This is a genomic window from Mesorhizobium sp. P171375, assembly GCF_057786075.1.
The window spans coordinates 3,729,593-3,786,615 of the sequence record NZ_JBYNWF010000001.1 but is presented as its reverse complement, the minus strand read 5'-3'; the positions used below and the strand labels follow the sequence as shown (position 1 = coordinate 3,786,615).

General features: G+C 63.2%; 49 protein-coding genes (1 of these 49 cut by a window edge). 23 read left to right on the top strand and 26 right to left on the bottom strand.

Features of this window, described 5'->3' with window-relative positions; genetic code table 11:
* The 3 genes from ACYHH6_RS18210 to ACYHH6_RS18200 form a co-directional block, all read left to right on the top strand.
* Positions 1–1,261 carry the 3' portion of an ABC transporter substrate-binding protein gene (locus ACYHH6_RS18210; RefSeq protein ID WP_112566560.1) on the top strand. Its footprint begins 65 nt before the window's first position, so 1,261 of the gene's 1,326 nt are visible here — the last part of the coding sequence; the start codon falls outside the window, past its left edge; the stop codon is at positions 1,259–1,261.
* A 287-nt stretch (positions 1,262–1,548) separates the two neighbouring features.
* Positions 1,549–2,400 (top strand): carbohydrate ABC transporter permease, encoded by an 852-nt coding sequence (locus ACYHH6_RS18205; protein WP_435053374.1) that lies wholly within the window; start codon positions 1,549–1,551, stop codon positions 2,398–2,400.
* A 1-nt stretch (position 2,401) separates the two neighbouring features.
* A complete protein-coding gene (locus ACYHH6_RS18200; protein WP_192248980.1) occupies positions 2,402–3,310 on the top strand; it encodes a carbohydrate ABC transporter permease in 909 nt (302 codons plus the stop codon).
* A 28-nt stretch (positions 3,311–3,338) separates the two neighbouring features.
* Here the strand turns inward: ACYHH6_RS18200 and ACYHH6_RS18195 are convergent, their stop codons facing one another.
* Positions 3,339–4,043 (bottom strand): SDR family oxidoreductase, encoded by a 705-nt coding sequence (locus tag ACYHH6_RS18195; RefSeq protein WP_352587689.1) that lies wholly within the window; start codon positions 4,041–4,043, stop codon positions 3,339–3,341.
* Between the two features lie 116 nt (positions 4,044–4,159).
* Between ACYHH6_RS18195 and gcvA the strand changes: the two genes are divergently transcribed.
* Positions 4,160–5,059, top strand: a complete 900-nt coding sequence (gene gcvA, locus ACYHH6_RS18190; protein ID WP_352587686.1) for a transcriptional regulator GcvA — start codon at positions 4,160–4,162, stop codon at positions 5,057–5,059.
* A gap of 198 nt (positions 5,060–5,257) precedes the next feature.
* Here gcvA and ACYHH6_RS18185 read toward each other — a convergent pair whose 3' ends face one another.
* From ACYHH6_RS18185 to ACYHH6_RS18175, 3 genes are all read right to left on the bottom strand, one after another.
* Positions 5,258–6,361, bottom strand: a complete 1,104-nt coding sequence (locus tag ACYHH6_RS18185; protein WP_352587683.1) for a flavin-containing monooxygenase — start codon at positions 6,359–6,361, stop codon at positions 5,258–5,260.
* A 58-nt stretch (positions 6,362–6,419) separates the two neighbouring features.
* Positions 6,420–7,082 carry a GntR family transcriptional regulator gene (locus ACYHH6_RS18180; RefSeq protein ID WP_352587680.1) on the bottom strand — a complete coding sequence of 221 codons (663 nt, stop codon included), beginning with the start codon at positions 7,080–7,082 and terminating at the stop codon, positions 6,420–6,422.
* 390 nt (positions 7,083–7,472) lie between these two features.
* Positions 7,473–7,889 (bottom strand): winged helix-turn-helix transcriptional regulator, encoded by a 417-nt coding sequence (locus ACYHH6_RS18175; protein ID WP_352587677.1) that lies wholly within the window; start codon positions 7,887–7,889, stop codon positions 7,473–7,475.
* 120 nt (positions 7,890–8,009) lie between these two features.
* Between ACYHH6_RS18175 and ACYHH6_RS18170 the strand changes: the two genes are divergently transcribed.
* Positions 8,010–8,594 carry a dihydrofolate reductase family protein gene (locus ACYHH6_RS18170; protein ID WP_352587674.1) on the top strand — a complete coding sequence of 195 codons (585 nt, stop codon included), beginning with the start codon at positions 8,010–8,012 and terminating at the stop codon, positions 8,592–8,594.
* 94 nt (positions 8,595–8,688) lie between these two features.
* On the opposite strand, the gene ACYHH6_RS18165 is transcribed toward ACYHH6_RS18170, so the two are convergent.
* The gene (locus ACYHH6_RS18165; RefSeq protein ID WP_352587877.1) at positions 8,689–9,117 is read right to left on the bottom strand and encodes a VOC family protein; all 429 of its coding nucleotides are present in this window, start codon (positions 9,115–9,117) and stop codon (positions 8,689–8,691) included.
* A 226-nt stretch (positions 9,118–9,343) separates the two neighbouring features.
* On the opposite strand from ACYHH6_RS18165, the gene ACYHH6_RS18160 reads away from it, so the two are divergent.
* Both ACYHH6_RS18160 and ACYHH6_RS18155 read left to right on the top strand, forming a co-directional pair.
* A complete protein-coding gene (locus ACYHH6_RS18160) occupies positions 9,344–10,555 on the top strand; it encodes an MFS transporter (RefSeq protein WP_352587671.1) in 1,212 nt (403 codons plus the stop codon).
* Between the two features lie 135 nt (positions 10,556–10,690).
* Entirely contained in the window at positions 10,691–11,320 is a 630-nt protein-coding gene (locus tag ACYHH6_RS18155; RefSeq protein ID WP_352587668.1) for an ankyrin repeat domain-containing protein, read from the top strand.
* A 49-nt stretch (positions 11,321–11,369) separates the two neighbouring features.
* On the opposite strand, the gene ACYHH6_RS18150 is transcribed toward ACYHH6_RS18155, so the two are convergent.
* The 3 genes from ACYHH6_RS18150 to ACYHH6_RS18140 form a co-directional block, all read right to left on the bottom strand.
* Positions 11,370–11,672 (bottom strand): DUF1330 domain-containing protein, encoded by a 303-nt coding sequence (locus ACYHH6_RS18150; protein ID WP_142868601.1) that lies wholly within the window; start codon positions 11,670–11,672, stop codon positions 11,370–11,372.
* Between the two features lie 353 nt (positions 11,673–12,025).
* Positions 12,026–12,640, bottom strand: a complete 615-nt coding sequence (locus ACYHH6_RS18145) for a LysE family translocator (protein WP_352587666.1) — start codon at positions 12,638–12,640, stop codon at positions 12,026–12,028.
* Positions 12,641–12,708: 68 nt separating this feature from the next.
* Entirely contained in the window at positions 12,709–14,997 is a 2,289-nt protein-coding gene (locus ACYHH6_RS18140; protein WP_352587663.1) for a cation:proton antiporter domain-containing protein, read from the bottom strand.
* Between the two features lie 179 nt (positions 14,998–15,176).
* Here ACYHH6_RS18140 and ACYHH6_RS18135 point away from each other — a divergent pair, with 179 nt between their 5' ends.
* Together ACYHH6_RS18135 and ACYHH6_RS18130 are read left to right on the top strand one after the other, a co-directional pair.
* Positions 15,177–15,365 (top strand): hypothetical protein, encoded by a 189-nt coding sequence (locus ACYHH6_RS18135; RefSeq protein ID WP_352587660.1) that lies wholly within the window; start codon positions 15,177–15,179, stop codon positions 15,363–15,365.
* Between the two features lie 208 nt (positions 15,366–15,573).
* Positions 15,574–17,796 (top strand): sensor domain-containing diguanylate cyclase, encoded by a 2,223-nt coding sequence (locus tag ACYHH6_RS18130; protein ID WP_352587658.1) that lies wholly within the window; start codon positions 15,574–15,576, stop codon positions 17,794–17,796.
* 49 nt (positions 17,797–17,845) lie between these two features.
* Here the strand turns inward: ACYHH6_RS18130 and ACYHH6_RS18125 are convergent, their stop codons facing one another.
* The 8 genes from ACYHH6_RS18125 to ACYHH6_RS18090 form a co-directional block, all read right to left on the bottom strand.
* The gene (locus ACYHH6_RS18125; RefSeq protein WP_352587655.1) at positions 17,846–18,514 is read right to left on the bottom strand and encodes an ATP-dependent DNA ligase; all 669 of its coding nucleotides are present in this window, start codon (positions 18,512–18,514) and stop codon (positions 17,846–17,848) included.
* Between the two features lie 307 nt (positions 18,515–18,821).
* Positions 18,822–19,160, bottom strand: coding sequence for a slr1659 superfamily regulator (locus ACYHH6_RS18120; protein ID WP_352587652.1), 339 nt, complete (start codon positions 19,158–19,160; stop codon positions 18,822–18,824).
* Positions 19,161–19,178: 18 nt separating this feature from the next.
* On the bottom strand, positions 19,179–19,739 hold the full coding sequence (locus ACYHH6_RS18115) for a slr1658 superfamily regulator (protein WP_162712409.1): 561 nt from the start codon (positions 19,737–19,739) through the stop codon (positions 19,179–19,181).
* 2 nt (positions 19,740–19,741) lie between these two features.
* Entirely contained in the window at positions 19,742–22,108 is a 2,367-nt protein-coding gene (locus ACYHH6_RS18110) for a SpoIIE family protein phosphatase (protein WP_352587874.1), read from the bottom strand.
* Complete coding sequence (locus ACYHH6_RS18105) at positions 22,105–23,283, bottom strand: methyltransferase domain-containing protein (protein ID WP_352587650.1); 1,179 nt, start codon at positions 23,281–23,283, stop codon at positions 22,105–22,107. The genes ACYHH6_RS18110 and ACYHH6_RS18105 overlap by 4 nt, the downstream gene beginning before the upstream one ends.
* Positions 23,280–23,753 carry a ubiquinone biosynthesis methyltransferase UbiE gene (locus ACYHH6_RS18100; RefSeq protein WP_488500455.1) on the bottom strand — a complete coding sequence of 158 codons (474 nt, stop codon included), beginning with the start codon at positions 23,751–23,753 and terminating at the stop codon, positions 23,280–23,282. The genes ACYHH6_RS18105 and ACYHH6_RS18100 overlap by 4 nt, the downstream gene beginning before the upstream one ends.
* Before the next feature lie 315 nt (positions 23,754–24,068).
* Complete coding sequence (locus ACYHH6_RS18095; RefSeq protein ID WP_112566697.1) at positions 24,069–25,718, bottom strand: putative bifunctional diguanylate cyclase/phosphodiesterase; 1,650 nt, start codon at positions 25,716–25,718, stop codon at positions 24,069–24,071.
* A gap of 419 nt (positions 25,719–26,137) precedes the next feature.
* Positions 26,138–27,280 (bottom strand): helix-turn-helix domain-containing protein, encoded by a 1,143-nt coding sequence (locus ACYHH6_RS18090; protein ID WP_352587644.1) that lies wholly within the window; start codon positions 27,278–27,280, stop codon positions 26,138–26,140.
* A gap of 303 nt (positions 27,281–27,583) precedes the next feature.
* Between ACYHH6_RS18090 and ACYHH6_RS18085 the strand changes: the two genes are divergently transcribed.
* From ACYHH6_RS18085 to ACYHH6_RS18075, 3 genes are all read left to right on the top strand, one after another.
* Positions 27,584–27,886, top strand: coding sequence for a hypothetical protein (locus ACYHH6_RS18085; RefSeq protein WP_352587641.1), 303 nt, complete (start codon positions 27,584–27,586; stop codon positions 27,884–27,886).
* A gap of 95 nt (positions 27,887–27,981) precedes the next feature.
* On the top strand, positions 27,982–28,212 hold the full coding sequence (locus ACYHH6_RS18080) for a hypothetical protein (RefSeq protein WP_352587638.1): 231 nt from the start codon (positions 27,982–27,984) through the stop codon (positions 28,210–28,212).
* A gap of 160 nt (positions 28,213–28,372) precedes the next feature.
* On the top strand, positions 28,373–29,104 hold the full coding sequence (locus ACYHH6_RS18075) for a DUF2270 domain-containing protein (RefSeq protein ID WP_352587635.1): 732 nt from the start codon (positions 28,373–28,375) through the stop codon (positions 29,102–29,104).
* A gap of 101 nt (positions 29,105–29,205) precedes the next feature.
* Here ACYHH6_RS18075 and ACYHH6_RS18070 read toward each other — a convergent pair whose 3' ends face one another.
* The 4 genes from ACYHH6_RS18070 to ACYHH6_RS18055 all read right to left on the bottom strand — a co-directional run bounded on the left by ACYHH6_RS18070 (position 29,206) and on the right by ACYHH6_RS18055 (position 38,639).
* Positions 29,206–29,817 carry a sulfotransferase family protein gene (locus ACYHH6_RS18070; RefSeq protein WP_112566611.1) on the bottom strand — a complete coding sequence of 204 codons (612 nt, stop codon included), beginning with the start codon at positions 29,815–29,817 and terminating at the stop codon, positions 29,206–29,208.
* Positions 29,818–29,920: 103 nt separating this feature from the next.
* Positions 29,921–31,573 (bottom strand): AMP-binding protein, encoded by a 1,653-nt coding sequence (locus ACYHH6_RS18065; protein WP_352587631.1) that lies wholly within the window; start codon positions 31,571–31,573, stop codon positions 29,921–29,923.
* The gene (locus ACYHH6_RS18060; protein ID WP_352587870.1) at positions 31,566–37,784 is read right to left on the bottom strand and encodes an amino acid adenylation domain-containing protein; all 6,219 of its coding nucleotides are present in this window, start codon (positions 37,782–37,784) and stop codon (positions 31,566–31,568) included. Before ACYHH6_RS18060 ends, ACYHH6_RS18065 begins: the two co-directional genes overlap by 8 nt.
* Before the next feature lie 147 nt (positions 37,785–37,931).
* Positions 37,932–38,639 carry a 4'-phosphopantetheinyl transferase family protein gene (locus ACYHH6_RS18055; protein ID WP_352587628.1) on the bottom strand — a complete coding sequence of 236 codons (708 nt, stop codon included), beginning with the start codon at positions 38,637–38,639 and terminating at the stop codon, positions 37,932–37,934.
* A gap of 245 nt (positions 38,640–38,884) precedes the next feature.
* Between ACYHH6_RS18055 and ACYHH6_RS18050 the strand changes: the two genes are divergently transcribed.
* Positions 38,885–39,190: a hypothetical protein gene (locus tag ACYHH6_RS18050; RefSeq protein WP_112566614.1), complete on the top strand. Its 306-nt coding sequence runs from the start codon at positions 38,885–38,887 to the stop codon at positions 39,188–39,190.
* A gap of 36 nt (positions 39,191–39,226) precedes the next feature.
* Here the strand turns inward: ACYHH6_RS18050 and ACYHH6_RS18045 are convergent, their stop codons facing one another.
* Together ACYHH6_RS18045 and ACYHH6_RS18040 are read right to left on the bottom strand one after the other, a co-directional pair.
* Entirely contained in the window at positions 39,227–39,859 is a 633-nt protein-coding gene (locus ACYHH6_RS18045) for a Vgb family protein (RefSeq protein WP_352587867.1), read from the bottom strand.
* Positions 39,860–39,892: 33 nt separating this feature from the next.
* Positions 39,893–41,113: a helix-turn-helix domain-containing protein gene (locus ACYHH6_RS18040; RefSeq protein ID WP_352587625.1), complete on the bottom strand. Its 1,221-nt coding sequence runs from the start codon at positions 41,111–41,113 to the stop codon at positions 39,893–39,895.
* 387 nt (positions 41,114–41,500) lie between these two features.
* On the opposite strand from ACYHH6_RS18040, the gene ACYHH6_RS18035 reads away from it, so the two are divergent.
* The 5 genes from ACYHH6_RS18035 (at position 41,501) to ACYHH6_RS18015 (ending at position 46,850) form a co-directional block, all read left to right on the top strand.
* Positions 41,501–42,253: a DUF899 domain-containing protein gene (locus tag ACYHH6_RS18035; RefSeq protein ID WP_352587622.1), complete on the top strand. Its 753-nt coding sequence runs from the start codon at positions 41,501–41,503 to the stop codon at positions 42,251–42,253.
* Between the two features lie 178 nt (positions 42,254–42,431).
* Positions 42,432–42,704, top strand: coding sequence for a hypothetical protein (locus ACYHH6_RS18030; protein WP_352587619.1), 273 nt, complete (start codon positions 42,432–42,434; stop codon positions 42,702–42,704).
* Between the two features lie 41 nt (positions 42,705–42,745).
* Positions 42,746–43,744, top strand: coding sequence for a zinc-dependent alcohol dehydrogenase family protein (locus ACYHH6_RS18025; protein ID WP_352587616.1), 999 nt, complete (start codon positions 42,746–42,748; stop codon positions 43,742–43,744).
* 265 nt (positions 43,745–44,009) lie between these two features.
* Positions 44,010–46,559: a caspase family protein gene (locus ACYHH6_RS18020; protein ID WP_352587614.1), complete on the top strand. Its 2,550-nt coding sequence runs from the start codon at positions 44,010–44,012 to the stop codon at positions 46,557–46,559.
* 12 nt (positions 46,560–46,571) lie between these two features.
* Entirely contained in the window at positions 46,572–46,850 is a 279-nt protein-coding gene (locus ACYHH6_RS18015; RefSeq protein ID WP_352587611.1) for a hypothetical protein, read from the top strand.
* A gap of 23 nt (positions 46,851–46,873) precedes the next feature.
* Here the strand turns inward: ACYHH6_RS18015 and ACYHH6_RS18010 are convergent, their stop codons facing one another.
* Entirely contained in the window at positions 46,874–47,200 is a 327-nt protein-coding gene (locus ACYHH6_RS18010; protein WP_352587608.1) for a hypothetical protein, read from the bottom strand.
* 170 nt (positions 47,201–47,370) lie between these two features.
* On the opposite strand from ACYHH6_RS18010, the gene ACYHH6_RS18005 reads away from it, so the two are divergent.
* Together ACYHH6_RS18005 and ACYHH6_RS18000 are read left to right on the top strand one after the other, a co-directional pair.
* A complete protein-coding gene (locus tag ACYHH6_RS18005) occupies positions 47,371–49,461 on the top strand; it encodes a bifunctional AfsR/SARP family transcriptional regulator/alpha/beta hydrolase (protein WP_352587605.1) in 2,091 nt (696 codons plus the stop codon).
* Positions 49,462–49,697: 236 nt separating this feature from the next.
* Positions 49,698–49,970, top strand: a complete 273-nt coding sequence (locus ACYHH6_RS18000; protein ID WP_112566658.1) for a hypothetical protein — start codon at positions 49,698–49,700, stop codon at positions 49,968–49,970.
* Positions 49,971–50,123: 153 nt separating this feature from the next.
* Here the strand turns inward: ACYHH6_RS18000 and ACYHH6_RS17995 are convergent, their stop codons facing one another.
* Together ACYHH6_RS17995 and ACYHH6_RS17990 are read right to left on the bottom strand one after the other, a co-directional pair.
* Positions 50,124–51,122 (bottom strand): bestrophin family protein, encoded by a 999-nt coding sequence (locus ACYHH6_RS17995; RefSeq protein ID WP_352587602.1) that lies wholly within the window; start codon positions 51,120–51,122, stop codon positions 50,124–50,126.
* A 53-nt stretch (positions 51,123–51,175) separates the two neighbouring features.
* Positions 51,176–51,823 carry a TetR/AcrR family transcriptional regulator gene (locus ACYHH6_RS17990; protein ID WP_352587599.1) on the bottom strand — a complete coding sequence of 216 codons (648 nt, stop codon included), beginning with the start codon at positions 51,821–51,823 and terminating at the stop codon, positions 51,176–51,178.
* 275 nt (positions 51,824–52,098) lie between these two features.
* On the opposite strand from ACYHH6_RS17990, the gene ACYHH6_RS17985 reads away from it, so the two are divergent.
* Genes ACYHH6_RS17985 through ACYHH6_RS17975 form a run of 3 tightly spaced genes read left to right on the top strand, consistent with a single transcriptional unit; the run spans position 52,099 to position 55,885 of the window.
* Complete coding sequence (locus ACYHH6_RS17985; protein ID WP_352587596.1) at positions 52,099–52,593, top strand: (2Fe-2S)-binding protein; 495 nt, start codon at positions 52,099–52,101, stop codon at positions 52,591–52,593.
* Positions 52,590–53,573 carry an FAD binding domain-containing protein gene (locus tag ACYHH6_RS17980; protein ID WP_352587593.1) on the top strand — a complete coding sequence of 328 codons (984 nt, stop codon included), beginning with the start codon at positions 52,590–52,592 and terminating at the stop codon, positions 53,571–53,573. The genes ACYHH6_RS17985 and ACYHH6_RS17980 overlap by 4 nt, the downstream gene beginning before the upstream one ends.
* Positions 53,570–55,885, top strand: coding sequence for a xanthine dehydrogenase family protein molybdopterin-binding subunit (locus tag ACYHH6_RS17975; RefSeq protein ID WP_352587590.1), 2,316 nt, complete (start codon positions 53,570–53,572; stop codon positions 55,883–55,885). Before ACYHH6_RS17980 ends, ACYHH6_RS17975 begins: the two co-directional genes overlap by 4 nt.
* Before the next feature lie 103 nt (positions 55,886–55,988).
* On the opposite strand, the gene ACYHH6_RS17970 is transcribed toward ACYHH6_RS17975, so the two are convergent.
* Positions 55,989–56,999, bottom strand: coding sequence for a zinc-dependent alcohol dehydrogenase family protein (locus ACYHH6_RS17970; protein ID WP_352587587.1), 1,011 nt, complete (start codon positions 56,997–56,999; stop codon positions 55,989–55,991).
* Positions 57,000–57,023: the final 24 nt, after the last annotated feature.

Genomic DNA, 57,023 nt, shown 5'->3' with positions numbered 1-57,023 from the left:
CCGCTTCGTCGGTTCGCCCGCTTTTGCCCAGGAGGGATTGAAGTACAAGCCTGAGGATGGCGCGAAGCTGCGGCTGCTTCGCTGGTCGCCTTTCGTCTCGGGCGATGAGACTCAATGGCTGGCCAACACCAAGCGCTTCACCGAGGCGACGGGTGTCGAGGTTCGCGTCGACAAGGAAAGCTGGGAGGACATCCGCCCCAAGGCGGCGGTTGCCGCCAATGTCGGCTCCGGCCCGGACCTCATGCTCGTCTGGTTCGACGACCCGCATCAATATCCCGACAAGCTGCACGACGTGACGGAACTGGGTGAGTATCTGGGTTCGAAATACGGCGGCTGGCACGACGGGCCCAAGCAATATGCGACCCGGGACGGCAAATTTATCGGCCTGCCTCTGGCCACGATCGGCAATGCCATCGTCTACCGCGAAAGCTGGGTGAAGGAGGCTGGCTTCTCGGAGTTTCCGAAGGACACGAAGGGCTTCCTCGAGCTTTGCAAGGCGTTGCAGGCAAAGGGACATCCGGCCGGCTTCACGCATGGCCACGGCGTCGGCGACGGCAACAACTATGCTCACTGGCTGTTGTGGAGTCATGGCGGCCAGATGGTCGACGAGAGCGGCAAGGTGACCATCAACAGTCCCGAGACGCTGAAGGCGATCGAGTACGCGCAGGCGCTCTACAAGACCTTCATTCCCGGCACCGAAAGCTGGCTCGACGTCAACAACAACCGCGCCTTCCTGGCCGGCGAACTCGGCGTCATAGCCAACGGCATTTCCGCCTATTACACGGCCAAGACCAACAAGGACAACGATCCGAAACTGGCCGAAATCGCCAAGGACATCCGCACGACCAACCTGCCGATCGGTCCCGTCGGAAAATCGGTTGAACTGTTCCAGGTGACCACGGCTGTCATCTTCGACTACACGCCCTACCCCAATGCCGCCAAGGCCTATCTGCAGTTCATGTTCGAGGATCCGCAAATGTCGGACTGGATCACTTCCTCGGCCGGCTATTGCTGCCAGACGCTCAAGGCTTTCGACAGCAATCCGGTGTGGACGGCCGATCCGAACAATGCCGCCTATGCCAAGGCCTCGGCGACGCTGCGTCCCAACGGCTATGCCGGGCCGCTCGGCTATGCCTCGGCGGCCACCATGGCCGACTATGTGCTGGTCGACATGTTCGCCAAGGCCGTAACCGGCCAGGCGACGCCGCAGGAGGCGATGGAAGAGGCGGAGAAGCGCGCCAACCGGTACTACCGCGTCTAGGAGCACAGCCGGACCGGGCAGCCGTGCTGCCCGGTCCGGTTCCTGAAATCGCCTGGTGACCGTGCGGGCCGACCAGGAGACCTGCTAGAGCAGTTCGGCTTTCGATAGAACCGCTGCCCTGATCTGAGTGTTCGTTTTTACGCAATTCCGGACGGAAAGCCGCTACACACTTTTCCTGGAATTGCTCTAAGGAGCTGTTCATGGCCGTGTCGTCCGTTGCCGCCCAGCCGCGTCCGTCGCTGCTTTCGCGCCTGTCCGAGAGCCGCAATGCCCTTGGCTTCGGATTCATGCTGCCGGCCGCGGTGCTGCTCCTGGTTTTCCTGACCTATCCGCTCGGGCTCGGCGTCTGGCTCGGCTTCACCGACGCCCGCATCGGCCGCTCCGGCATCTTCATCGGCACCGAGAACTACCAATATCTGTGGAATGACAACGTCTTCTGGCTCTCGGTCTTCAACACGCTGCTGTATACGATCAGCGCTTCGATCCTGAAGTTCGCGCTCGGCCTCTGGCTGGCGCTTATCCTCAATGAAAACCTGCCCTTCAAATCGTTCTTCCGCGCGGTAGTCCTGCTGCCATGGGTGGTGCCAACCGTGCTCTCGGCCATCGCCTTCTGGTGGATCTACGATTCGCAGTTCTCGATCCTGTCCTGGGCGCTGCAGCAGATGGGCCTGATCGACCACCGCATCAATTTCCTCGGCGATCCGACAAACGCGCGCGCCTCGGTCATCGCGGCCAATGTCTGGCGCGGCATTCCTTTCGTCGCCATCACACTGCTTGCCGGCCTGCAGACGATCCCGCAGTCGCTTTACGAGGCCGCCACGCTCGACGGCGCCACGCGCTGGCAATTGTTTCGCTATGTGACGCTGCCGCTGCTGACGCCGATCATCGCCATCACCATGACGTTCTCGGTGCTGTTCACCTTCACCGATTTCCAGCTGATCTATGTGCTGACCCGTGGCGGGCCAGTGAATGCCACGCATCTGATGGCGACATTGTCGTTCCAGCGCGGCATTTCCGGCGGCCAGCTTGGCGAAGGCGCGGCCATCGCGGTGGCCATGATCCCGTTCCTGCTGGCGGCGATCCTGTTCAGCTATTTCGGCCTGCAACGCCGCAAATGGCAACAAGGTGGAAGAGACTGACATGGTCATGATCAAGACGGCCGCGACCAAGAAGACCAAACGTCCGGACATCGACGAAGGCGGCATGGGCTACCTGCAGAGCCTGCCGCGCCGCGTGGTAACGGTCTATCTGCCGTTGCTGGTGTTCGTCATCGTGCTGTTGTTTCCTTTTTACTGGATGACGATCACGGCGGTTAAACCCAATCTCGAGATGACCGACTATGCGCAGTTCAATCCGTTCTGGGTCGTGCATCCGACGTTGGAGCACATCCGTTATCTCTTGTTCGAGACATCCTATCCGGGCTGGCTGCTCAACACGATCATGATCTCGACCGCCGCTACCTTCCTGTCGCTGCTGGCGTCGGTCTTCGCAGCTTATGCGATCGAGCGGCTGCGGTTTTCCGGGGCGCGGCAGGTCGGCCTCGGCATCTTCCTCGCTTATCTCGTGCCGCCCTCGATCCTGTTCATTCCGCTGTCGGTGATGGTGTTCAACCTTGGGCTTTACGACACGCCCTTCGCGCTGATCCTTACCTATCCGACCTTCCTGGTACCGTTCTGCACGTGGCTTTTGATGGGTTACTTCCGCTCGATCCCGTTCGAGTTGGAGGAATGCGCGCTGATAGACGGGGCGAGCCGGTGGCAGATTCTCACCAAGATCGTGCTGCCGCTGTCGGTGCCCGGCCTGATCTCGGCCGGCATATTCGCCTTCACCCTGTCATGGAACGAGTTCATCTATGCCCTGACATTCATCCAATCTTCGGAAAACAAGACCGTGCCGGTTGGCGTGCTGACCGAACTGGTGCGCTCCGACGTCTATGAATGGGGGGCTCTGATGGCGGGAGCATTGATCGGCTCGCTTCCGGTGGTCGTGCTCTATTCCTTCTTTGTCGAGCACTACGTCTCCTCGATGACCGGCGCGGTGAAGGAATAACGCGCCGGCTCATGCAGGCCGCGATGCATCAAATCGCGCGGATGATGCCGCCGTCCACGCGGATGTTCTGGCCGGTGATGTAGCCCGCACCTTCGGAAGCGAGGAAGGCGATGGTGGCGGCGATCTCCTCCGACGTACCGTAACGCTGCATCGGCACGCTGTCGCGGCGCTCCTCGGTGGCCGGCAGGCTGTCAATCCAGCCGGGCAGCACGTTGTTCATGCGCACATTGTCCGCGGCATAGGTGTTGGCGAAGATCTTGGTGTAGGCGGCAAGACCGGCGCGGAACACGGCGGATGTCGGGAACATCGGGCTCGGCTCGACAACCCACGCCGTCGAGATGTTGATGATGGCGCCGGCCTTCTGCTTGACCATCTGCGGCGCCACGATGCGCACCGGCCTAATGACGTTGAGCAGATAGACGTCCATGCCGGTGTGCCATTGCTCGTCCGATATTTCGAGGATCGGCGCGCGCGGCCCGTGGCCGCCGCTGTTGACCAGCACGTCGATGCGACCGAAGCGCTCCAGCGTCAGGTCGGCGAGCCGCTGCAAATCGTCATTCGACTGGTTGGAGCCGGTAACGCCGAGACCGCCTAGCTCCTTTGCCAGCGCCTCGCCCTTGCCGGAGGACGACAGGATCGCGAGTTTGAAGCCGTCCGCCGCCAGGCGTTTCGCCGCCGCCGCGCCCATGCCGCTGCCACCGGCGACGACAACAGCCACTTTTTCTACACTCATCTTCTCTCCTTGAGGTCTTTCGGCGCATGCGTTGCGCATTCAAAAGGTGATATAGCTGGAGTCCGCCGCTGTTTCGAACCAGAAAGCCTGAAATCAAGCTGTAGAAAAACTCCTGCATGCCCGAAGCCTTCCTCAGCCTGCCGCCGTTGAATGCGCTGCGCGCCTTCGAGGCCGCCGCGCGTCATCTCAACTTCCGCATCGCCGCGCAGGAGCTGAACGTGACGCAAGGGGCGGTGGCGCAGCACATACGCGGGCTGGAAGCCGACCTCGGCGCAAAACTGTTCGAGCGGCTGCCCCGCGGCCTGGCGCTGACCGACGAGGGCCGCGCCTATGTGCCCAACATCCGCCGTGCCTTCGAGCTGATCTCGGAGGCGACCTTGCTGCTGCGGCCCGAACCGGCACGACTGACGATCAGCGTTACCCCAAGTTTCGCCACCAAATGGCTGATCCCGAAACTGCCGGAGTTCGTGGCGCACAATCCGCTGGTCGATCTGCGCATTCTGGCCAGCGAAAGCCTGTCGAGTTTTCAGGCCGACGGCGTCGACATTGCGGTCAGGCAAGGGCGTTCGCCCTTCGGCCCCGGATTGATGGTGGATCTTTTGTTTCCACAGCAGATCGTCGCCATCTGCAGCCCCGCCCTTTTGCCGGCCGGCGCGAAGCAGATTGCGCCGACGGATATCCAGCATCATGTCCTGCTGCACGACACGCACAATCTGTGGCCCGAATTCATGGAAAAGGCGCTCAGCCTGAAGATGGCCCCAGAGGCAAAACGAATGCGCTTCAACCAGACCGGACTGGCGATCGACGCCGCCATTGCCGGCCAGGGCATCGCGCTCGCCAGTCGCTTCCTGGTCGCCGCCGACCTCGCCGCCGGCCGGCTGGTGCAGCCGATCAACGCTGGGATGCGTGGGACGCAGGATTTCTATGTGGTGGTGCCGCGCAAGCAACGGCACCCCGAGCCGACGCAAGCCGTGCGACAGTGGCTGCTGGATGAGGCGGGGGTGGAGGATAGCTGATCTCCCCCCTTGCGGGGGAGATGTCCGGCAGGACAGAGGGGGTGTGAAGGAACGCCAACGATCGACGTCGTCCGTTCCTACCCCCGAATCCAGGGGCTGACCGATAGTTTGACAGGCCAGAGGGACAGCACCCCCTCTGCCCTGCCGGGCATCTCCCCTGCAAGGAGGGAGATTGGCAGCTTCGCTGACAGCGTCTCTTTACCCTCGCCGCGCAATGTCAGCCGCCACCGCCTTCGCCTCCTTGCCGATTTCCCGGAGCAGGCCGGTGACCGGATTGTAGAAGCCAACGAGATAGAGGCCGAGCTGCGAAGAGCGGGCGCTGACGCCGCTGCGTTCCGGCTGCAGTTCCGCCGGAACGAATTTCTCGTAGCCGGGGCAGTAGCCGGTGGCGAGGATGACGGCGTCGAATGTTTCCTGCCTGCCGTCGGCGAACGCGGCGCCGTGCTCGGTGAAGCGCGCTATGTCGGGCGCAATCTTGATGGCGCCTTTGGTGATGGCGTCGACCGTGCCGACATCGATCACCGGAATGCGGCCGACCTCGTCGATCTGCTGCAGGATGCCCTGCTTGGGTCGGACGATGCCGTATTTTTCGAGCTTGCCCAGTGCGAAATCGAGAATGATCGGGAACATCCAGTCGTTCAGCGCCTGCGGCATTGGCCGACTGGCGATGCCGACCATCTGAATCGGTACGCCGAACAGCTGGCGCGGCACGATATGGACGCCCTTGCGCACCGAAATGGTGGGCTTGGCGCCACCTTCGGCAAGGTCCAGCGCGATCTCGGCGCCGGTGTTGCCCATGCCGACGATCAGCACCGAGCGGCCGGCAAAGGGCGCGGCCTCGGTATAATCGGCGCTGTGCAGCACCTCGCCCTTGAAGGCCTCGATGGCGGGGAGCCGGGGAACGATCGGCTCGGCATTGTTGCCGCTGGCGATGACGACATGGCGCGCTGTCAGGCTCTCCGATCCCGTCTCGACCAGAAAACCGCTGTCGCCGCGACGAATGGCTTTCACCGTCACGCCGAAGCGCGGGCGGAGGTCGAATTTTTTGGTGTAGTCGTCGAGATAACGAACCACCAGTTCGCGCGGCACGTAGCGCGGATAGTGCTTCGGGAACGGCAAGAACGGCAGCGAGGAGAACGACTTGACCGTATGCAGATGCAGCCGCCGATAGTGACGCCGCCAGGCGGGCGCCACCTCCCCGGCTTTTTCGAGGATAACGAAATCCACCCCTGCCCGCTTCAGGCAGGCGCCGACCGCCATGCCGGCGGGGCCGGCACCGACAATAACGACAGTCGTGTCCAAGCGATTCTCCTCCCGCCAGCCTGGCTGAGGCTATGCGCAGAGGCACAGGCCGGACAAGTCACCTGTTCCGCAATATCCCCGCCTTGGCCAGCGTCTCCAGGCCATCGCAGAGATGTTTCTTCAGCACGCGCACGGCTTCCGCCGCGTCGCGCTTGCGGCAGGCGGCGAGCAGTTCGCGGTGTTCGGCCTTCGAGACGCCGCGATAGTCGAGGCTGGACAGGAGCATGCGGACATAACGGTCGGCGGCATTATGGTGCGCTTCGATCAGGCCGAGCAGCCGGGCGTTGCCGCAGGCGCTGTAGAGCGCCAGGTGGAAGGTCCGGTTCAGCGCACCCCAACGGGCGACATCGGGCTCGGCGTCGATGCGGGCGAGCACCTGCGCTGCCTCGTCGAGCTTTTCACTGCCAAGCTTTGGGACAGACAGGTTGAGCGCCTCGCTTTCAAGCAGGTCGCGCAACGCAAAAATCTCCCTGATCTCGGTGGCGTCCATACGGGCGACATGCGCGCCCTTGGTCGGGTGTATCTGGACGATCCCTTCGGCCTCTAGCTGGCGCAACGCGTCGCGGATCGGCATGCGGCTGAAGCCGAAGCGCAGCGCAAGATCGTCCTGGCGCAGCGCCGTGCCGTCCGCCAGGCTGCCGTCGGCGATCGCCTCGCGCAGCACATTGGCGACCTGTTCGGCCACCGTCTGCGGCCGCTGCACTTCGGCAAATCCAACCATACGAGCCCCTCCTGCCAGCTGCTTCAGCGGCTCCTGCCGCCTACGTCATGGGCGCTGCCATTGGCTCTTCATCCGTACGCGTACACTCCGAGATTGTGACGGAGAGAAGGCCAAAGCTGCTGCCCCGGCGCTCACTCCCCTGTTCTTCAAAGGACGGTAAACGACGCCGACGACGACCACCTTACACAACAAACATGAGCTTGCGCGAATATATGCATGCCGCCCCCGCCACAGCGCGCTGGCTGGCAGACGCAGTGCTTTCGGGCGACGGCAATCCGAAGCAGACATGGCTCAGGCCACAGCGATTTGCGTGATGGGAAGGATGAGGCTGGGCGACGTCGTGTCGATGTAGCCCGGCCATCATCGCGAAGAGGAAGCCAGCGTTGCGCCCTAGCCGAGATGCACGGCGCGCAGCTTCTTCTTCATCTGCTCAAGGGCAACCTCCCCGCCTGCGGCCAGTTCGTCGGCGATCCTGGCCAGTTCGTTATCGGCGTTGCGGTATTTGCTGCCCCAGGCACCAAGCGTCGCCAGCACCGGCAGCAGGTCAATGCCGGCCTCGGTCAGCCGGTAGATCGCCTTGAGTTTGTGTGTGGGGTCGTCGCTCTTGGTGACGATGCCCTCATCCTGCAAGGTCTGCAGCCGTTCGGCCAGCGTGCGCGATGAGATGCCCTCGTCGGATAGCAGGAACTCCCGGAAGTGCGTCTTTCCGGCGAAAACCAGGTCGCGGATGATCAGCAGCGTCCAGCGGTCGCCAAGCAGTTCGAGCGAGAGGCTGATGGGGCAACCGGATCTTTCCCTGGTTGACATTTCTATGGTTCCGTTTTTAAATCACTTTACTATTGACATCATTTTCCCCTTGCGTCAATGATTTTAGAAGTAAACCATTTTCCACCTGGACGACACTCAGGTCGAATGAGGAGAACGACGATGAGAAAGCTGATCCTGCAAATGCAGATGTCGGTCGACGGTTTTGTCGGCGCGGCCGGCGACGAGCATTGGCAGCTCTGGGAATGGGGCGGCTACTGCCCGTGGGACGAGGAATTGAAGCAGGATTTCAACGCCGTATTCGCCGGTATCGACACCATCCTGCTCAGCCGCAAGATGGCCGAAGAGGGTTACCTCACCCACTGGGGCAATGCGGCGAAAAACTATCCGCGCGATCCCTTCTACGCCTTTGCGCAGCGCATCGTCGAGGCACGCAAGGTGGTGCTGAGCGACAAGCTCGCGTCATCGCGGTGGGAGCGCACCGTGCTCGCCAGCGGCGACCTGCCGCGCGAGGTCAAGGCGCTGAAAGCCGAGGGCGGTGGCGACATGGCGGTGTTCGGCGGCGCCGGCTTTGCCTCGGCGCTGATTGCGGCGGGGCTGGTCGATGAGTTCCAGCTGTTCATCAATCCGGCGGCGCTTGGCGATGGCGAGCGGATTTTCGACCGCGGCGGCTTCAGAAAACTGCGCCTGCTCGGCTCGAAAGCCTATGCCTGCGGCATGGTGGTCAACCGCTACGCCCCGGTTTGATCTGGTTCAATCCCTAAATCGGTAAACCGCTGCAACTCCCTGTTTTCAAGAGAATTCCGGGCAGAAGACCGCTGGGAGATTTCCTGGAACTGCTCTAGAAATTGATCTCGACCGAAGCGGCGCTACGCTTCGCCGGCCCGTGAAACACTGCTTCGATGTTGTTGCCGTCGGGGTCGAGCAGGAAGGTGGCGTAGTAGCCGGGATGGTACGGCCGCTCGCCTGGCGCACCATTGTCGGTGCCGCCGGCATCGAGGCCAGCTTTGTAGAAGGCATCGACCATGGCATTGTCCCTGGCCTGGAAGGCCAGATGGTGACGCCCGGTCAGTTGCCCCCTCGCCGCCCGGCTGTCGAGACTGGAGATGAACAATTCGTCGGCCCAGAAATAGTCCTCGGCCTCGCCACCGATCGGAACACCAAGCACCTTGAACACTGCTTCGTAGAAACGCCGGCTGGCCTTGAGATCCCTGACCACGAGCTGGATGTGGTCGATGAGGCGGCCGCGATGCAGCTCCATGAGCGATATCTCCGGTTCACGAGACCACAAACCTAGCGCCGCAGAGCGGGTCGTCAATTCGGCAGCGCATTTTTGCCGCTCGCGCCGCCTGCCTTTGCCATGTCCGGATGGACTTCCGCGCAAACCGGATAAAAAATGCAACCGGATTGTCGGATTCGAAATCCCACCAACGTCCTTCGGACGCAAGCGGCGCAATGGAGCTGGCGCTGCATCGAACCGATTTCGGGAGAAGACCATGAACAATTCCTATCGTTGGGTGATCGTCGCGGCGGGCGCGTTGATGACCTGTGTGGCGCTCGGCGCGATGTTTTCGCTGGCGATCTTTCTCGAGCCGATGGCGCTCGACACCAACTGGTCGCGCACCGGCATTTCCAGCGCCATGACGCTGAACTTTCTGGTGATGGGCGCCGGTGGTTTCGCCTGGGGCGCCATCTATGACCGCGTCGGCGCCCGCCCCGTCGTCTTTGCCGGCGCGGTGCTGCTCGGTCTGTCGCTGGTGGTGGCTAGCCGCGCCAATTCGCTCATCGTCTTCCAGCTGAGCTACGGCGTCATCGTCGGGCTGGCGGCGAGCGCGTTCTTCGCGCCGATGATCGCGCTGACCACCGCCTGGTTCGACACTCATCGCAGCCTTGCCGTGTCGCTGGTCTCGGCCGGCATGGGCGTGGCGCCGATGACCATCTCGCCCTTCGCGCGCTGGCTGATCACCGCCTATGACTGGCGCACGGCCATGTTCGACATCGGCATCATGGCCTGGGTGCTTTTGCTGCCGGCCGTCTTCCTGGTGCGCCAGCCATCGATGGCGGTCGCGGCATCGGATGGCAGTGCGCCCGCGCCTGTCGCGGACGATCCCGGCTTTAGCGTCGGCCAGGCGCTGCGCTCGCCGCAATTCCTGGTTCTGGGCATGACCTTCTTCGCCTGCTGTGCTGCGCATTCGGGACCGATCTTCCACATGGTGAGCTATGCCATGTCGTGCGGCGTAGCACCCATGGCCGCCGTGTCGATCTACAGCGTCGAGGGCCTTGCCGGCCTTGGCGGGCGCGTGCTCTACGGCGTGCTCGGCGACAGGCTGGGCGCCAAGCCTGTACTGATCGTGGGCCTCGCCATCCAGGCGGTGGTGATTGCCGCCTATCTCGCCATTGGCAATCTCGAGCAGTTCTATCTCCTGGCGATCATCTTCGGCGCCACCTATGGCGGCGTCATGCCGCTCTATGCCGTGCTGGCGCGCGACTATTTCGGGCCGCGCATCATCGGCACGGTGCTTGGCGCCGCCACGCTGCTGTCCAGCCTCGGCATGTCGTTCGGGCCGCTCGCCGGCGGCATGATCTTCGACGCCTATGCCAGCTATTCCTGGCTGTTCATCGGCTCGGCGCTAGTTGGCCTGGGTGCGGCCGGCATCGCCATCGCCTTCCCGCCACAGCCCGGCCGGGAGCGGCTGCAAGTGGCTTGAAATCCCTGGTTCCCGTCCGGCGCGGAAATCTGTTTGCCCCATGCATGCGATTATGAAAGGCTTCCGGCCGAAGATACCGCACGCCGGCCAGGCCGGCGTGCATCCTTGCCAAGTCTGTTCAGGGAGGCAGTTGCAGTGGGCCTGGAAGCCGAGGACGCGAGAGGCTGGTCGACCCTGTTGGGGGCGGCGGAGAAAGGCGACATCGCGACCCTCCGCGCCGAGCTGGCGGCGGGGGCTGATATCAACCAGACGGATGAAGGCGGCTGGTCGGCGTTGCATCTGGCGGCCCACAACGGCCGCGGCCCGGTGCTCGAAGCGCTGATTTCGCATCCGCAGATCGACGTGAATTCCAGGAACAAATGGAAGAGCACGCCGCTCAGCCTCGCCGCGGCCAAGGGACACCACGCCACCATAACGGCGCTGATCAAGCATCCCGACATCGATATCGACGCGCGCGCCGACTATTATGGCCGCACGGCGCTGATCGAAGCGGCAAGGACCGGGCATCTGGGGATCGTCAGGCTGCTCGTCGAACACGGCGCCGATGTCAATGCGGCCGACAAGACCGGCCGCAACAGCGCGCTTATCGAGGCGATCAAGGGGCGGCACTATGACGTGGTGCAATATCTGCTGGAAACGAGGAAGGTGAACTTCCTCAACAAGGACATGCGGCTCAACGCCTTGATCTGGGCCGGCAGCACCCGCAATGCCGAGCTTATCGAGACGCTGGAAGCAGCGATCCACGCCTTCTTCGAAGGCAAGTAAGCGCGACAGATCGCTCCGCCACATTTCTCCCAGCGCGACAGATCACGGCCTAGGTCGGCGACAACGCGATCCCTTCGACAGCCAGGATGCGTGTCCTGGCGCTGCGAAAGCGGATCTCCTTCAAACGCTCGTATTCCGGCGAGTCATACCAGGCCGAAAGCGATGCCATGTCGGGAAATTCGATGATGACGAGGCGGTGCGGGTGCCAGTCGCCCTCGAACACCTTGGTCGCACCGCCGCGCGCGAGATAGCGGCCGCCGTAGCGCTCCTCGGTGGCCGGAACCTCACGCCTGTATTGATCGAATACGGCCGCGTCGGTGATATCGACATCGGCAATAAGATAGGCCGCCATCCCGTGTCTCCTCCCTGTTTGCCAATCGTCCCTTCTCAAATTGCCTTGCACATCATCAGCAACGGCATCGGCGCCCGCCGAAGTCGTCGAAATCTGCTGATGCGGCAATCATATTAGTATCAAATCATATTAAGCGCATCCGAGGAGACGGCTTGGTGAACCAAGCTATCAGGCGCCGCCGGCCTCCACCGTCCTTGCGACCACCCAGCGATGCTTGCCGATCTGGCGGCTGCGTTGAAAGCCCTGGCGTTCGAACATGGCCAGCGTGCCATTGTGCAGGAAGGCGCCTGCGACCGAGCGCCTTCCGCGCCGCTAAGGAATAGCCGATCTGGTCCGACTTTGAGGCCGGACGATCAGTTCCTGAGCGCAATCGTCGCCGCTGCGCCGCCCATGCAGACCGCGGCGCCGCGGTTGAACAGGCGCGTGGCACGCGGCGACTGCAGGGTGTGGCGGGTCCTCGCCCCGGCAATAGCGAACGGGAATTGCACCGCCGTCAGGATGATCGCGGTGATGGCTAGCAGGACAGGCACGTCGAGCGGCGACAGCGCGCCGATATCGACCACCGTCGGCAGGATGGAGATGTAGAACAGCACCGATTTGGGATTGCCGAGCGTGACCAGGACACCGGAAACGAACGCGCTTCTGCCGCCGCCGGCCTTGCCCGTCTCAGCCACATTGAAGGTCTCGCCCGAAGTCCAGAACTGCACCGCCAGATAGCAGAGATAGACGACACCTGCCCATTTGATGGCGATCAGGAGAAAGCTGAAGGTCTCGGCGATGAAGGCCAGGCCGGCAAGCACGGCGGCGAGGTAAAGCACGTCGCCCAGCACCATGCCGGCGGTCATCCAGGCCGCCTGCCGGTAGCCGCTTTTCAGCGCCTGCGCGACGATGGCGACGATCTGTGGACCGGGAATGATGGCGGCGATCGCCAGTGCGCCGGAATAGGCGGCAAAACCCGACAAAGTCATTCTTGTCTGCCTTTCGATGACCAGATGCGGAATGGAGGCGCCGACAATCGGATCGCCGCCCTGCCCTGTCAACCGGTGCTGGAGCGCGAGGCCACGCGGGTGTCTTCGCGAGGCAGCCGCTCGTCGGAAACCAGCACCACCGGGCAGCGGCAGCGCTGCAGCACATCGCTCGTCGTCTCGCCGAACATCAGTTCCTCGCCCGGGCGCCGCGCCACGCCCATGACGATCAACGCCACCCCCCTGCCAGCCTGGCGGGCAATGGCATCGGCGGCGGCGGCCCTGCTGCGGATGGCGGTCTCGACTTCGACACCGTAGCGGTCGGCAAGCGCGACAATGTCCTTCAGCACCGCCTCCCTGCGGCGATGCGAGACGGTGTCGCGCGGCTCGTCGCGGCCGACCCGCGCAACATAGAGCATCTTGACCGGCGCGCCGGTGACGCTGGCAATGGCAAGCGCCAGCTCGGCGCCCCGGCGGGCGACCGACGTGCCGTTGACCGGCACCAGGATCCGGCCCGACTCGGGACCGAGCCTCGGCATCTGCCGGCCGGCGGTGGCGGGTTTCAGCACCAGGCAAAGCGGACCGTCGAAGGCACCGGCGATCTCGTCGAGGCGGCGGCTGAAGCCGCCCTTGGCGGTAAGCGCGCGACCGAGCCCGACAATCAGCATGCCGTAACCCTTGCGCGCCTCCTTCGCCACGGTCTCGGCCGATACGTGCCTGCCGTGCCTGCGGGTGACGGGAGCCTTGGCGGCGGGCTGCTCGTCGGCCTCCTTCGCCGCCTCGCGGTTGTGCTCGGCCCCCTTCTCGATCTCCTCCAGCTTCGGTTCCACTCCCGGCTCGGCTTCGTTCTCGCCGCCGGCATGCAGCACTGTCATCGGCTTGCCGGCGCCGATCACGCCGGCCATGTAGGCGGCGAAGCGGCCGACGACGCCTTCGTCGGCCACCACCAGCAGCCGCTCCAGATTGGCGACGAAGCCGCGCTGGTCGACCTCCTCGCGCTCCAGCCGCTTCTTTTCGGCCTCGCCGAGTGTCAGGCGACCAAGTGCCCAGCGCAGCGTCGGCGGCATCGCTAGCGTGGTGATGACGGCCATGGTGACGATCATGGTGAAGAGGTTGTGCGAAAGCACGCCGATCGAAAGGCCGATCGAGGCGACGATGACCTCGGTCGAGCCGCGCGCGTTCATGCCGCAGCCGACCGCGATGCCCTCGCGGCGGCTCATGCCGGCCAACTCCGCGCCGGTGAAGGCGCCGGCGAACTTGCCGAAGCTGGCGATGGCAACCAGCGCCACGGTGAGCAGCGCAAGTTGCGGATCAAGGAGCACGGTGAGGTCCGCCGAGAGACCAGCGACACCGAAGAACACCGGCATGAACAGCGCCGTGATGACGCCGCGCAACTGGCTCTCGATGTGGCGCGACAGGATCGGCGACTCGCCCACAAGGATGCCGGCAACGAAGGCACCGAGCACGGTGTGGACGCCGATCAGCTCGGTGATCAAAGCCATTACGCCCATGATGGCGAGGATGACGGTGACGACGGCATATTCGCTGCTGAAACTGTCGTTGGTCCAGCGGATGGCGTCGAAGACGATGCGGCGGCCGAGGGTGAAGGAAAAGGCCATGAAGGCGGCGACGCCCGCAAGCGTGAAGGCAAGGCTGCCGAGGTCGATGCGGCCCTTGGTCGCGATGCCGATTGTGATGGCGATGATCACCCAGCCGATCGTGTCCTCGATGATCGCCGAGGAGACGATGATCTGGCCGAGGTCGCGGCGCATGAAGTTCATCTCGCGCACCACCATTGCGACGATCTTGACCGAGGAGATCGACAGCGCGGTGCCGAGGACGAGGCCGGCGACGACGCGCTCGCTGCCCTCGGCGAGCAGCGACGCAGGCATGGCCTGCGCCGCCGCGAAGCCGAGCACGAAGGGAATCGCGACGCCGGCGGCGGAGATGGAGAAGCAGGCGCGGCCGACCCTGCGCACCAGTCTGAGGTCGGTCTCCATGCCGGTGAGCAGGAGCAGCATCAGCACGCCGAGCTGGGCGATGGCGTTGATCATGATCTTTTGCGAGGCGTCGCCGGAGAAAACCAGACGCTCCGCCTCAGGCCAAAGCCAGCCGAGCAGCGAGGGTCCGAGCAGGATGCCGCCGATGAGCTGACCCATGACGGCCGGTTGGCCGATGCGTTCGAGCAGCTCGCCGAGGCCGCGCCCGACGACCAGCAGCAGGATGATTTCCAGAACGAAAATGCCTTCGCTGGACATGCCGGTCTTTTCAGCCGGCAAGGCAGCGCCCGGGGTGAGCAACAGGGTCGCCGCCGCGGTCGCGACAAGCCAGCGCCATTTGTGCGGGAACGATAAAGACATGCACCCCTCATTCTGCCCGAAATAACGGTTGCATGCGACATCGGTTGCACGGGTGCCGCTCCCATCCAGCACATCCGGCGAGATCAGGACAATTCGATTCAAAGGCGGCTGTGGATGTTTGCTTTCGGGTAAAGCGAGTCGCACATGTTCGGCGCACGGCGGGCAATAAGGAGAAGCTAATGAAAAGCGACTTTGCCGCCGCCCGGCTGCATCTGGAGCGGGCCGGCCACTATCTGCGCGGCGACGACGAAACGAGCAGCGAGGCCCTTGCGGCGCTCGACCTGCTGATCGAAGCGATCGTTGCGGCCCAGTACACACGGCCTATGGCGGAGGTGGTGAATTTTCCACGGTCGGCAAGGCTGCGGTAGTCCCACGAAGAGGCCGCTTCGGGTAGGAGCGGCCTCGGCATGCCATCGGCTGACGAGCCGGCAATCGCCCGTCTTTGATCGCGTTCGACGAGACAAGGTTCGGGCTCGCCGTTAGCACGTTGATAAGCATTTGGTAATAAAAGACAGGCGATGAAATACAGGCTCGATCCAGCGTATAGGGTGCCGGTATCCTCGGCGGATTCGTGTCATGCGCATTAGAAGCCAGATCATCCTCAGCATGGTGAGCGCCGCGGCCTTGATCGGGCTGGTTGGCGGCGTTGCCATCTTCACGCAGATCGCCGCGACCAAATATCTTGGACTTACCGAAGCGACCAAGGTCGCGCGCGAACTGGCCGACACCATTGTCTTCAAGCCTTCCGACGGGACGCCTTCGCTTTTCGAGCGGCCTGATGCGCTCAAGCAATTCATGGAGCACCAGCACCGCCGCATGCACCGGGATTTCCTGGTCCTCGACCGCAACAAGACTGTCGTCGCCCATGCGGCCGACGAAGAGCACCAAGTCGGCGACAAGTTCGATCACGATCCCGGCAACGAGATCGGACAGACGCTGGAAGACGGCGTCCCGCGCAAATTCGTCGACCCGGAGGAAGTCAACGCCATACTCGCCGTGCCGATCGAATATCCCGAGGATACGATCATCGGCGCCGTGCTGCTAGAATATGATCCCGTTCTGCATGCAGCCGAACAGCGCACCAACAGCCTGCTCTGGCTGGTTGGTCTCAGCGCCGCGGCGGCCGTGCTGGTCGCGGTGGGGTTTGCATGGATGCTGCTCAGCCGTTTCGGCTCCGGCCTCAAGGATATGATGGGCGGCATGGAAGCGCTGGCGAAGGGCAATGCCATGACCCGCATCAGCCATGCCCGCAAGGATGAGTTCGGACAGCTGGCCGACGGGTTCAACATCATGGCGGACCAGCTTGCATCGGCGCGGGCGCATGTCGAGGATATCGTCGAGACGGCGGCCGAAGGCATCGCGGTGCTGGACAGCGACGGCCACATCGCCAGCGCCAATCCGGCGGCCGCAACGATGATCGGGCGCCGCGCCGACAAGATCGTCGGGCAGCAATGGGATGCTGTGCTGACGGTGCGCGACCCGAGAGGCGGTGCGTTCGCAGCCGGCGCTTCACCGATCGAAATGGCCTTGGCCACCGGCCGCCAGCACCAGGGCGAGGTGCGTCTGACCAAATCCGATGGATCTCATCTGCCGGTTATCGCCAGCTGCAGTCCGCTCAGCCGATCCGACGGCGGTCTGGTCCTCACCCTCAACGACATCAGCGAGCTGCGCCGCGCCGAAGGGGTCGTCAACGAGCGTGCCGATCAGCTGGCGGTGCTTAACCGCGAACTGCACGAGAAGTCGGAGACCACCACCCGCCTGGTCAAGCTTGGCGAGCTGCTGCAGGCCTGCGTGACCTTCCCCGAAGCTTTTTCAGTGGTCGGCACGGCCATGACCGAGTTCCTCGGCGGCTTGAGCGGAACCGTGCATTTGACCAGCGCCTCGCGCAATCTGGTCGAGGAGATGGCGCATTGGGGCGACGTGCGGTCGAGCGCCACGCAATTTGCGCCGGAAGACTGCTGGGCGCTGCGGCGCGGCCAGGAGCATGTCGCCGGCCCGGGCATGCTGACGCCGCGCTGCGCCCATATTACCGAGAATGGCAAGAAGGGCTATGTCTGCATGCCGCTGGCGGCGCAAGGCGAGACGCTCGGCATCCTGCATCTGTGCGAACCGAACGCGGTCGAGAGGCCGCAATGGCTGGCTGAAAGGCAGCAGATCCTGCGCGGCGTCGTCGACACGCTGGCATTGGCGCTGGCCAATCTGCGCCTGCGTGAGACCTTGCGGCAGCAATCGATCCGCGATCCGAACACCGGCCTGTTCAACCGGCGCTATCTCGAGGAAACGAGCAGCCGTGAGCTGCGCAGGATGGAGCGCTCGGCCCAGCCGCTGACGATCCTCATGCTCGACGTCGATCATTTCAAGCAGTTCAACGACACGTTCGGTCACGAAGCGGGCGACCTCGTCTTGAAGCAAGTCGCCGCCACATTGATCGAGCACGCGCGCGAAAGCGACGTGGTGTCGCGCTACGGCGGGGAGGAATTCGCTATCGTCATGCCGGGATGCTCGCTCGAGGAAGGCGCCGAGCGGGCGGAAGCACTGCGCCAGGCAATCAGGCAGCTTCACCTGACGCATCGCGGCCGCACGCTGGGCACCGTGACGGTCTCGTTCGGTGTCGCCGCCTACCCCGAGCATGGGTCGGGTTGGGCAGAAATCACCAATGCCGCCGACCACGCGCTCTACGATGCCAAAGGCGAAGGACGCGACCGCGTCGTCGTCGCCAAGAGCGGAGCTCCCGGCGAGCGGCCCGCGATCCAGCTGGTATCGGCCGCCGCGAAAGCGACTGTGGACAATAAGGGCTAACCGGCGGTCCGAGCTGCAATCAGCGCTGCCGATTTACCATCTCTCGCCGTCACGCGTGGCCATCAGGGCCATTGGAGCCGTGCCAGGCTGGTGAATGACGTCCGGCAATTCGGAAATCGCCTTCCTCGAAATATCTAGCCTTCAGCCATGTGGTCGACGGTCCGCTCCGGTAGCGGCCGTCGGCGCGCTTCGAGATGATGCCCTCAAGCCCCATCTTGTCGATGGCGCGAAGGATCGCCAGCGCATCGCCGTCGAAATGCTCGCTGTACCGGATCTTGCCGGCGCCAGGCTCAACCAGTTGCCACAGCGCGTGCTTGCGCTGCAGCAGGGGCAAGGGGGCAAGATTGCGACCATCGAGATGGAGGATGTCGAACGCCACGAACACCAGCCGGCTCGGCTCATTCCAGATCGCGGCTTCCAGCGCAGGGTAATCGGGAGCGCCTTGCCCACCGGCTACAATGACCTCGCCGTCGAGAATGGCAGCCCTGCATGGCAGCTCGACTGCCAGCGCGATGGGCCAGTATTTTGCCGTCCAGTCATGGCCGTTCTTACTGAAAAGACGCACGCCACCTTGATCGATGATGAGCTGCGTCCTGTAGCCGTCGAACTTGACCTCGTGAACCCATCCCTCATCTTCGGGCGGTTGCTTGACCAGAGTCGGGATTTGCGGCGGAATGAACTCCAGCCGGCGGCCGCTGACCTTGCTACGCTTACTCAAGACGGACACCTTTGACCGCGTAGCGGGGGGCGTCGTCGGCACAGGCAGCGACACCCCAGCTATCTGGACGCCTGCCGCCTGTGCCGAGCCCCCGCCGGACTATCGCGAACATCTACGGATGAGGCCGGAATGTCGTTAGCTTCGCATCCAGATACTTATCCTGGCGTACATATCTCGCTCTCGGTGCGGCGCTCTCGCACCGACTGGTCGATGCTACCCGGGATTGCCGCTGGCTCACGCAGTCCCTTGGCCAATTTAGACGACCCAGTTAGGCCTGTTGGTCTTCAGGCCTGAAGACCAACAAGCCTTAGTCCATCAAAAGCACCAGGGTGGGATGCAGCTTCTTCAGGTTCGGCAGTGATTTCGATTGCCAGGGTATGTCGGGCGTTCCACGCACGACGAGTCGAACATCGGGATGCTTGCGTACCTCGATGGTAAATTTCGCCAGCAGGTTGATGCCAGAAGAGTTGAGAAAGTGAAGGTCCTTCAGATTGAGTGTAATGGAAGCGGGATTTGAGGCAAGAACACTGGTCGCCAGAGCCATGATGGGCGCACCGGCCTCGGAACTGGCAAGCCGCATAGCGCCGTCGAAGAAAATATCGCTTCCTTCGTTCCACACTCGGTAGTCGTCTGTCTTGATTTCCATGACCTGGCTTCGTTTCTTCTAGTTGTGCGTTTGCGAGATCGGAATGGAGGCGTAGGTTTCCAGGCAAATCCGATCGCTTTCGTCGGCGGAGCTGAATATCCAGGCCAGGCGTGCGCCATAGTCGCTCATCAACGTCAGCAATCCGAGTCCGGAGCGTGACACGTCGGGGCTCGCGGCATTCGCTTCAATTCGCTGTATCAGCAGGTCTCTGGGGTCGCCAACCGTGATGTCCGCCAAGAGGTTTTTGAACTCGGAGGCGTTTTTACCATCGACGTCATTCGACACCTTGAGCTTGAAGCACTCCGAATCCATCGACGCCTCGATCACAATCTCGCCCGGTGCGCGAAACTTGACGGCGTTCTCGATGAGCTCGTTGACCAGATATCCGATGCTGTGCCGCACTTCGATGTAGTCATTGCGGGACGACCGGAAGCGCAACGCGAAAAGATCGGCGATGAAGTCCGAGGTCGTGGCACAATGACGCCAACTCAAGTCGAGAGGTCCGTCGAACAGCCGAACGCGACTGACGCTCTCCTTCATCCCGATTGCAATGTCAGGGGTACCGAACAGCGTTGTCATTGCTATGTGTGCCTTATGATCACGAGGGTGATGTCGTCATGGATCTTCTGGACTCCGATATGGGCCATCAGATCCTCGATGATCCCGGTCTTGATGTCCTCGGCGCTCCCGCCGTAACGTTTTTTTGCGCTCTGGCAGAGGCGCTCGAACCCGAATAGCCTTTTGTCCTGATCCTCCGCCTCGGTCACACCGTCGGTGTGCAGCACGATCACGTCGCCACTCTCGAACTGGATGTCACGCGTGTCGATAAACTTCGAGATGTCATTCTCCAGACCAACCGGCATACCCAGATCAAGCGTATCGATGCGTTCGACCTCCCCGTCCGCACGCACGACGAGAACGTCCTCATGCTGGCCGGATAGCGTTACCCGCTCATCCTCGAAGTCAAGAAAGGCCAGCGAGAGATGCTTGCCGGTGTTCGTCCGCTCGATGTTCTTGTAGATCGCTCTGTTCAGCCGATCCAGAAACTGGTGCGGATCCGCTTCGTCGGTCTCCTGCAGCGCGCGTGCGACGGATTGGACCATCAGCATCAGCACGCCGCTCTCGAGACCATGACCGGTCACGTCGCCGATGCCGATCTTGATCCGTGATCCGTTCTGCAGGACGTCGTAGTAGTCACCGCCGACCTCGTCGGCCGGCCGCATGTAGGCTGCGATCTCCAGCCCCGGAATCGCTTCGAGTTCGAATGGTTTCGGCAGGACCATCAACTGGATCTGCTTGGCAACCGCGAGCTCGGCGCCGAGGCGGACGTTCTCGTCCTGCAGCTTTTCGTTGAGAGCGGAAATCTCCTGATTGGCGTCGCCGAGCTCTCTGGTTCGTTCGTCGACGAGTTGCTCGAGGTTTTCCGTGTGGAAGCTGATCTGCTCGGCCATGCGGTTGAACGCGATGCCAGCGGCACCAACCTCGTCGCGCGTCGGAATGCTGACGCGGACTGAATAGTCCTTGGTCTGGAGCCGCTGGGCGGCACTGGCAAGCGCCCTGAGGCCCGCGGTGATCCGCTTCGAAATTCCGAGCACGGCTGCGAAAACAATCAGAAGCGAAACGATGATCGCACCGATCTGAAAGAGCAGGATACGATTGGTTGCGCGCGAAATACTCTTCTGCGCGGCAAACAGGGACGCATAGATCTCCCGTTCGGGAACGACGATCCCGACTGACATCGTTTCGGACTTGATCGGTCCCGAACTCCACAGATTGGTCGGCTTCAGTCGCTTGAGGACAACAATGTAGGGTACGCGTTCGCCCTTGTTGTCGAGCATGATATGCTGAATGACACCGTCATTGTTCTGGCCGAGAGGCAGCGACGCGATAGCCGGCTGCGTACTTCCCCGCAGGGACCGCTCCAGGCCGGTGACGCCCTGCGTGCCCGCGTCGCTCGATGAGGTCAGGCCGATGATCGCCTGGCCCGACGGATTGATCGCCACCACATTGCCAGTCGACATGGTGAGGAAGCCGAACCCGGTTTCAGCGATCTTCACCCTTTCGACGACTTCCGCGAGCTGATCGAGAGTGATGTCGGCCCCGGCCGTACCTGCGATACCGGTGCGATCGCGCGTCCACAGCGGGTGGAAAAAGCTGACGATCAGCTTTCCCGTGATTGCATCGGTGTAAGGCGCTGTCTGGGTGATGTCGTCAGGGACCGGACGCGACCCCGGATCCCTGGCCCATTGCTGCCATGAACCATAGATTCCCGGAAAGAAGAACTCCCAGAACTCCGCCTTGTTGTGGCCCGGATAAAGCTTGTCGAAGGTCTGCGCCTGGTCCGTATACGGCACCGTCCTGAAGATCGGCCGTTCTTTTGGACCAATATAGTACATTTGCAGTTTGGACGATCCGCTGGCCATGAGAGTCGGCGCGACGAGATCGATCACGGTACTGTCATCTATTTCCTTCTGAACGCCCGGCAGCGGAGCGTGGTCGGCGCCCAGCAGGTAGCCCCAGACACTGACCACGGAAGGCGCGCCGGGCAGGTTCTGCGCCCAATCGCCCTGCGCGTCGTAGACGACCTTCACGGAGCCGGGCGCTTCATGCGAAAGCGTCGCTCCGACCTCTTGCTGCCTCGTCGGTTCGTTGATCTGGGCCTGCAGTACGCCAGCCAGCGCCTTGACGTCGCCGTGAACCCGATCGAGCAGCAGATCGACGCTCAACGCTGTCGATTCGGCATAGGAACGAATGTATTCCTGGTTTGCGGTCGTCAGGCCCTCACCGACTTCCGATGTTGCGTCCCGCGACAGCTTCTGAACGTTCCAAAGGGCCAGGCCACCGCTCAGCAGGAGGTCGAACAGGACGGCGCCGCCAACGACCAACACGAATTTCGCTCGAAAGGAGCGCAGGCCGAAGCGCGGTGTAGGCTCATTGTCGGCTTTCATTGCGGCCGTCGCCCCGATGCGACCCAGATCGGCCAACCCGCATAACCTTTGGGGTGGAGCGCAGCGAAAATGTGGTCCTCGAAACCCTGCCGGAACTGTGAGACGAACTCAGGTCCATCGCCGCGCCTGGTCGCCATCTCGCCTGCATAGACATCCGCCCATGCCGCAATGACATCGGCGAAGTCCTGCGGATCGCCGTCCAGGTTAGTGACCATGAAGGTCTCCACACGGATGTCTTCGAATCCTGCTTCCATCAGATATCGCCGGCTCTTGGGTCCAAGCTCGACGTCCATCTCGAAATGTCCGAACAGCTTCGCCACCTCGTTATAGGTCCAGCGGATGCTTTCGGCGCGCGGCTCGCCGAGGCAATGCGAATTCTTCTCGTTGGTGATGTAGACCCGCCCGCCCGGCTTGCATATGCGGTAGAGCTCCTTGAGGATGAGTTCAGGCCGATTGAATATCTGAAGGGAATGCCGGCAGGTCACCAGGTCGAACTGCGCTTCGTCGAGCAGCATCTCCGACGCATCGCCATAGGTATATTCGATGCCCCGGATATCGAACTCCCGCATCACCTGTCGAGCATAGTTCAGGCTCGATATGGAGTGGTCGAGGGCGACGATCCGCGATGGCTGGAACTCCTTCTGCACGAGCACGGCGAAATCGCCGATCCCGCAACAGATGTCGGCCATGACGATCCCCTGCCTCATGCCGTGTCGCGGCAAGATTGCGCGCTCGTGGCGCCAGGTCATCTTCGTCTGTGAACGCAGGATCGGAACGAACCCGCCTTCCTCGAGGAAGCCCTGTCCCGGATAGAATTCGCTGTCATACTCCTCGACCGTGATGTTCGGCTCGATTCCGCTCAAGCGACCGAATTTTCGCGAGGTCCATCCGACGACGCTTGACGTGATGACGACGAATTTGAGATCGGGCCGAGCGCGGCAGGCGTCGATGAGGATCCTCGAAAAGGCGTGAAACGCGGCGTTGTTCATCTGCGTCAGGCGTCTGACATTGACGTAGAGAACGCCGCGCACACGGCCGATCGCATCGCGGAGCAATGCTATGCTGGGCCCAAGCTCATCGATTGCCTGAGGCCGGACCACCCCGGATATGGAGAACTCCTGGCTGTTGGCGTCATATTGCGCCTTGAAGCGTGGGAGGAGGTCGTAAGGGCTCAATGTTGCAGGCCCTCAAGCGGGAGATCCACGACAAGCTTGATTGCATCACCATCGGCTTCCTCCACCCTGAGTGCCGCGTTGTAGTCGACAGCCAGTTCCAGGAGCACGACCTCCCGGCTGGGCGCGAGATCCCCAGACACCGAATTGAGGTATCGCTCCCTGGCCTCTGTTCCTGCGACGCGTGACACGGCTTCTTCATAGAATTCGCGCTCCTCTGGCACGCATGGGAACGTCAGTTCGATCCTGTCCGTCGCGCCGTGGCGGGACACCCTGCATGCCAGTTCACCACCGGCATGGCGCGTACGAAAGGCGACTTCCAGCAATTCATTGAGGGCAGAGGAAAAGAGATTTGAATGCCGGACCGAGTCTGATCTGTTTTGACTGATCATCCGGGCCATGTATGTCGAGGCATAATCGCAGTGTCTCCAGGCGGAGACGAAAGCTTTGATTTCCATGTCGATCTGGATCATGGGCGCAAAAGTCGGCTCGCCAGCCAGCTTATGATGAACAGGTCCCATAGGCATCCTCCCTTGTTCCATCAGCATTGAGCCCTGGTAAGGCGATAGTCTCCGCGACGAAAAATTTCACCCCGCGCCGTGATGAGTCACTCTTGCACCGACTCGAAGAATTGAGCGGTATCTGCCTCGATCGTTTCCACAAATCTCCACTTCACCGTTAACAAAGGGTGCAAGGTGCAAAGCAATTCCAGGAAACATGCGTAGCGGTTTTCCGTCCGGATTTGTGTAAAAACAAATACTTAGGATCAGTGGTTCTATCAAACCGCTCTAAACCGCCCGATTTGATTCCTCCATCGCTCGCACCACCCTCAGCTGGGATCGTCTGATGAAATTGCCAATTGCATCGGCTCCGAGTGGGCGTCCCAGGAAATTGCCCTGCAGGCAATCGCAATTCTCCTTGATCAGCCACCGCGCCTGTGCCGACGTCTCGACCCCCTCGGCGGTGACGCTTATTCCCAGGCCGTGCGCCAGATTTATGATCGATCGCACGATGGTCTGGCTTTTGAGATCGGTCCCCAAGTCCGCAATGAAGTACTGATCTATCTTCAACGTGTCGAAGGGAAAGTTCTTAAGATAGCTCAACGATGAGTAGTATGTTCCAAAATCGTCGAGCGATATTCGTATTCCCAAGACGTTCAGAGTGTTTAACGTGTCGATATTGTCGATCGTCTTCTCGAGAAGAACCGTTTCGGTTATCTCGAGTTCAAGTCGGTCGGCCCGGATTCCAACTGCGTCGATGACCTGAGCCACGGTGTCAGTCAGCGATCCGCTAAGGAACTGAGCAGGCGACAGGTTCACTGCGATCGTCAGCGAGGAGGGCCACGTCAATGCCTGGCGACAGGCCTCCTCAAGCACCCATCGTCCAATCTCGTCCATCAGACCGTCCGCCTCGGCGATCGGTATGAACACGCCGGGTGGAATGATTCCGATCTCGGGGTGCCGCCACCGTAGTAGCGCTTCGAAACCGATCACCGATGCGGGAGACCGAATGAGCGGCTGATACTCCAAATAAAGCTCGCCCCGCTCCAGCGCGGTTCGAAGGTTGCGCCTCAGATTCTCGCGTTGCTCGAGCAAGAGCAGCATCGAACGGTTGAACGTTCGAGCGCAACCGCGTCCATCCGTCTTGGCTGCGTAAAGAGCAATGTCCGCGGCTTTCATCAACTGCTCGCCATCGGTACCGTGCTCCGGCCCGAAAGCAATTCCGATACTCGAGCCGACGAAGACGGGAATGCCGTTGATGACGAACGGCTCCTTGAACGCGTCGACCAGCGATCCTGCGAGGCGCTCGGCTTCCGCAGGCTGATCCTTTCCCAATTGGATGACGGCGAACTCATCGCCGGCATACCGGTACGCGGATTCGCCGTCCTGCAGCGCGTCGCGGATTCGACCCGCTGCGAGTTGAAGAAGCGTGTCGCCGGCTCCATGACCGAGCGTGTCGTTGACCGCTTTGAAATCGTCGAGGTCGATTTGCAGCAGGGCGGCTTTCGGCTTTGCTCCGCCGATGGCCGCGAGCGCCTGCTGTAGCCGCTCGCCGAACCGCCGCCGATTCTGCAGTCCGGTCAGCACGTCGTGCGTCGCCTGATGGAGCAGAATTACATGCTCCTGCTCCTCCGCCGCGCTCCGCTCGCCGTGCCCCCTTGTCTCGATGATTCCCACACCATTCGCGGCGGCGAAGACGAAAACGGAACGGGGCGCTTCGTCCGATGATCGCGGCAAGTCGATGCTTGCCGGAGTGCCGCCGTGGAACACACGAAGAAATTCGTCGCGGTACCCCGCATCGAGGAAGCTCGGGTAGATCTCCCAAACGGCGGCACCCGGCGCTACCGCGCCTCCGTACACGCCTTTGAGCTTGGTTGCGTAGTGCGTCAGGCAGAAGTCGCGGTCATAGAACGACAAAAGTTCGGTCGTGTTTGCCAAAAGGTCAGCGAGAAGCGCTTCGCCGGCGCGTGGAACATCGCTTGAGGAGTGCTCCTCACTCTCCGTGCCGACGCCTGATGCCTCTGGGTGCAAGAGCCACCTCCATAGGCGGTGCAAATTCGCCTCCCCCAGTCCAGAAATAGCATAACTGTCAGGCTTGGCAAACTTTCAACTGGCAGTCTTAACAAGTTCCGCGTGCTGCGTAGTTGCAATGTATGCCCGGCAGTGATTGGCGGCAAATTGTCGATAATGATGACCAGTCACAGTTCGTCAATAAATCGGCAAGTGGTGGGAATTAGCCATATGATTGATGGCGCGGTGGACGCGACACGAAAATATTGTGGTCCATGAGGCGGTGTGGCCTTCCCCGCCCGGCAACCTTTTTGAGCCCGGTCCGTCCAAAAATCGCCGATCCTGTTTCAGCTTCCCAGCGCTTTGAGCCAACCTTCAAAGGAAGAGGCCTTCTGGTGTTCGGCAAGCGAAGCAGAGTGGGCCGGGCGCGGCAACACCACCGTCCCGCGGCCTTCGCGGGGGCTGTAACCGAATTCCTTGCTGAATGCCCGGCTGAAATTAGCGGCTGAACTAAACCCGAAGGCTTCGGCAATTTCAACGATGCGCCGGCTGTCCGCCGGATCGCTAAGCGCAATATGGGCTGCCAGAAGCCGGCGGCTTTGTATGTAATGGAGAACACCACCGCTAGGTTCGAACAACTGATAGAGACGAGAGCGCGATACGCCGAGCGCCCGGCACATTGAATCCGGTGTCAGATGAGGCGTATCCAGATTGTTTTGGACGTATCGGCGCGCTCGCTCCATCAGCGCGACACCCGCCAATTGTTCGGCGGCGGCAGCATGCTCCGCCGGCGGCGCGAGGCAGGCAATGATCATGCTGCGTGTTGCGTGCACGATGCGGGGCAGATCTTCGGCCGTGAGACTGCGCAGTCTTGCTTCGATGCTGTTGACGTAGTCAACCAAGAGGCCGGCAACGTTGCCGAACAGAATTGAATTGTTCTTCGCGTCGAGGGTTGCGGCCACATCAGAGAACAAATCACGCGGCATATACAGAAGGAGACTTTCGGAGTCCGTTGTCCTCCCGCGAAACGGATAGCCAAGCGACCTGATCTCCAATTCGCCCGGTTGGCCTTCTGCAACGCGGCGATCGACCTCCGTCCACGACCGGCCAGTACGTGGCAAGGCGATATACCAGTGATCGATCGAACTGGACCGAAGCTTGGCGGCAGAACGGATGTAACTGTGTGCCGGAGCGTGCTGCTGAACGATCAGCATGCCACCGAGGTTCCAGGCCCTGTGGTCGGCGGGAAAGCCATCGTCCGGCGATTTGTCATCCGGCAACTTGACCTCGACAAGCGGAGCCATATGCGCTTGCCAGGCGGCTAATTGATCCTCTGGCGCCAGTTCGAGCGTTGAAAAGGACAAAGGCTCGAGGGCCGGCGCGAGTGGCGAAGCTGACTCGTTGTGAGGTTGAGCTTCGCGCGGCCAACGACGTCGATCACGCTCCGGCGGCCGCCTCGCAGGTGCCTCGTCTGGCTTTTTTGCGTCCATCGCGTGGTGCCATATCCGATTCGGGTATGCCCCATGCCCCTCTCAATCATGTGGTGTACTTCGGGCATCTGGCAAGACTTTGAGGCCGATATCGACAGATCAGCCAGATCAAGCCGTTCGATGACCACAGCCGCAACCCTGCCAACTACAGCGGAATTCGCGTCGACAGAGCCGGCGATAACGCTGAGTAACAGCAAGAAATGCATTCCGAGATAAGTTTCTGGATGCGACGCTAACGACACTCTTCAGCCCGCCGCATATAGAGTTGAGCATTGTGGAAGCGTAGTTGGGGAGACCCTATAAATGAACGCAAAGCTCAACAGCGAAGCTCGTCGCAAGATAATTCTTGACGGATACGTTAACAACGAGCCGTTGAAGGATATTGCGGCTAGGATCGGATGCTCACTGGCAAGTTTGAAAGTCACAGCCAGTAAAATCGGCTGCACTCGAACTCCGAAGGAGGCGGCCGATTTTAGGCGCGGCTTTCATATCCCGGAAAACAAGCGCCATGATTACTACCAGTTGATGAACATTGGTCAGTATAAAGCTCGTGAGTGCGCGGAAATTTTGGGATTGCTGACCGTTCAATCGTCAGGAAACGAGTAAACTCACCGCAATACACTGTCGACGATATTATCGCTGGAGCATTCCATCGCCTCAGCGACTCGTCGGGCAGCGGGCCCTGAAAGGTTCGCACCAAAATGCCGCGTGAGCGCTTCAACCGCACCTGCCTCAGCCCCCACGATCTGGCTGTTTGCGAACACGTGTTCGATCAGGTCTGCGCGGATGAACATCTCAACCCCTTGGACCCGGACGCCGAAATCCTGGCGGTGATGGTTGTGGCCATTTTTCGAAATGCTCACACCAGCGAGCGCGAACTGCTGGGAGCCGTCAGGTCTCGCCGGCAAAAGGTCGCGGGAAGCGGGCATTAGCGCACCGTATTCGATCGCGTAGCCGAGCGGGTATGGCTGAGCGCATAAACCCCTCCATGGAAAGAGGCTGGAACGTTTCAGCCGACCGCGCGTTGTGGATTTTGGGGGTGGCCGGCGTCGTTTCGGCCGGCCATGGCGTTGGGAGGCGCATGGCAAAGGGATGTCCCAGGTCCAGACTGTGAAGCCAGCCGAGGCGGCAGCAGCGCCGCGGGTGTCGGATGCGTTCGCGCTGAAGCTCACCTCATCGGAACTCGCGACCACCATGTCACATTTCCATCGCGCCGAGATAGCCCGCATGGCCGGCTGGCGCGACCGTCTGGACCGCACCAGCAACTGGGCGATCACCGTCGTCGCCGCAATGCTCTCTGTCTCTCTGTCGACACCCAGCGCCCATCACGGCGTGCTGCTGTTCGCCATGCTTTTGATCACACTGCTGTTGTGGATCGAGGCGCGGCGTTACCGCTTCTTCGACGTCTACCGGGCCAGGGTGCGCCAGTTCGAGCGCTATTACTTCGCACAGATCTTCTCGCCGCAGCCGGACTACGCCTCCAACTGGCTGGCCATCGTTGGCGAGGGCCTGCGTTCGCCGCGCTTCTTGATTTCGCAGCGCGCGGCTTTGGTGCGCCGGCTGCGCCGCAACTACATCTTCATGTACACGATCCTGACGCTGGCCTGGGTGCTGAAGATCACGACGCCCAGCCTGCAACGCGAAGGATCGCCGATCGGTTTCGGCGCGTCGTTCCTCGATGCCGCGCGCGTGGCGCAGCTCGGCGCTGTTCCGGGCATCTATGTGGTGTGCATGGTCGGGTTGCTCTATGTCGGCATGCTTGCCGCCGCTTTCCTCATCTCGAGCGACGAGGGCGAACTGTCGCATGGCACCGTGCATGTCTGAACATTGTCCCCGAAAGCGCAATCGGGTTTTGGATGCAATTGTTTCGCAGGCGGTCGGCATCACCGGTCGTGCAGCGGATTTGGCGAAGCCGCCGACCTTGCTCAGCACCGCCGGTTCAGCCCGAACTGCGCCTGAAATTCCCTGGTATCGTTGCGGTTGGGATAGGGCCGGTCGGGCACTGGAACGCGCAGATGCGCGCACAGGGTCTCCCAGCCGTCGCCCAGTTTATGGACCAGCAGCCGCTCCGGCGGAACTGTCGCCATGACCGCGGCGACGTTGGCTTCATAGAGGGCGATCGCGGTCGCGCGATCATGCGCCTTGCCGCCGAAGACCTGCTTGGCGATCAGGGAAATGCCCAGCGCCTCCTGATCCTGGAGCTGGCTGATGCCGGCCAGGATGGTCTTCTCGAAGCTCTGCCACCAGCTTTCCGGCGAGCGCCAGGTGAGGATGACCGAGGCATCGGGATAGACCTCGATCAGCTGGCGCCAATAATGCGCCGATGGCCAGTCCATGCAGGAGGCATAGCCGGCAAACAGCTCGCTCCAATCAGGCGCAGCCCCCTTCGCCAGTGCACGCCAGAGCCGCTTCTGCTCCTCGTTGGCGATGACTTCGGACATGTGATGACAGGGGCCTAGGCCGAGTATCGTCAGCGCTTCGCGCATCGAATCCGTTCCGGTGCGGCCAAAGCCCGTCCCGATCACCTTGATCGACATATTTTCCTTCCGGGTTCGAACCGGCCGAGGTCGGTCATTTGTCCATGGCCATAACCGTAAGCGGTTTCCTCTTGAGATCGGAGGGGCTGCCCGGAGCCCGATGTCACCAGTTGCGCGGGCGGCCGAAAAGCCCTTGCCATATCTTGATCAGTCTTGCAGTCAGCCCGTCCGCATTCCTATCAGGCGCGTCATCGCCGGTTTCGGCAAGTCTGCGGGCTTGCAAATACTGCTGGAGCAGCGGCCGGTCTATCTTGCCGGTCGGCGTCAACGGCAATGTTTCGATCGCGTGGATACGAGCTGGAATCTTCCATTTCGGCAGGATCGGCCGCAACCCGGCCCGCAAGCTTTCGGCTTGAAACAATGCGCCCGGCTTCATCACCACGAAGGCAGCAAGCTGGTGTGCGTCCTGGCGAAGCTCAGTGACGACAGCGGCTTCGCTGACAGTTGGAAGCAGCATCAAGGCCTGCTCGATTTCCCGTGTTTCGACGCGGTAGCCGCGCACCTTCACCTGGTCGTCTCGGCGCCCGATGAATTCGAAACTGCCATCACCCGACAAACGTCCGATGTCGCCGGTGTAAAACAGGCGCTGGTCCGGAAAATCGGGGTCGTCGTGGAAATACTTCGCCGTTTCGGACTCCTGCCGCCAATAGCCGTCGGCCAGAAACGCGCTGCGAACGACGAGTTCGCCGGCGCCTCCCTGCTCGACCGGTTGACCGTCTTCATCGACGATCAGGAGGGACTTGTCGGTGACCGCGCGCGGTGGTGGTACGGTGCCCGGCGCAAGCGTCTCGCCCGGAGCCACCGACGCCACGGCGATGTGGCCGGCTTCGGTGGAAGAGAAGCGATGACGCAAGGCGCAGGATTTGGCGAAGCGACTGCGCCATTGCTCGATATCGGAGCCAATCACCGTTTGGCCCGCCAATGCCACCAGCCGAACCGAGGGATGCAGGCCGCTGCCCTCGATCATCTCAAGACATTTGCGAAACAGCATGACGGGCGGGTGCAGCAGCGTGATGCGACGCGCATCGATCCACGCCCCGAGGTCGCCAAGGCCACGCGATGCGGCATCGTAGAGTTCCAGCGTAGCGCCGTTGAGCAGAGCTCCGAAGACATCGGCCTCCGATGAGGCGAAACTGCTATAGGTCAGAAGCGACTGCCGGTCCGCCGCGTTCACTCCGTCATATCGAGCGCAGAGCCAGGCCCGATGCAACACTGCGCGATGGCTCTTCACCACTCCCTTTGGCCGCCCGGTACTTCCAGAGGTGTAAAAGATCGCGGCCGGATCGCTGGGGTCGACTGCCACATGCAGTGCATCCGCGGAGTAGCCCGCGTCGATGTCATCGAGCAGCAGAACCCGCCTGCTGTCATCGACCAGCCCGCGCGCCGCCGTTGCATGCGCCGCGTCGGCAAGCAGCAGATCAGGTGCTGCATCGCTGACGATGTCATGCTGGGCTTTTGGCGGCATTCCCGGATGGATGCAAAGGAATGCCTTTGCCGCCTTCAGTGCCGCCAGCGCACAGATCACCATGTCAGGCGAATGGTCAACGAGATAGGCGACGCATCCGCGCCCAGGCTGCGTGCGATCGAGGATCGCCCGGGCCAATTGATTGGTGCGCCGTTCAACATCGCCATATGTCCATGGCCGGGCGCCGCCGATCGCGACGTGCCCGGTGTGTTTGCGCACCACTTTGTCGAAGCGCGCCGGGATGCTCTCGTCCAGCTCGGCCCGGTCGAACGACATCGCCGGCTCAACCATGGCTCTCGGCGAGTTGCTTTTCGCTGACGACATCCAGTTCGGCGTCGAGCCCGGCCTTGCGTGCATAGGCGACGAGCGCCCTGTAGGTCGATGGACGCAATCGCACACCTTCGCTCAGGCTCTGCTGCCGGGTGCGCAATTCCATCTCGCCGGGAACCAGGATTTCGCTGGCGTCTTCGGCGCGTTCGCCGTTGCTGGTCTGCTCGATCAGCCGATCGACGCGCCGGGTGAAGTCCAATGCCGGCATGAACCGCTCGGGATCGAGCGCCATGAAGAAATGGCCGTAGTCGGGGGCGCCCTCACGCAGCCTGTCGTGATGGTGGTCGGCGCCAAAACCGGCGCCACTGAGCACGCCGGCAAGAACTTCCATGACCAGGGCCAGGCCATACCCCTTGTGACCGCCGATCGGCACACCGAGCCCGGCGGCGAGATCGCCGAGGTCCGTCGAAGGGCGTCCGAGGCGGTCGAGAATCCAGCCCACGGGCAACGGACTGCCTTCGGCAACCGACAGGCCGATCTTGCCGCGCGGCGCGACGCTCATGGCGACATCGAGAAGGATCGGGAAATGCCGCCCTGCCGGAATGCCGACCCCGAGCGGATTGTTGCCGAATGTCGGCGTGACGCCGCCCGTCGGCGCCAGGATCAGCGGTCCATTGGTTGTGCACAAACCGATCAGGCCTCTCCTGGCCGCTTGCCAGACATAGTGGCCGGCGGCGCCGAAATGGTTTGAGCGGCGCACAGCGACAATGCCGATGCCGTCCCTGCTTGCCTTTTCGATGGCGAGGTCCATCGCCACCGTGCTGACCCACTGGCCCGGACCATTGTCGCCATCGATGCGCGCGATGGTGGTGCTCTCGTGCTCTATACGGATTTGCGGCCGTGGGTTGATCTTGCCCGCAGCAATCCGCGAGGCATAACGCGGGATGCTGACCATGTCGTGCGTCGGCTGTCCGCGCAGGCTTGCCTCGAGCTGCACTTCGGTGACGATCTCCGCACCCTTCGGGGTCAATCCGGCCCGTGTCAGCGCTTCGCGGCCGTAGGCGCGAAGGCTTTCGATGGTCACAAGGATTTTCGCCGGATTTGTGCCCGTTGCCGAGAGCGTCGCGGCTGTCTTTCCCGGGCTCGTCCGAGCAATGGCGCGTGCCAGATCGGCGATTGTCTGGTGCTGGTAGAGCTGACGCAACTCGACAGCCAGTCCGGCTTTGCCGGCTTCGACAACAATGTTGATGCTGAGGATGGAATTACCGCCAAGGTCGAAGAAGTTGTCGTGCAGCCCAACCTCATCCAGCCGCAGGACTTTTTTCCAGACCTGCGCCAGGATTGCCTCGGCGCCGGCCTGCCCCACTCCGCTCGGCTCGGCCCGGCTCGCCGGGACCATGCCTGCACTCGACCGGGCCAGCACCTCCATTTGCCTGGCGATCACCACCCGCCGGTCGATCTTGCCGTTCGGCAGGCGCGGCAAGCGGTCCACAACGACAATGCGCTGAGGCAGCATGTAGTGCGGCAGCTGCTGGCGCAAAAATTCGCGCAGCCGCCGGAACAGGGCAGGCGTTTGCGCATCATCAGGCTCGTTGACCGCAACGAAAGCGACCAGGCGTTTGCCATCGCCCACATCGTCATCTTCTTCGACAACACCGACAAGACACTCGCGCACCTCAGGATGCGCATGGATCGCAGCCTCGATCTCCCCCGGCTCGATGCGGTAGCCGCGAATTTTGACCTGTTCGTCGGCGCGTCCGGTAATTTCGATTGTCCCGTCAGGCCGATAACGCGCCAGATCGCCGGTCCGCTGCAATCGCTCGCCATCGTTCGCGCTGAACGGGTTCGGCACGAAATTGCTGGCCTCGAGATGATTGATGTAGCCGCGGCCGACGCTGGCGCCGCCGACATACAGCTCACCGCTGATGCCAATCGGAACCGGGCTGCGGGACGCGTCCAGCACATAGGCCTGGGTGTTGGCGATCGGCCGGCCGATCGGCACCATCGCCGCCGTCTCGCCCTCGACCGGAATAGGATGGATCGTCACGATCCCCGTCGTTTCGGTCTGCCCGAACATGTTGATGAATTCCGTCCCCGGCTTGCAGAGGCGCCGCCATTTTTCGACCAGGGCGCTGGACAAAGGCTCGCTGGCCCACAGCATCAGCCGCAGCTGACTGTCGAGCAGCCTTACCCGCACGGATTGGTCGAGCGACATCAAGACCCGCAGGCAGCCAGCCGAGAAGGATGGAACAAGATCCAGCACCGTCACGCCCTGGCGGCGCACAGTCTCGAACAGCAAGTGTGGGTCAGCTGTCTCCTGGGGCGAGGCGATGGACACTGCCGCGCCGCATGACAGGGGGACGGCAAACTGCCGTATCGATGAGGAAAATGAAAAAGTGGCGGTGTGCAGATAGATGTCGTCCGGACGAATGGCGACGGCGCGAACCATCGCCTGAGCATAATGGCCGACATTGGCCTGTGTGATCATCGCGCCTTTTGGCTTGCCGGTAGAGCCCGACGTATAGATCACGTAGGCCAGCGCATCCGCGGCCGGGCTGATACCGGGATTGCCGGGGTCCTGCACGGCGACGGACGGCTGGCAGGCGTCGATGCAGATGGTCCGCACCGTGGCCGCGCTGAATGTCGGCAGCAGCGCCGTTTCCGTAATGAGCAGCGTAGCCCCCGCATCGCGCAGCATAAAGGCGATGCGTTCCGGCGGATGGTCAGGGTCGAGCGGCAGAAATGCACCGCCGGCCTTCCACACACCCAGCAGCACTGCCAGCATCTCGGCAGATCTCGGCAGGCAGATAGCAGTCAATGTTTCGCCGACAACGCCACAGCCGCGAAAATAACGGGCGAACCGGTTGGACCGCTCATTGAGCTCGCGGTAGGTAAACTGCCGGGCCTGGTCCAGCACGGCGACGGAGCCGGGTGTCCGTTCGACCTGCACCTCGAACAGCCTGATATAGTCCTGCCCCAGCAGCTCGCCTGCTTCGGTGCGGTTCCAATCAATGACGATCTGGCGACGGTCGATCTCTGGCAACAGCGGCAGTTGCGACACTTTTTGCGCAGGATCGCTCGCTATGCCTTCGAGCAAAGTCTGGAACTGCCGCGACAGCCGATCGATCGTGGCCGGCTCGTACAGATCGGCGTTGAATTGCCACGTCGCGGCCATCCCTTGCGGGGTTTCCGACAGGTAAAGAGTGAGGTCGAATTTCGCCGTCGTCTTGTCGATGTGCAGCGGCCGCGCCAATAGGCCCGGCGCGAGATCGAAGGCAGATCCGATCAAGTCATCAACAGGCTGACCTGACGCGTCCGGAACATTCTGAAACGCGAACATGATCTGGAACACCGGCGTGTGGCCGGGATCGCGCCGGATCTTCAGTTGCTCGACGATGCGCTCGAGCGCGACATCCTGGTGCGCGTAGGCGTCGAGTGCCGTCGATCGGATGCGGCCGAGCAATTCAACGAAGGAGGGGTCGCCGGCAAGCGTCGTGCGCAAAACCAGCGTGTTGGCGAAAAGCCCGATCAGCTGTTCCAGTTCCCTCCTCGGACGATTGGCGATCGGCACGCCGATGATGCAATCATCCTGGTCGTTGTGACGAAAGAGCAATGTCTTGAACGCCGCCAGAAAAACCATGAAGGCGGTCGCATCATGGCTGCGGCCGAGGGCCTTCAACCGGTCTGTCGTTTGGCGGTCGATCTGCATGTTCAGCGTGCCGCCGCGATAGGATTGGGTCGCCGGACGGGGTCGGTCGCCCGGCAGCGTGCAGGCCGGTGGCAGTCCCTCGAGCCGACGGGTCCAGTAACTGGTCTGACGCTCGATCTCGGCCGTCTCGGCGCTGCGTTGCTGCCAGGCGGCGAAGTCGCCGTATTGAAGCGGCAGGTCCTCCAGCGGCGATACCCGCTCGTCACAAAATGCTTCGTAGAGCTGCTTCAGTTCGGCATGCAGGACGCCGGTCGACCAGCCATCGAAGATGATGTGATGCATCGTCAGAAGCAGCGCATGTTCCTCGGGCGCCAGCCGGATCAGGCTGGCGCGAAACAGTGGGCCTTGCGCCAGATCGAATGGTTCGGCGCCATCCTGGGCGGCCAGGCGAATTGCCTCGGTGGTGGCCGCATTCACCCCGAGGCCGGCCAGGTCGATCATCGCCAGGTTGGCTTGCCGAAATTCGGAAACAAGTTGCGCCGGCTCGCCGTCGCGCATGTGAAAGGTGGTGCGCAAGATGTCGTGCCGTCGGCAAATTTCATCGAGCGCCAACGCCAGTGCGCGCTGGTCGAGCGCCCCTGTCAGCCACAGTGAAACCGACATGTTGTAGGCGCCGCCGGCGCCCATCCGGTCGAGAAAATAGACGCGTTGCTGCGCGGACGAGAGCGGTGCGGATGCCCCATCCGGCCGGTGGGGAATGCGCGCGCCTTGCCCGGATGCAGACACCGGTCCTTGCTCCAGCCGCGCCGCGCCGTCGGCAACGAGATTGGCCATCTCTTCGCCGATGCGCTGCGACAGCCGCGCGATCGTCGGGCTGTCAAACATGCAATCAACCGGCAATTCGACCTGGAAGATCGACCGCAGCCGGGCGAGAACCTGCATCGCAGTCAACGAATGGCCGCCGAGATCGAAGAAGTCGTCATGGATGCCAGGCGGTTCGTTTCCCAGCACTTCGGCCAGAACCGCGGCCACCCGGCGCTCGGTGGCGGTGCGGGGAGCAACTGGCTCGCCGGCTTGCGACTGATCGTGTTGACCATTCTGTCGTTGCGGGGCGAGCGCCAGGACCAGATGCCGCCGATTGAGCTTTCCGTTGGCATCGACAGGCAGTTCATTGACCAGAACGATCCGCTGCGGCACCTTCGAGCCCGCCAGCCGCTTGGCGACAAAGCCACGTATCTGCTGAGCCGACGGCCCGTGCCCCGGCCTGAGCACGACTGCCGCTTCTACGATCTCGCCGAGCACCGGATGCGGAACGCCGAAAACAACCGCCTGTTCGATCGCCGGATGGTCGAGCAGGACCTGCTCCACCAGCGCCGGTGATATCTTTTCGCCGCCGCGATTGATGGTGTCCTTCAGCCGGCCGGTGACGAACAGATAGGCTTCGGCATCAAGATGACCCACATCGCCTGTCCGCAGCCAGCCATCGACAAACGCGGCTTCGTTGGCGGCTGGGTCGCCATCGTAGCCGTGCATGACATTGGCGCCGCGAATGACCACCTCGCCAGTGGCCCCGGGCGGCAGGAGATGCCCGGCCTCATCCATGATGGCGATTGCGGGACCCGCGGCCTTGCCAACGGAGCCAGGCTTGCGTTCGAAGGGAGGACGGCGGTTGCTCGCAATCTGCGGCGCCGCCTCGGTCATCCCGTAGGCCTCGATGAACGGCGCGTTGAACACAGTTTCGATATCCGCGATCAACTGCGACGGCATTGGCGCCGAAGCCGAGCGAATGAAGCGCAAGCCGCTTTGGCGTGGGTCGGCGCGACACAGATGGATCTGATCGAGGACCGCGCGATGAATGGTCGGCGATGCCGAATACCAGCTTGGCCTGAACTCGCCAAGACAACCAAAGAAGCTGTCGGTAGAGAAGCCGGCCATGCTGATGTAGCAGCCGCCTGAAACCAGCGACGCCAAAAGGCAGCTGATGCCATGAATGTGAAAGAGCGGCATCACGCCCAGGCAGCGGTCGGCATGCCCAAGATCCAGCGCCCCGGCGATGTCCTGTGCCGAAACGCAGAGGTTTCGCTGGCTCAGCGGCACCAGCTTGGGGCGCGCCGACGTGCCCGACGTGAACAGCAGCAGCGCGGTATCGTCCGGCGTTGCGGCATCCTGTTGTACTGCCAGCGGCCGGTCATCGCCATGCGCCCCGTCCCCGCCCTGCAGCGAGAAAAGCCCGGCCACCAAGCCGGGCTCGGCAAGCAGGTGCAGGATGCGCATGTTCAGCGACGCCGCGACGTCAAGCAGCGGCGATTGCCAGCCATCCGGCACGATCAGCACTCTGGCGCGCAGTGCGGCCAGCTGTGCTTCAAGCTCATAGACGGGCCATCCGGGGTTAAGAGGAGCGCATGCCGCATTGGCGGCGACCGCCACGATCGCCACTGCGGCTTGCGCGCCCTCGGGCAGCAGCAAGGCGACGCGGTCTGACGGCGCGACGCCTTCCAGCGCCAGCCTTTCGCCGACATAGCGGATCTGGCGCCCCAGCCCTTCATAGGTGAGAGGCGCACTGCCTGCGGCCACCAGCGCCACCTGCTGCGATCGTGCATGCCGGTTCACATGGCCACGGATCGTGTCGATCAGGTCCCGGCCCCGAGATCGATTTTGCTCAGAAATAAAGCCACCCCTTCAGCCCAAAAACTCATGCCGATTCCCTAGTGCTTGCTGACAGAATGGCTGTCAATGCGCGGCGATCTCGAAACATGAGAACAACGTCCCGTGAACACTGTCGAAGCGGCCTTCGAAACAACCATTGCCGGCCAGCGCAAGGCGGCCTGATGGGACGGTCCTGGCTTGGGCGGCGCGCTTGTTCACATCCAGTCCGACACAAACGTCCTGAAACGTCAAAAATTGTCGATGGAGCGGAAAATGCATTTTGTAGAAGGCTTCCTTGATCACGAACAGAAGCTTTGGCAGGTCGTAGCCCAGCTGCTTTTCAATCGCTTGCCGCTGTTCCAGCTCCGAGGCGTGCGACACCAGCTTCGTCAACTCATCCGACAACGGAGAATCGTCCTCGATGTCGATGCCAATCCCGGGCCAGTCGGCGGAAAGGCCGACGGCGACAGCGCACAGGCTGGGTGTATGGGAGATCGAGCCGACAACCCCTGTCGGCCAGACCGGGACCCGATCAGGCCCCACCGGTATGCTGTGGGCGGGAATACCCAAAGCTTGTAAAGCCTGCCTTGCGTAGATGCGTCCGGCGCGAAACTCACGACGGCGCGTCGGCACGATATCGCCCAGGGATTGCTCTTCCGCGACCAGAAAGTCCTGGTCGGCGATGTCGAGGTCGCCGCCTTCGACGACAACGCCATCGGAAACCAGTTGCCGGATGGCTGCTACCACATCGGCCGCCAACCGGTCGCTACGGACTTTCGGCTCGCTCGGCAACGCCACTCCCTCGTCGGTTGCGATGCTTGTTGCGCACCCCGCCGCGCTATCGTGAACACGTCACGATCATCCGCGCAAGACGTCACGCTCTCAGGCAGTCGTCTCGCCGCACGGCGTACAAGGTGTCGGCGTCGGGCGCCTGTCCGACATGCGTGCGCCCACGATATCTCTTTCTTGCGCAAAGTTCAGGTTGACCGCCGTGGGGCGCGCGGCGACTATCCCTGCAACGTGCAGGAGGACATGAGATGGACGAACCCGATCGCTGGCGGCATATGGCGAGCGCCCCCAAGGACGGCAGCCGCATCCTGGTCACCGTGAGGCCGTCGGAACAGGGGCCGGCCGAGGTCGACCTCGCCTACTGGTCGCGCGCCGACCAGTTCGGTTCAGAAGGCTGGCGCTCTTCCGATTCGTCTCCGGGACGGGTGATCGAATATCCTGAACCCGAGTTGAAATGCTGGATGCCGCTGCCGACGGCCAATCTGAGCCGGGCTTCCATGCCGGCGCCCTGGGCCGGCGAGGACGCCCAGCAGCTCGACGGCTCCGGGATATGATCTCGGCCGAACGTTCCGCAGCATAAGACAAGCTGCCTATCTCGGCCGGCGTACCGCTCGCACCATGCCGCCGGGGCCGCCGCCGCAGAAGAAGCGGTCGCCGCCGTCGGATTCGAGCCCAGACACGCCCTTCCCCGCCGGCATGTCGAGCCGCTCCAGCACCTTTCCAGTCTGCGGGTCGACGCGCCGGACGTCACTGTGGTCGCCTTCCCAGGTGCCGTGCCATAGTTCGCCATCCACCCAGGTCACCCCGGTGACGAAGCGGTTGGATTCGATGGTGCGCAGGATTTTCCCGGTCTCGGGATCGATCTGGTGGATCTTGCGCTCCCGGTTCTGCCCGACCCACAGCGTGCCTTCGGCCCAGGTCATGCCTGAATCGCGACCGCCGCCGGGCGCCGGGATGGTGGCCAGCACCTGCCCCGTATCCGGATCGATCTTCTGGATGCGGTCGCCGGCGAGCTGGAACAGATGCCGGCCGTCATAGGCGGTGCCGGCATGGGCCGCGACATCGATCGAGCGTTTTGTTTCACCGTTTGCCGGATCGAAGGCGGTCAGCTTCTCTCCCGTGGCAAACCAGACATTTTGCCCGTCAAAGCTCACGCCATGCACGATGTCGACATCAGGAAATGGCCCGTATTCGCGCAGGATTTCGGCGGCTGAATGTTTCATGTCCTGGTCCTCGATCATGGTCACGGAACCTTCCTAGCCGTTTGGCAGCGGTGCCGGGAGTAACAAGGTGGTCGTGAAACCGGCCACAGGCGGCGTCATCCAGCGGCGCGCCCGGCCGTGGCCGAACGACTGCACCTTGCCGGCCTCGGCCAGTTTCTCGAGCGCCCGTTGTACGCTGCGCTGGCCGGCGCCGAGCGCGAGCGCGAGCGCCGAGCTTGCCCAGGCTTCACCATCGGCCAGGAAGGCCAGCATCACCGCGTGCCGCTCCTCGATCGGCCGCGCCAGCACCACGACCGCGACGGCCTGACGCGGCGCCAGCGCAAAGCCTTGGCTGGTCGCGCCGATGCCGGCCAGCGGCCGCAATTCGGCGCGCAGCCGGCCGATCTCGACCCGCAGCCTGGCACGATGTGATTCATCGGCGTGCCTGCCGCCAAAGGCGCGGGCAATCAGCGTCGCTCTCGGCACATCCGCCGGCCAGGCTTCAGCAAGTGTTCGCACGAGTGCAAACAGCACCGGGCGCGTTGCCAGCGAGACCGTGGTTTCCTGCTTGCGCACGACATAGCGGAACGTATCGACGACCAGCGCCGACGACGCCTGCAGCGCCTCAACCTCTTCGAGCAGAACCGGTCGCTCTTCGCCATTGGCGATCAGCCGGGCCGCCGGCGTGTCGAGTGACAGGAAGGCGCTGTCGACCTCGGCCATAAGGCCCGGAATGCCGGCCCGGCGGGCGGCGTGGCGCGCCCATTCAAGGGCTGCGCGCGCGGCTTTCGTCTTGAGACGGCGCATGGCGATGCCGGCAACGGCGAGTTCATGCGCGGCGCGTGAGGCGGGTGGCAGCGGCGCCGGGTCGAGCCCGGCCAGCACGTCTTCAGCCTCGTCGAGACGGCCGATGAGCAGCAGGCGGCGCACTTTGAGATGGCCGGCATGCGCGGCGTTCAGCCGGTCGGCGTGCCTTTCCAATGTCGCCCGCGCCGCATCGAGCGCCTTGGCCGGCCAGCCGAGGTCACGTGAGACCAGCGCGATCTCGGCTTCGGCGACGACGCATCTGGCGCGCGCCACCGCCTCCTTCGGACCGAAGGCGCGGCCGGCCCGACGCAGCAGCAGCTTGGCGCGATCGAGATCGCCGAGCTGCGCCATGGCAATGCCGCGCAGCGCCAGCGCCGGCGCATCCTCGCGCAAGGCCACGCGATCGAGCGCGGCAAGCGGATCACCCGCCGCCAGCGCCAGCCCTGCCGCGGTGATCAGCGAGTCCATTCAAATCCCGTCACACTTGTAACTCCCACCTCCGCCGGTCATGGCCCTAACTTAAATCACCGCCGCCAAGCAGCAAGCCGGGGCGGCAACCTGGCCATCTGGGCTGGCAGGAGACACCTCGGGCGGCGTTGACGGCAATATCGGCAGTCGCTAGCCTGAGCATCTCAGATGGTATTTTTAAGCTTCTCATTGGAGATAACTGACAATGCCTGCTTCCGAGGATCTTGAGCACACTGCGCGGCCCCGCCACCCCTGCTGCGGTGGGCCTCCGTCAAATCCCGTCACATTTGTAACTCCGCCCTCGCCGCCTCTCGGCCCTACCCTACCTCACGATCAGAAGGCAACGACAGGCCGCAACGGCGTAATGACTGGCAAAGGAGACGAGCAATGACCAAGCACGTGGCAATGAAGACCCCGCCAATCGTTTCAAGGCAGGAATGGGAAGCCGAGCGCGAAAAGATGCTGGTGAAGGAAAAGGCGACGATGCGCGCCAGGGATGCGCTCTCGGCCGAACGCCGGCGGATGCCGTGGATGGAGGTGGACAAGGCCTATGTGTTCGAATGCCCCAACGGCAAGGCAAGCCTGCTCGACCTGTTCGAGGGCCGCCGCCAGCTGATCGTCTACCGCGCCTTCTATGAGCCCGGCGTCTACGGCTGGCCGGAACACGCCTGCCGCGGCTGTTCGCTCGGCGCCGACCAGGTCGGCCATCTCGCCCATCTCAACGCCCGCAACACCACGCTTGCCTACGCCTCGCGCGCGCCGCAGGCCGACATTGTCAGCCTGAAGCAGCGGATGGGCTGGGAGATGCCCTGGTACACAATCACCGACGGCTTCGACAAGGACTTCGGCGTCGACGAATGGCACGGCCACAACGTGTTCATCCAGGACGGCAAGAAGGTGTATCGCACCTACTTCATCAACAGCCGCGGCGACGAGCAGATGGGCACGGTCTGGAGCTATCTCGACGCCACGCCGCTCGGCCGCCAGGAGGTCTGGGAGGACTCGCCCGAAGGCTATCCCCAGACCGAGCTCTACAGCTGGTGGAACTGGCACGACAATTACGACGCCGCGCCCGACAAGACATGGGAAGCGGTGGCCGCCGCCGGCGAAGCCGCGTTCCGCGACAAGGACGGCAAGTAGATATCCAGCTTGGGTTTCCTCGCCCCACGAAGTGGGGAGAGGTGGCTCGGCGAAGCCGAGACGGAGAGGGGCCTGCGCCCTACGAAAGCCCCTCTCCGGCCGCTTCGCAGCTATCTCTCCCCCACCTTCGGCAGGGGCGAGAAACCAAGCCCGAGGCCTTCATCAAGGGATTAGAACCATGAGCGATATCGGCATTGGCACCGGCAGCGAAATCCCCCAAACTACCCGCGCGGCCCCTCTCGGCATCGTCGACTGGCTGTGCCTCGCCGCGGCGCCGACTTTCGCTGCGATGGCGCTGCTCACTTGCATTCACACTGGCGACGGCGTCATGTCGTGCCTGGGCACCGATGCCTCCCTGCTCACCAGCATGCCGGTGATGTATCTCTTGATGAGCGCCTTTCATCTGGCGCCATGGTTGCGTGTGATTTCCGGCCGGCCGGTCCGGCAATAGTCCGGCTCGCCATCCAACACCCCGTACGCCGGAGAGACACAATGAGGCTGGTCAGGCTGAAAGCGCCGGGCGGGTTGGACAAGCTCGACCTGGTCGAGGAGGATCATCCGCGGCCTGGGCCGGGCGAAATGCTGGTCAAGATCCGCGCCTGCTCGCTCAACATGCGCGACGATTTCGCCGTGCAAGGCAAGGTGCCGCTCGCAGATGGCCGCGTGCCGCTGTCGGACGGCGCCGGCGAGGTGATTGCCGTCGGCGGCGATGTCTATGCGTTCAAGCTGGGCGACAGCGTCGTCGGTGTTTTCTACCCCGGGTGGCTGGGCGGCGACATGACATCGGACACAGGACGCGACATTCCGGGAGACAGTTACGACGGCTTCGCAAGCGAATATGTGTGCATGCCGGCGCAGGCTTTCACCAAGGCGCCGGCGGGCTATACGCATCTCGAGGCGGCAACGCTCACCTGCACCGGCGTCACCGCCTGGCGAGGCCTGGTGACGTGCGGCAAGGTGAAGCCCGGCGACACGGTGCTGATCCTCGGCACCGTGTCGCTGTTTGCGCTGCAATTTGCCAAGGCCGCCGGCGCCCGGGTCATCGCCACCTCGTCCAGCGAAGAAAAGCTGGAGAAGCTGAGACGCCTCGGCGCCGACAGCGTCATCAACTACAAGGCCGTACCGGACTGGGGCGGCAAGGCCAGGGAGCTGACGAAGGGACGCGGCGTCGACCACGTGATCGAGGTTGGCGGACCCGCGACGCTGGCGCAGTCGATCGCGGCCTGTCGGACGGGCGGGCACATCGCGCTCGTCGGCGTGCTGACCGGCTTTGCGGCCGAGGTTTCGATCCCGGCGCTGTTTTCGAACCAGATCCGCATCAGCGGGATTTCCATCGGCAGCAGGGCCGACCAGGAAGACATGATCCGGGCGATAGAGGTCAACCGTTTGAAACCTGTCATCGACAGCAGCTTTCCACTGCACGACATCGCCGCCGCCTTCAGCCACTACGAGACGCAACAGCATTTCGGCAAGGTTTGCCTCGAAGTTTGAACGCATCCTGGCCGCAGCCCACCAGTCCCTGGTGTCGAACGGCGCATTCAGCACGTCCATGCGAACTGTGAGACTTGTCACATACCCGCTCTTGAAGCGCGTGCTACTGCCACCATGGTCCGTCGGCGCCGAAAGAAATCGCCTGCCATGGTCTGGCGGTGGCGGGCCTTTCACTTTATCCTGTGGCAGGTTGCATACTGTCAACGGGCCTTGATGCCGCAAGCGGTGTTCTCGTCGGCGTCAGGCAGCGGCCAGGGGTTTTGCCATGCTCCGACTTTGCGGATTTATCGCGGCCTTCATCCTCGTTAGCCTCACAACCTTTGAGGCTTGCGCCGATCGAAGGGTCGCTCTCGTCATCGGCAATTCCGACTACCGAAACATCCTGGCGCTGAAGAACCCGGCCAAGGATGCCGAGGATGTGTCGGCCACGTTCCGGCTGGCGGGCTTCGAGGTTTTCGTCGCAGAGAACCTCACCAAGCAGCAATTCGAAGGCCAGTTCCGGGACTATCTGGCCGCCGTCGACGGCGCCGATCTCGCCGTCGTCTACTATTCCGGGCATGGCTTTCAGATCGGTGGTGAGAATTTCCTGATACCGGTCGACGCCTCGCTGAAGAAAGCCGCCGATATCGAGGTACAGGCCATCAAGCTCAACGATGTGCTGGAGCAGATGCGCTCGAAGTCGAAGATCCAGGTGATCATCCTCGATGCCTGCCGCAACAACCCCTTCCCGCGCAACAATTACTGGCTGCGTGACCAGCTTGTCACCGCCGGCAATACGGGGCTGGCGCAGGTGCGCAGCTCGCTCAACACGCTGATTGCCTTCGCCACCGAACCGGGCGCCGTCGCCTATGACGGCAGCGGCGACCTCAGCCCGTTTTCATCGGCATTTTCGCGCCGCGCGCTGGCGCCGAACCAGGAGATCCGCACGGTCATGTCGGCGGTGCGCCGCGATGTCGTGCAGGCCACCAACGGCATGCAGGTGCCTTGGGAAAATTCCTCGCTGATCGACGACGTGGTGCTGGTGCGCCGCAGCAACCGGCCTTCGCTGCCGCCGGTGCTGGAGAAGGTGGTGCTGTCGGGGGTCGGTCCTGTGGCGCTTGGCCTGCCGGAGCCGGTCGATGTCGATGGCGGCGCTATCAGCGTCAGCATCGAAAGGCCACCGGCAATGGGCCGTCTTATGCTGGACGGCAAAGATGTCGCGGTGGGCGAACCGATCGCGGGCAAGGATCTGCCGCGCCTGCAGATGGATGTCCCCAAGGGGGCCGCCACGCAGGACGAGGTGGATATGCTCGCCTATGCCACGCATGACAGTTGGGGCGGCGGAAGCCAGGGCATATTGGTGTTTCGCGTCAAGAGCGGCGAAGGTGCCGCGGGCCAGCAGATCATGGCTTCGCTCGAGGCCGAGCAGAAGCAGCAGGTGCTGGAGCGCGGCATCCACATCACCGGTGCCGCCGAAGCGATCGAGAAGCGCAAACTTGATATTCCTGTCGGTGTCGGCCCGGTCGCGCTCAATCTGGATTTCCCGACCGACGATCCGGCGGTGAGCCTGAAGGTTTCGGGATATCCGGCAACGGGAACGCTGTCGCTGCCGGATCGGACGCTCTCGCCACAATCGAGCTTGTTGGCCGGTGAAGTCGACCATCTTCGCTACGAGCCGCAGATCGGCGCCGGCGCGCCGGTCGAGGTCGGCTTCGAAATCCGCGCCGACAGCAACTCGTCCAAGCCAGCAACGATGAAGCTGTCGCCGACGGTCGATGCCTGCGATACCGCCGCCGGCGAGCCTCTCGACCTGCAAGGGGTGGTGCCCGGCCTGCTGCCGAACGAGATCGGCGCCGGTGCGGTGGCAGCCTGCGAGGCCGCGGTGAAAACCTATCCCGATGTTCCCCGCTTCCGCTACGAGCTCGGCCGCGCGCTGCTTGCGACGGGCAAGGTCAGCGAGGCTAAGGCAGCCATCGAGGACGCCGCCAAGAAGGGGCATGTGCGCGCTGTCTTCGAACTCGGCTATCTCAACGCAACAGGAACCGGAACGCCCATCGACCGCACCCAGGCCAACGCTCTCTACAAGGCTGCGGCCGACAAGGGCGATCCCTACGGAATGACCTCGTGGGGCCGCGCTTTGTTCAACGGCTACGGCGTCAACCGCGATACGGCCAAGGGCCTGGACCTGCTGCTCAAGGCGGCGGCCATGGGGCACACCTATGCCATGAACGATCTGGCCGCGATCTTCACCGAGGGCCGCAACGGCGTGCCTGCCGACCCTGCTCGGGCCGTCGCCTTCCTGCAGGCGGGCGTGCAGCGCCAGGACATGTATTCGATGAACCTGCTCGGCCGCAATTACCTCGCCGGCCAGGGCATCGACAAGGATCCGAAGACGGCGCAGGCGTTGTTCCAGCAGGCGACCGATCTTGGCCAGCCCTACGCTCCGGGCAGCCTCGCCCGCATGTACAGGGATGGCGTCGGCGTGCGCCAGGATCCGGCGGAAGCGCAAAGACTGTTCGAACTGGCGACCACGCGCGGCGATCCGTCCAGCGCCTATGATCGCGCCGCACTCGAAATGGCGAAAGGCGACACGGCCGATCAGGCTGTCGCGGTGCGTTTCCTGGCATTCGCCGTCGCGCTGGACCTGCGCAAGGAGCTTCCGGACGCAAAGAAAGGCCTGGCGCAGTTCGGCACGAAGCCGAAAACGGCAGCCTTGGACGCACTCCGTCAAGAGCTCAAGTCGAAGATCCCCCCGTCCGGTTCGCTGGACACGCAACTGGTCAACGCGGCCCGAGGGGTCTGGGAAGAAGCCAATCCGCGTCGGGACTTGTTCTGAACAATGGAGGCCATGGTGGGCAAGGCATTGAAGCAGGTATTCATCGGGACAATTTTCTCCGGCGTTCTGGCCGGGCTCATGGGCTGCACTTCGGTGGCGCCGATGTTTGAACCGGCGCCGCCGGTGGAGCATCGCAAGGTGGTTCGCGTGGCGCCCCAGCCGAAGGTGGTCCGATACAAGAAGGCGACCACCGGCAAAGTGATCAAGCCGGCCGAGGAGACCCCCCAAAAGCCGCCCGTGGTTCCTGCCCTCGGCGGCAGCGGAGGCGGAGGAGGCGGCGGCTGGGGATGAGATCGTCACCCAAGGCGCCGCGCTCAGCGGCCCCAAAGGGTTTTGCTGAATTCCGCATGAGCCTTTGACAGCGTCAAGCCGACGCCGTCCATCCAAGCCACGGCATTGGCCGGGCCGCGGACATTTGGGCGCAGCGCTGCACGGAAAACGCGGCCGACGAGCGCTGCCAGTGCAAAGGCTGTGACCGCCGCCGGATCGGGCCGGCGCGCCATCAATTCCCGATGGGCCTGTTGCGCTTCGAGGTAGCGAGCCAGCGCAATGTCGTGACGCGATGGCGCACCAAGCTCCTGCCGGTCGCTGCCGGGGTAGTCATGCCAAATGGGCCACTCGGTCGAGCCAGGATGTTGCACGGTGTCCTCCTGCGAAAGAGATCCAGTGCGAACAATCTCCTCAAGCGTCGTGAGAAACGCGTGGGAACCGGCGTGATGGAATCGTGAAAAGCGCCTCGGCGGCGGAATAAGTGTTGAAATGGAGTGAGCTTGAGCGGATCGTCGTCATGCTGTGACCGTGGCTGGATCCGATGACCGGACCTTATCTTCACCTGCTGGGTGGTTTCGACTTTGCCGGGGCCGCGGTTCCCGCCATCAGCCGCAAGGCGCGTGCGATGGTCGCCTATCTCGCACTACAGTCGGGGCATTCGCAGTCGCGCGAGAAGCTGGCGACCCTGCTCTGGGGCATCAACAGCGAGGCGCAGGCGCGAATGAGCCTGCGGCAAGCGGTATCGTCCGTCAGGAAGGCCATGCAGGCATGCGGCGGCGGCCGCTTCCTTACCGACGGCGACAGCGTCGCTCTGCATCTCGACGACCTTGATTTCGATGTCGCGCGGTTCGAGGCGCTGGTCGCCAGCCCGGCACCCGAAGACCTCGAACTGGCGCTCAATGTCTACCGTGGCGACCTGCTCGACGGCTTCGGCCTGAAGGAGGAGCCATTCGAGGACTGGCTGAGGATCGAGCGCGAGCGGCTGCGGGCTTTGGCCGTCGCCGCGCTTGACAGGCTCGTCGCGCACTATGCCGCGACGAACGATCCTGCCGCGTGCGTGCGCGCGGCGACGCGCCTGCTGGCCATGGAGCCGCTGAGGGAGGACGTCCACCGTGCCTTGATGCGCGCCTATGCGGCGCAAGGCAGGACCAATCTCGCGCTGAAGCAATATGAGCACTGCCGCACTGCGCTTCAACGCGATCTCAAGCTGCAGCCGGAGCCGGAGACGCGGCAATTGTTCGAGACGCTGCGGACACGCCGCACGATAGCGCCGGCACGGCCACCCACGACCGATGCGGATCACGCCACCGGCTTCAGCCACCAAGTCGCGCGGCCGCAGACCCGCTACGTCAAATCGGCAGGGGTCAACATTGCCTATCAGGTCACCGGCGACGGCCCGATCGACCTGATCTATGTCTCGGGATGGGTGTCCAACCTCGACCTTGCCTGGGACTCGCCTCGGCTTGCGCATGTGCTCACGCGTCTCGGCAGCTTTTCGCGCCTGATCCGCATGGACAAACGCGGCACTGGTTTGTCCGACCGCAATGTCGGCTTGCCGACGCTGGAAGAACGCATGGAAGACATGCGGGCGGTGCTCGATGCGGTCGGTTCCAAGCGCACGGTTCTGTTCGGCAGTTCCGAGGGCGGCCCGATGTGCATGCTGTTCGCGGCGACTTACCCCGAGCGCACCGCCGCACTTGTGCTCAACGGAACCTATGCCAGCGGCAGACGGTTGCCGGACTATCCGTGGGGAAGGACGGGGGAAGAAGTGGAGGAAGACCTCGCCGCCATCGAAAGACAGTGGGGAGAGCCAGCGGACATGAGCAATGCCGCACCCAGCCTGATGAACGATCCGCTCGAACGGGAATGGTTCGCCGCCTATCTCAGGAATTCGGCCTCACCGGCAGAGGCGATCGCGCTCTGGCGCTGGGGTACCGAAATCGATGTCCGCGACATTCTGCCTGTCATTCACGTGCCCACACTGGTAGCGCAGGCGACAAGCGACCGCTGGGTGAACGCGGAAGAAGGGCGCTTCCTGGCAGCGAGTATCGAAGGCGCCAAACATATCGAGTTCGCCGGCCGCGACCACGTGATCTGGGGCGAGAATTCCGATCGGCTTGTCGACGAGATCCAGGCTTTCGTAACCAGCGCCTTGCCGGCGGTTCCAGGCGAACGGCTGCTGGTGTCGGTGCTGTCGGTCGATATGACGGGCTCGCCTTTCGGCATCGAGCCGGCCGAGCGGCACGCCGAGGCGCTCCGTGGTGAACTCCTCGCGGCAGAAGGCATAGAGATCAGCCGAGCGGACGGCAAGGTGCTCGCGGTGTTCCAGCGGCCAACGCGGTCGATCCAGTGCGCGATCGCCATTCGCGATCGCTTGCGGCGATCCGGTGTCGAGGTCCGCTCGGCGGTGCATATCGGCGAGTGCGAGCAGCGCGGCAATCAATTTTCCGGCGCGGCGATCGAGCTGTCATTGCGGCTGCTGGGTCATGCGCGGCCGGGCGAAATCATCGCGTCACGGACGGTGCGCGATCTCGTGGTCGGGTCCGGCCTGCTGTTCGATGAGCGTGGCGAAATGGCGGCAGCCGAGCTGCCCGGCGCGTTTCCGTTCTATTCGGTGGATGGTTCGGTTTGAGCGCTGAAGTGTGGGAACAGCGACGCTCGCCGGTGCTTGAGGTTCCACCGATCGCAGGAGCCGAAAGTCGTCAGCTACGGGGGAGGCGCTTCTGTCCTCGCCAACCGCCATCGACCGGAGACTGCACATTAGAAGCGGCTAATTGGCAGCCCAGGAGAAACGGCGCTGACTGGCGGGCGCAGGTAGACCGCAGCAAGCGGGCGATTGCGACCGCAGCGGCACCTTGGGAGGATGCCATGCCGACCGTTATTGGCCATCACAACATCTCGAAAGATACCAAGCACTGGCTCTCGTCACCGAAGCGCAAGGAGCTTTTCGGTTCGCTCGGGATCACTAACGTCCGCACCTTCGTCGATCCGCAGAACCCGAAACGGGTCGCGATCATGATGGATGTTCCGGACATGGATAAGCTCGCGGCCATGATGCAAAGCAAGGCGGCCGCGGATGCGATGGCTCACGATGGCGTGGTGCCGGAGTCGCTGGTGATCCTGGTCGAGACGAAGGGATAACCACTGACCTGCGGAAACCGGCGGGACCGGATTTTGGCTTCAAGCGCCAGAGGCGGCGACGAGAAATTTTCTGGAGCGTTCTCATTGTGGCCGGCGTGATCGGGCTGAAGCCGGTTTCCCGAAAGTGCTTTGCAGGGACGGATGCTCGCCAAGTCAGGTCGCGATATCGTTGACCGGCAACAATGGCTTGGGAAGATTGGCTTCGCCAAGCCCGGCGCGCAGTTCGATCTCGATGTCGCGGCAGATCTGCGAGATCGGAACGTCGTTGGCGTTGCCCTCGAAAGGGTTGGCGCTGCTCTCGCCAACCTGATCGAGAGACATGTAAGCCCAGCCCAACAGCGTGCTGAACGGGATCGTCAGCCAGATCGCGATCGGGCTGAGCGCGCCGCCCAGTTTGCCCATATCCGCAAAAACCGGAACCACACCGAACGGCAACAGCGTGCAGAAGATCATGACGAACATGGAGCTGACGATGGCATATTGGCGGGGATACGGATTGTTCTTGATGCGGTCGCAGCGCGCTTGCTGGTCATGGAAGTCGCGGATCAGTTTCGTCATCTCGGCATAGATCTGCGCAGGGATCTTTGCGTCCTTGAACAAGCCGTTGACCTGGGCCGATTGCATTTCGAGCAGGGCTATCGCCGGCCGCGGCGACTTCAACACGCTCTCGGCCCGTTCGCCTAGCAGCGGGCGCAATTCGTCGGCGACCGAGCCGGTGTCCTCTTGGATGCGGTAGCGCCGCCGGTACTCGATATTGGCGGCCCGCGCCATGGATTCCCACGGCATCGGTCGCCGCAGGGAAAAGCGCAGCGCTGTCATCCAGGCGATATGGCGATAGATGAGCTCATTTGCCGCCGGCGCATCGGTGAAGTCCCTGCAGAAATTGGACCACATCCGGCTGCTCGCCGTGATTTGCGCAAAGGCCTGCAGCGCTTCGCCGCTGCGGGTGAAAACCTGCGAATTCTTGAACCCGGCGACCAGCGAGACGGTGGTTCCAAGCACGAGCACCACCGACCACGGCACCGAGAACCCGGCAATGGCCGGCAGACGGTAAGCCACCACGGCAAGTGCGCTTACCACCACCATGTAGATGACACTGCGCCGCGACCACAGTGCAAAATCGATCACCTTGTAGGAGCGGCCTACATACATCCTGTATCCCTCAAAATGTGGTTGGGCTTGGTTGTCCGCTGCCGATATGAAATTTACCTCACCGCGCCCTTGGCAGCCCCAAAGCGCAACCCGTCCATCAGCAGCTTGACCAGCCGGCGTGAGCGGTCGCGCCAGTCCTTGGTGTCGGGGGCCGAGTAGATGCCGCCGAGCGCATGCAGCACATCGGAGGCGTCGACGTCGGCGCGGATCGAGCCTTCGGCCGCGGCCGCCTCGACCAGCTGCCGCAAGGCCAGCGATACCCGGCCCGACAAGTCGGAAAACACGGCGGAATTGGTGTTGAACAGGATGCGCAGGCTGGCCGCTAGGCCACGCTTGGTGGCGATGTAATCGACGAAGCGCTGCATCCACTGTTCCAGCGCCATATCGGCCGAATGGTGGCTGGCGAGGTCATCGGCAGCCGCGCAGAGCGCCTCGACTTCGCGCCTGTAGACCACCTCGACAAGATGCTCGCGGGTCGGAAAATGCCGGTAGAGCGTGCCGATGCCGACGCCCGCCTGGCGCGCGATCTCCTCCAGCGAAGCATCGACGCCCTGCTCGGCAAAAGCCGTCGCCGCCACCTCGACCAGCCGGTCGCGGTTGCGCTGCGCGTCGGCGCGCAGCGGCTTCGGCGCTGCGGCTTCGCGCGCACCTTGGGCGGTTGTTGTCTGCTGGTCGTCCAATTTTTTCTCCACTGTCGACATATGGGGGCTTGAACCCCGAGGGGTAAGCCCCCACCTAGATAAACGGAGGCGCCTCCGTTTTAGTGGAGCAGTCTTATCATATAATCAGGGGAGCCGGTATGTCACGTGCTGAGAGTGTGAAGACTGAAGCATCCCCTGCCCGCTGGAGAGTCGGGGCGGCAAAGCTGCCAATCTCCCCCCTCGTGGGGGAGATCACGCTCTCCGCCGCCCTTGCCCTCCCCCACCCAAGCCCCATTTCAATCCCCTAGCGTCAAGCAACTGGAGCCAGACGCCTCATGATCGACCAAACCACCTCCACCACCATCCCGATCCACCTCACCATCAACGGCCATTCCCATGAACTGCAGGTCGAGCCGCGCGTGACGCTGCTCGACGCGCTGCGTGATCGCCTCGACCTGACCGGCACCAAGAAGGGCTGCGACCACGGCCAGTGCGGTGCTTGCACTGTGCATGTCGACGGCGAGCGCGTGCTTGCCTGCCTGACCCTGGCCGCGCAGGTCGAAGGCCGCAAAATCACCACCATCGAGGGGCTCGCCGGAGCCGACGGCACGCTGGACGCCGTGCAGGCGGCCTTCCTCGAGCAGGACGCCTTCCAATGCGGCTACTGCACGCCCGGACAGATCATGTCGGCGGTGGCCTGCATCCGCGAGGGCCATGCCGGCTCGGACGAGGAGATCCGCGAATACATGGCCGGCAATCTCTGCCGCTGCGGCGCCTATCCGAACATCGTCGCCGCCGTGCGCCAGGCGGCCCTGGAGGTGGCATCATGAGGGATTTTTCCTACGTTCGCGCCGACAGCATCGAGGCCGCGCGCAAGGCGACGGCGCTTCCCGGCGCCATGCTGCTTGCTGGCGGCACGACGCTGGTGGACCTCGCCAAATGCGGCGTCGCCCAGCCTGAGACCGTGGTCGACATCACCCATCTCAAGGGGCTGGACACGATCAGCGTCGATGCAAGCCACGCCACGCTCGGCGCGCTGGCGAAAATGAGCCATGTCGCCGACCATGCCGGGATCAAGAGCCATTTTCCCGCTGTCTCGGAAGCGCTGTGGCAGGCCGCCTCGGCGCAGCTGCGCAACATGGCGACCGTCGGCGGCAATCTGATGCAGCGCACGCGCTGCCCTTATTTCCGCGATCCCTCGAACTTTTCCGCCTGCAACAAGCGTGAGCCCGGCAGCGGCTGCTCGGCGATCGGCGGCGTGACGCGGGGCCACGCCGTGCTCGGCACCAGCCAGGCATGCATCGCCATGTATCCGGGCGACCTAGCCACCGCGCTTGTCGCCTTCGATGCGACGGTCCATCTCAGCCAGCGCGTGCTCAAGGTCGACGATTTCTTCCTGCTGCCGGGCGACACGCCTGAGCGCGAGCATGACATTCGCGCCGGCGAGATGATCACCGCGATCGAGATCCCCGGCTCGGCCGCCGCGCGGCGCTCGACCTATCTCAAGGTGCGTGACCGCCAGTCCTACGAGTTCGCCGCGGCAAGTGCCGCGGTCGGACTGGAGCTGGAAGCCGATGGCCGCACCATCCGTGACCTGCGCGTCGCGCTCGGCGGCGTCGCCACAAAACCGTGGCGGGCGCGCGCCGTGGAAGAGGCGCTGAAAGGCAAGGTCCTGGACGAAGACGCCGTGCGCAAGGCGAGCGGGCTCGCCATGGAAGGCGCCGTCGACCATGGCGCCAACCACTACAAGATCGAGCTCGCGCCGCGCGTGGTCGCGCGCGCCATCCTCAAACTGGGAGAGACGGCATGACCGTTCACAACATCAGACATGCCAATACAACACATGCCGATTCGAGACATGGCGACGCCTCCGACGGCGCGGTCGGCGGACGGCTGTCGCGCGTCGATGGCCCGGCCAAGATCACCGGTGCTGCCAAATACGCCGTCGAGCAGCAGCTCGACGGGCTGGCGCATGCGGTGATGGTCGAGGCCACCATCGCCGCCGGCACGGTGCGCGCGATCGACACGCGGGCCGCGGAGACCGCGCCGGGCGTGCTTCTGGTGCTGACGCCCGACACCATCATGGAGATCAAAGGCGCGTCGGACTGGCTGGGCAATCCGCCAACGCAGAAGACATACGCACCGCTCGCCCGCACGGTCACGTATTCCGGCCAGCATATAGCTGCCGTCGTGGCCGAGACCTTCGAGCAGGCGGTCGCCGCGGCGGCCCTGGTCGAGGTCAGCTATGACGAGACGCCGGCCATCGTCGACCTCAGCGATGCCAAGGCCGGCGACGGCATCCCGATCGATGCCATGACCAAGGAATGGGGCGACGCCGAAGCGGCGTTCGCCGCCGCACCGGTGCGCATCTGCGCCGCCTACAACACGCAGCGCGAATATCAGGCGGCGATGGAGCCGCATGGGCTGATCGCGCGCTGGCAGGGCGAAGAGCTCACCATCTGGGAGCCCAGCCAGTGGCTGGACGGCATGGCGCGCACCTATGCTGAATGGTTCGGCGTGCCGTTCGAAAATGTGCGGCTGGTCTCGCCCTATATTGGCGGCGGCTTCGGCTCGAAGGCGCTGGCGCTCGCCCACAGCGCGGTGGCGGCGGCCTCGGCGAAAATGCTCGGACGACCGGTGAAGCTGGTGCTGACAAGGCCGCAGAACTTCACCTCCTATGGCGGCCGCGCCGCGACCCGCCAGACGGTGACGATCGGCGCCGGCCGTGACGGCAAGATCCAGTCGATCGTGCATCGCGGCGTCAACGAGACCGCGGTCGACGGCATGTGGGTCGAGCCGCTGGCTTCGGTCACCTCGATCATGTACGCCACGCCCAACTTCTCCTCGAAGCAGAATGTTGTGCGGGTGAACACGGTGGTGCCCGGCGCCAAGCGGGCGCCTGGCGAAAACCCCAGCGCCTTCGGCATCGAATGCGCCATTGACGAGCTCGCCTATGAGGTCGGCATCGACCCGCTGGAGATCCGGCTCAGGAACTATGCCGAACAAGATCCGGAAGCGAAAAAAGCTTGGTCGACCCGGCAGTTGCGCGAGGCTTTTGCCGCCGGTGCGGAACGCTTCGGCTGGTCGAAGCGCACGCCGAAGCCGCGTTCGATGCGCGACGGCCACCAGCTGATCGGCTGGGGCGTCGCCGCCGGCACCTATCCGGTGCGGCGCGCCTATGGCGAGGCCATCGTGCGCATCCTGTCCGACGGCTCCGTCGAGGTCGAAAGCTCCTCGATCGACATGGGCCAGGGCACCTACACCATCCTGGCGCAGACAGCGGCCGAGACGGTCGGCGTGCCGGCCGACGATGTCGTGGTCAAGCTCGGCGACTCGCGCTTTCCCCGCGCCGGCGTCGCCGGCGGGTCGCGGCTGGCCGGCGTGATGACCGGCGCGGTCTACAAGGCGGCGACATCGGCGCTCGACCAATTGGTCGGGCTGGCGATCAGCGATCCGCGCTCGCCCTTCCACGCGCTGCAGGCCAACACGCTGGTCGTCGCCAATGGCCGCATCACCGCGCCGCGCGGCGACGGTCCCGATGTCTCCGTTGCGGACCTGCTCAGCAGTGTCGGCCGCAGCCATATCGAAGCCACCGGCGACACCATGCCGGCGAATTCGAGCGCCGAGGATCGCTACAAGAACTACACCACCATCGCGACGTCGGTGCCGCACACTGAAGGCGACTACTCGCGCCACTCCTGGTGCGCGCATTTCATCGAAGTGCGGGTCGACGAGGATTTCGGCACGGTGCGCGTGTCGCGCGTGGTGTCGGCGCTGGATTCCGGCCGGCTCTACAATCCGAAACTGGCCGAAAGCCAGTGGAAGGGCGGCATCATCATGGGCATCGGCCAGGCGCTGCTGGAAGAAGGCATCGTCGACCGCAGGCATGGTCGGATCGTCAACAACAACCTCGCCGACTATCTGGTGCCGACCAATGCCGACATCCCCGATATCGAAGTGATCTCGGTCGGCATTCCCGACCTGCATTCCTCGGTGCTCGGCGGCAAGGGCGTGGGCGAACTGGCCATCGTCGGCGTAGCGCCGGCGATCGCCAATGCTGTGTTTCACGCCACGGGCAAAAGAGTGCATGACCTGCCGATCACGCTGGAGAAACTGATTTGAGGTAGGCGCGAGGGCACCCCCCTCTGCCCTGCCGGGCATCTCCCCCTCAAGGGGGGAGATTGGCAGTTCGACCGCCTCGCCAATCCCCGGCGTCAGCCCTTCCCTACCAGTCAAGCTTGAACGCAAGCTTGCCGAAATGCTGCCCGCCTGCCGCCATGTGCGCGTAGGCTTCGGCGGCCTGGTCCTGGCTAAACACCTTGTCGACGACCGGATCGATGCGGGCGGCGGCGATGGCGCGGGCGGCGTCGCGAAGGTCGGATACCGATCCGGTGTTGTTGCCCACCACCTTCAACGCCTTGATGATGATCGGCAGCAGGTTGACCGTGGCCTCGGCACCGGTGACGAAGCCGATGGTGAATAGCGTGCCGCCGGGAGCGGTGGCGTTGACGGCGCGGGCGAAGGTGGCGGTGCCGCCGGTTTCGACGACGAGGTCGGCGCCGAGGCCGCCGGTCAGTTCCAGCACCTTGCCGTCCCAGTCGGGCGTCGCGCGATAGTTGATGAGATGATCGGCGCCCAGTGCCTTCGCCCGCTCCAGCTTCTCGTCCGACGAGGAAGTGATGATGACGGTGGCGCCGGCGGCTTTCGCAAGCTGCAAGGTGAAGATCGAGACGCCGCCGGTGCCGAGCAGCACGACGACCGAGCCCGGCCCGACATCGGCGGCGCGGATGGCGTTCCAGGCGGTGGTGCCGGCGATCGGCAGCGTCGACGCCGCCTCGAAGGAGAGATGCGCCGGCACCGGCACCACCGAGTTGGCCGGCAGCGCGACATATTCGGCCAGCGATCCCGGCAGCGAAACGCCGCGCATCTGCGTCATCTCATAAGGCCGCGGCCGGCCACCGATCCAGCGCGGCTTGGCATGGGCGACAACGCGATCGCCGACGGCGAATTCCGTAACCCCCTCGCCCAGCGCGACGATCTCGCCGGCGCCGTCGGCGACGGGGACGAGCGGAAAGCTCGGTCCGGGATAATTGCCGCTCGCCACCGCGACATCGACAAAGTTGAGGCTCGCCGCACGCTGGCGGATCAGCACCTCACCGCGCTGCGGTTCGGGGATGGCAATGGTGGCGGCGCGGAAGGCGTCCAGCCTGGGTTGGCTCAGTTCGATGGCTTTCATGGTTTCACTCCGGTGGGACGATTG

Bases quoted from the DNA above. Each gene is read 5' to 3' on its own strand.
- ACYHH6_RS18205 (WP_435053374.1), top strand. From the start codon at position 1,549: ATGCTGCCGGCCGCGGTGCTGCTCCTGGTTTTCCTGACCTATCCGCTC.
- ACYHH6_RS18200 (WP_192248980.1), top strand. From the start codon at position 2,402: ATGGTCATGATCAAGACGGCCGCGACCAAGAAGACCAAACGTCCGGAC.
- ACYHH6_RS18195 (WP_352587689.1), bottom strand. From the start codon at position 4,043: ATGAGTGTAGAAAAAGTGGCTGTTGTCGTCGCCGGTGGCAGCGGCATG.
- gcvA (WP_352587686.1), top strand. From the start codon at position 4,160: ATGCCCGAAGCCTTCCTCAGCCTGCCGCCGTTGAATGCGCTGCGCGCC.
- ACYHH6_RS18180 (WP_352587680.1), bottom strand. From the start codon at position 7,082: ATGGTTGGATTTGCCGAAGTGCAGCGGCCGCAGACGGTGGCCGAACAG.
- ACYHH6_RS18175 (WP_352587677.1), bottom strand. From the start codon at position 7,889: ATGTCAACCAGGGAAAGATCCGGTTGCCCCATCAGCCTCTCGCTCGAA.
- ACYHH6_RS18170 (WP_352587674.1), top strand. From the start codon at position 8,010: ATGAGAAAGCTGATCCTGCAAATGCAGATGTCGGTCGACGGTTTTGTC.
- ACYHH6_RS18160 (WP_352587671.1), top strand. From the start codon at position 9,344: ATGAACAATTCCTATCGTTGGGTGATCGTCGCGGCGGGCGCGTTGATG.
- ACYHH6_RS18150 (WP_142868601.1), bottom strand. From the start codon at position 11,672: ATGGCGGCCTATCTTATTGCCGATGTCGATATCACCGACGCGGCCGTA.
- ACYHH6_RS18145 (WP_352587666.1), bottom strand. From the start codon at position 12,640: ATGACTTTGTCGGGTTTTGCCGCCTATTCCGGCGCACTGGCGATCGCC.
- ACYHH6_RS18140 (WP_352587663.1), bottom strand. From the start codon at position 14,997: ATGTCTTTATCGTTCCCGCACAAATGGCGCTGGCTTGTCGCGACCGCG.
- ACYHH6_RS18135 (WP_352587660.1), top strand. From the start codon at position 15,177: ATGAAAAGCGACTTTGCCGCCGCCCGGCTGCATCTGGAGCGGGCCGGC.
- ACYHH6_RS18130 (WP_352587658.1), top strand. From the start codon at position 15,574: ATGCGCATTAGAAGCCAGATCATCCTCAGCATGGTGAGCGCCGCGGCC.
- ACYHH6_RS18120 (WP_352587652.1), bottom strand. From the start codon at position 19,160: ATGGAAATCAAGACAGACGACTACCGAGTGTGGAACGAAGGAAGCGAT.
- ACYHH6_RS18115 (WP_162712409.1), bottom strand. From the start codon at position 19,739: ATGACAACGCTGTTCGGTACCCCTGACATTGCAATCGGGATGAAGGAG.
- ACYHH6_RS18110 (WP_352587874.1), bottom strand. From the start codon at position 22,108: ATGAAAGCCGACAATGAGCCTACACCGCGCTTCGGCCTGCGCTCCTTT.
- ACYHH6_RS18100 (WP_488500455.1), bottom strand. From the start codon at position 23,753: ATGATCCAGATCGACATGGAAATCAAAGCTTTCGTCTCCGCCTGGAGA.
- ACYHH6_RS18090 (WP_352587644.1), bottom strand. From the start codon at position 27,280: ATGGACGCAAAAAAGCCAGACGAGGCACCTGCGAGGCGGCCGCCGGAG.
- ACYHH6_RS18085 (WP_352587641.1), top strand. From the start codon at position 27,584: ATGAACGCAAAGCTCAACAGCGAAGCTCGTCGCAAGATAATTCTTGAC.
- ACYHH6_RS18080 (WP_352587638.1), top strand. From the start codon at position 27,982: ATGCCGCGTGAGCGCTTCAACCGCACCTGCCTCAGCCCCCACGATCTG.
- ACYHH6_RS18075 (WP_352587635.1), top strand. From the start codon at position 28,373: ATGTCCCAGGTCCAGACTGTGAAGCCAGCCGAGGCGGCAGCAGCGCCG.
- ACYHH6_RS18070 (WP_112566611.1), bottom strand. From the start codon at position 29,817: ATGTCGATCAAGGTGATCGGGACGGGCTTTGGCCGCACCGGAACGGAT.
- ACYHH6_RS18065 (WP_352587631.1), bottom strand. From the start codon at position 31,573: ATGGTTGAGCCGGCGATGTCGTTCGACCGGGCCGAGCTGGACGAGAGC.
- ACYHH6_RS18050 (WP_112566614.1), top strand. From the start codon at position 38,885: ATGGACGAACCCGATCGCTGGCGGCATATGGCGAGCGCCCCCAAGGAC.
- ACYHH6_RS18045 (WP_352587867.1), bottom strand. From the start codon at position 39,859: ATGAAACATTCAGCCGCCGAAATCCTGCGCGAATACGGGCCATTTCCT.
- ACYHH6_RS18040 (WP_352587625.1), bottom strand. From the start codon at position 41,113: ATGGACTCGCTGATCACCGCGGCAGGGCTGGCGCTGGCGGCGGGTGAT.
- ACYHH6_RS18035 (WP_352587622.1), top strand. From the start codon at position 41,501: ATGACCAAGCACGTGGCAATGAAGACCCCGCCAATCGTTTCAAGGCAG.
- ACYHH6_RS18030 (WP_352587619.1), top strand. From the start codon at position 42,432: ATGAGCGATATCGGCATTGGCACCGGCAGCGAAATCCCCCAAACTACC.
- ACYHH6_RS18025 (WP_352587616.1), top strand. From the start codon at position 42,746: ATGAGGCTGGTCAGGCTGAAAGCGCCGGGCGGGTTGGACAAGCTCGAC.
- ACYHH6_RS18020 (WP_352587614.1), top strand. From the start codon at position 44,010: ATGCTCCGACTTTGCGGATTTATCGCGGCCTTCATCCTCGTTAGCCTC.
- ACYHH6_RS18015 (WP_352587611.1), top strand. From the start codon at position 46,572: ATGGTGGGCAAGGCATTGAAGCAGGTATTCATCGGGACAATTTTCTCC.
- ACYHH6_RS18005 (WP_352587605.1), top strand. From the start codon at position 47,371: ATGACCGGACCTTATCTTCACCTGCTGGGTGGTTTCGACTTTGCCGGG.
- ACYHH6_RS18000 (WP_112566658.1), top strand. From the start codon at position 49,698: ATGCCGACCGTTATTGGCCATCACAACATCTCGAAAGATACCAAGCAC.
- ACYHH6_RS17995 (WP_352587602.1), bottom strand. From the start codon at position 51,122: ATGTATGTAGGCCGCTCCTACAAGGTGATCGATTTTGCACTGTGGTCG.
- ACYHH6_RS17990 (WP_352587599.1), bottom strand. From the start codon at position 51,823: ATGTCGACAGTGGAGAAAAAATTGGACGACCAGCAGACAACAACCGCC.
- ACYHH6_RS17985 (WP_352587596.1), top strand. From the start codon at position 52,099: ATGATCGACCAAACCACCTCCACCACCATCCCGATCCACCTCACCATC.
- ACYHH6_RS17980 (WP_352587593.1), top strand. From the start codon at position 52,590: ATGAGGGATTTTTCCTACGTTCGCGCCGACAGCATCGAGGCCGCGCGC.
- ACYHH6_RS17975 (WP_352587590.1), top strand. From the start codon at position 53,570: ATGACCGTTCACAACATCAGACATGCCAATACAACACATGCCGATTCG.
- ACYHH6_RS17970 (WP_352587587.1), bottom strand. From the start codon at position 56,999: ATGAAAGCCATCGAACTGAGCCAACCCAGGCTGGACGCCTTCCGCGCC.